Origin of the sequence: Enterobacter sp. 01-M-02-SI-ECC (assembly GCF_047530595.1) — a bacterium.
In the GTDB taxonomy this organism is placed as follows: Bacteria; Pseudomonadota; Gammaproteobacteria; order Enterobacterales; family Enterobacteriaceae; genus Enterobacter; species Enterobacter cloacae_M.
In genome coordinates this window covers 86,892-142,522 of sequence record NZ_JBLKCZ010000010.1, presented here as the reverse complement: position 1 = coordinate 142,522, position 55,631 = coordinate 86,892, and the positions used below count along the sequence as shown (strand labels likewise).

Here is a 55,631-nt window from a genome sequence, read left to right as displayed (position 1 = left end):
CCCAGTACCGCTCACCGTTATCGTCGGTCAGCCAGCCCTGACGGGTGGCGCAGGTGTATATCGGGTGCTCCATCGAAAAGACGAGGCTGCCGCCGGGCTTGAGCGCGCGCTGAACCCTGGCGAATAGCGTATCCAGTTCCGGCAGGTAGTGCAGCGCCAGCGAGCTATAGACCAGATCGAGGCTGTTCTCGTTGAGCTTAAGAGATTCCAGATCGCTACGCTGATAGTGAATCTGTGGGTCAGCGGTAAGCTCCGCTGCGCGGGCGAGCATCTTTTCTGAGATATCGACCCCCGTGACGTCAGCAGCGCCCAGCTCGCGCGCCGCGCGGCAGAACCAGCCGTAGCCGCAGCCGAGATCGACAACCGATTTGCCGGTTAAATCCGGCAGCATGGCCTTAAGCGCGGGCCACTCCGGCGCGCCGTCCAGACCCTGCACCGAGCGTGGAAGCTGGGCGTAGCCTTCAAAAAACGCCGGATTGTCGTAGATGTTTTGTGCCATGGCAGATCCCTCTTTAAGAATGTGCATAGCAGTATACTGCATTGTCGGGTGGCGGCTTCGCCTTACCCGACCTATGGAAGTGCGGCCTGATGCCCTTACCCCCCCTCTCCCACAGGGAGAGGGAGAAATGCACGTCAACCCACCGAGCCCCAGACAAGGTTGCCCTTATGGAACGTCGCGGTGCGCGGTGAAATGCGCGCCACGGCCTCGGCGGAGCAGGAGGCATCCACCAGCACAAAGCTGGCGTCGTCCTGCGCTTTCGGCCACACGCGCTCGCCTTTGTCATTCAGCGGCAGCACGTCGCCGGTGGCAATGCCGAGCGCGCGGGAGAGCGTCTGCTCGTTCGGGCGGATGTAGAGCTGGGCGTAGAGATTCGCCTTCTCCAGCATGTCCCCCAGACCGTACGGCGACCAGTGGTCGATGACGCTGTCGGTCCCCGTCATCACGAACACACCCTTCTCGCGCAGCTGCTTCAGCGGCATATGCAGGGTGCCAATCGGCACGGTGGAGGCGATGGTCACCCGCTGCGCCGCCATGCGGGTGGCGATCTCATCCACCTGCTGTTCGTTGAGCGTCGCCAGCGCAAAGGCGTGGCTGATGGTCAGCTTGCCCTTCAGCTCCGGCGTTTTCTCCACGGTCTCGACCATGTAATTCACCGCCGCCACGCCCGCCGGGCTGGTTTCATGCAGGTGGATATCCACACCTTTGTCGTAGTCCAGCGCAATCTGGAACATGGCGTCGAGGGATTTCTCCATTGCGCCGTCGACGTTGGTTGGGTCCAGCCCGCCCACGTAGTGCGCCCCGGCCTGCATCGCCTCGCGCATCAGCTTTTCGGAGTTCGACAGCAGCAGCCCGTGCTGCGGAAAAGCGACAATTTCGCAGTCAAAGCCGGGCTTACGGCGCGATAAAACCGCCTGCAGGTTTTCCAGATTCTTCAGACCGGAGGTCGGCTCGATATTGCAGTGGCTGCGGGCGATGGTGGAGCCTTTCGACTGGATCAGATCGATCAGCTTTTCCGCACGCTCCTGGGTGTAGGGCTGTAGCTCCGGCAGCAGCTTCTGCTCAAGGTGGATCATGTCCTGAATCGTAGTGCCCGCCGGGCGGTTCAGGGAGCGCCACGGACCGCCGTAAAAGGTTTTATCCAGGTGAATGTGCATGTCGCGCATTGCCGGGAGCATCAGCTTGTTGCCCGCATCGTAGTGCGGCAGCGTTACGTCGGCGTGGCTCTTGTTATCGCGCAGGGCGACGATCTTCCCGTCGTTAATCTCCAGCGTTTTCAGCTCGGTGCGGGTGCTCGTCGCCACGCCGCCGTCAACGTTAAACCCGGCCTCCAGCAGCACGTTGTCCAGATAGTAATGTTTCGCGGTGATGCTCATCGGTTTGCCCGTCTCGCAGGTTGGCTTCGCGGAGTCAGCAGCATACGCGACGGACCCGGTGGCGCCAAACAGCGCGCAGGCGGTGACCATTTTGCCGCTCTGGCTAATAAATTCGCGGCGGCTTTTGTTTTCACTCATCTTATCTTCCCTCATTAACAATATGGGTACCAGTTTCCCCGCGCAGCGCCGCGGGCAGGCAGTCCGGCGAGGTGATAATCACGCGCCTGCCGCCGTGGTGTAAAAATTCCAGCGAGGCGACGATTTTGGGCAGCATGCTGCCCGCCGGGAAGTGGCCCTCTTCCCTGTAGCGCGTCATCTGCGCCACGCTGACGGTGTCCAGCGCCTGCTGGTTCGGCTTGCCGAAGTTGATGCACACCTTCTCCACGCCGGTGGTAATCACCAGCACGTCGGCACCGATCTCGCGTGCCAGCAGCGCGGTGGAGAGATCTTTATCAATCACCGCATCGACGCTCTGGTAGTCGCCCTGCTCGCTGCGAATCACGGGTATTCCGCCGCCGCCCGCGCCGATCACCACAAAGCCTTTTTGCGTCAGGGCTTTGATCGCATCCGCCTCGACAATCCGAAGCGGCTGCGGTGAAGCCACCACGCGACGGTAGCCACGGCCTGAATCCTCGACAAAATGCCAGTCCGGGTGTGCGCGCTGCAGCTCGTCGCGCTGTGCCTCGGTGAAGAACGCACCGATAGGTTTGGTAGGGTGAGTAAAACCCGGATCGTTTTTATCCACCTCCACCTGCGTAACGACCGTGACCGCTTTTTGCTCCCCGCGCGCGGCCAGGCGATTGTTGAGCGCCTGCTGGATCAGGTAGCCAATCCCGCCCTGGGTGTCCGCCACGCAGTTTGCCAGCGGCGTCAGCGGCAGCCCTTCCCGCTCGTGGGCGATTTCGGCGCGGCGCAGATCCAGCCCCACCTGGGGGCCATTGCCGTGGGTGAGCACGATGTCATAGTCGGAGGCCAGCATTTCGAGCACCGACTCTGCCACCGCTTTCACCGCCTGCGCCTGATGTTCAATCGACTGGCTGGCGTTGTCTTTGATAATGCTGTTGCCGCCGATGGCGACGACCATAAGCTCTTTCATACGTTTTCCTTCGCAACGGTACCAGTCGCAGCACTCGCCGCTTCGCGGCTATCCAGCACATGCTTCACCACAAACATGCCGCCCATCATCAGGTAGGCCGTAACGAACATCAGCGAACTGCCTTCGGCAAAGCCCACCACCGGGGCGTGGATCACCCCAAACAGCGCCAGCAGCGCCCCGACGGTGGCCGCAACGGCTCCGCGCAGCGGCTTGTTGATGATGGCGAAGATGGCGATACAGCCCCACAGCATGCTGGCGAGCGGCGCGCCGTTACCGAGATGCACCAGGCCTTCGTAATAAATTCCTTTGCTGTGCAGCACGTCGGTGCCGATCTTCGCCGCGCTGGTGCCCGCCGCCCCCATCACGCTGTTCATCATGGTCAGCGCCCAGTTGGCGATCCACGGGAACAGGCAGATGAAGATCACCGGCACCTCCACTTTGGGCGTTTCCCTCACCACCTGGTTGGCGGTGACGACGCCGATAAACACCAGAATCGGCACGATGGCGGTCATCGGAATGATGGCGAGCATAAATGCCCCCAGCCCGAACAGCGGCACGATGAACATGGTCACGCCGGAGGCCAGCGTGTAGCCGATGCTGGCCCCCATCGCTTTCCAGCCAGGGTGGCCGACGTAAACCGTCACCGGGAAGGGGTTCCCCATCAGGCAGCCGAGCATCGACGCCAGACCGTTCGCCAGCATCACCTTACGCGTCGGGTACGCATCTCCCGCCGCGTGGGCGCTTTCGATGTTCTCCAGGTCAAAGATGTAGTTCGCCAGCCCCAGCGGCACGGCAGAGGCCAGATACGGCAGCGCGTGCGGCAGGCCCTGCATGAAGCTGTCCACGTGCACTTCCGGCGGGTTAAAGCCGAAGGATGACATAGATGCTTTAATCGCTTCCGGGCTTTGCAGACCGGAGATCCACGCCAGTGCCGTACCGGCTATCAGCAACAGCAGGCCGGTAGGAATTCTGGCGAAAATCGGCTTTTTGCCGAACCAGTTGATGAAGATCAGCAGCAGGACAATGAACGATACGGTCGGCGCTTCAAACGCCTGCAGCATCGGGTTCATCGCCAGCAGCAGCAGGCCTAGACCGGAGAGGCACGACAGCAGCACGGTGCGCGGGATCATCTTGCGGATGGTTTCGCCCAGGAATGAACCGCCCGCAAGAATCATCGCCTCAACGAAGCACCAGACCAGGCCAATCTGAATAGCAAACTCCGCATCGCCCGTTTGCTGATACACCGGCATCAGCACCAGGAAGGTCACGGTAAAAATTGACGGCGCGCTGGGGCCGGACGGCAGCGCGGTGACGTCCGTGCGCCCGGTCTGGCGCGCCATCTGCATGCCGAACCACGCGTAGCAGATACTCGCGGCCAGCACCGCCAGCCCGAAGGCCGGCGCGATGCGTCCATAAACAATCTCCTTCGGGATGCCGACGACAAAAATGAGCAACCCCATCATGGTCAGCAAATTGGTCAGGTTGTTGGTCATCAACCCGAAATAAGCCGCCCAGTCACCTCTTTTCCACTCCAGCTTCATGTTTTTCATGGATGCATGCCTTATAAAAAGTAGCGATCGCGGAAGGTCAACAGCGCCTTTTCAAAACAGCTAAACGGCGGGTGAACGATGCCCGCTCCAATCATGCCGATGCCCGCGTCTTTGTGCGCAATGGCGGTATTGATGACCGGCAGAATGCCGCTGCCAGCGACCTTCGTGATGTCGATGGCGGTCGGAATGCCCATAAACGAGAGCAGTGGAATGGTGACGTTCGGATTTTCGCCGAGGGTGATTTCGCGCATCTGGCGGGAGAAGTCGATGGCTTCCTCCACCGTCCCGCCCACCAGGGCGACAATCGCCGGGGCCGTCGCCATCGCAAAGCCGCCGATGCCGTAGGTTTCGGTAATGGCGCTGTCGCCGATGTCCAGCCCGGAATCTTCCGGCTTATAGCCCGCGAACATCGGGCCGATCACCTGCTGCGCCGGGCCGGTGAACCACTGCCCCGGAAGCCCCGAAACGCGCAGGCCGAATTCGTAGCCGTTGCGCGCCATGGTGGTAACCACGGTGCTGTATTCAATGCCGTGGGCGGCGTCCAGCGCGGCCTTACACATCGCCATCCAGGTCGGGCCGGAGAAGTAGTCGCTGCTGGCGACAAACTCGAACACCTCGCGCTGCTGCGCCACCGGATAGCCCGCCTGAATCAGCCCCGGCGTCAGCGCCTGGATCAGCAGCGTAGTGCCCGCGTTGTTGCGGTTGTGGCACTCGTCGCCCATGTGCAGCGCCTGAGCCAGCATCAGGCGCAGGTCGATTTCGCCGACGATCTTCATCGCGTCGCGCAGCATCGGGCCGAGCACGTCGCGCATCCAGTTCAGACGGTCGATCACGCTCTGGTCGTTAGCGCCCATGCGCAGGATCTTCGCCATCTGCTCGCTGAGGTTGGTGAACGCGCGGTTGCCGTAGGTTTTGTTTTCAACGATGTGCATAAACATCGATGCGGAGGTGACGCCCGCCATCGAGCCCACGCAGTCGTGCTCGTGGCACGGCGAGAAGGTAATTTCTCCGGAGGCAGCGAGCCTTGCCGCATCGTCCAGATCTTTCGCCAGCCCTTCAAACACCAGCGCCCCGGTGACCGCACCCTTCATCGCCCCGCACATGTTCTCCCAGGCGACAGGCGGACCGGCGTGCAGAATGGTGGTGCGGGTCATGCCCGGCACCACGTTAATGGCCTGGTCATAGCCCACCAGCACCGGATGGGACTGAATAATGCGCTCAAGAGCGATGCGGTTGGCGGCGGCAATTTTCTCCGCCAGCGGTTTTTCCGCCAGCTGGTCGAGCGCTTCAACGACCTGCATATTGCCCTGCCCCGGCGGCGTCCAGTCGAGCTGGGTCACGGGAACGTGCTGTTTTTTGAGATCGTCGCTGAACATCGCAATGCCGACGTTAATCACGTTCAGCGGCTGGTTGAATAAGGTCGTCATTATGCTTTCTCCCCTTTGCAGACAAATTCGCGTGCCAGTAATCCGGTATTGGTGCTGCTGCTGGCCCAGATGACGCCTGCGTCGGTCAGCAGCTGGCACTGCTGCGCCAGCGACTGCGGATCCTGATCGGTGCCGAGCACGTAGCCGAGGATCTCCAGCGGACGTTTATCGGCCTTCGCGATCGCCTGCGCCTCTTTGATAGCGTCGATCATCACGACGACCGGATCCTCATGCGCGCCAAAGCCCAGCACGAAGTCCATCACGATGACGCCCACCTCCGGATCGCGCGCCTCCTGCAGCAGGCGGCTGATGCGGTTGGTCGGGTCGATCATGGGGTGCGGCTTGCCGTTGGTGAAGTCGTCGTCGCCAAAGTCGAGGAAGGTGTGGGCTTTACTGACATTGACGTCGCCCAGGCGCTTAGACGGATCGGGCTGGATGTTACTGTAAACGTCGTCGAATTTCGCAAGCGCCGCGAACATCGCCTCGTCGCACAGGGTTCCGCCGCAGAACAGGCCGCGAATGTACTTCTGCTGCGGCGTCAGGCGAGTGCGCACCTCTTCAATCAACGGCCAGTTGAGCGGATGCAGATCGAGGGACTCTTTTTTGATGCCGGTGAGCAGGACCGCCTTCAGGGCCGCCTCTTTGGTGCCGCGCGCAAACTGCAGGCCGTCTTCATCGGCGGGCGGTTCGCTGCGGCCGAGGAAGCAGACAACCACCGGCTTGCGGCAGGCGCGCGCGCGGGCCAGCACCTTCTCCGCCACGGCAGGGGCCGGCGGCTTGGAGATCAGCGCGATGACCTGGGTCGCGTCGTCCGCTTCCAGCATGTCGATGGCGTCGAGCATCATCAGGCCGCCGATTTTCTCGCTGAGATCGCGTCCGCCGGTGCCAATCAGCTGCGACACGCCGCCGCCGAATTCGTGAATGCGCACGCTCAGCTCCTGGCTGCCGGTGCCGGATGCGCCGACGATTCCAATCGGTCCGCGGCGCACCGCGTTGGCAAAGCACAGTCCCGCGCCGTTGATAATGGCGGTGCCGCAGTCCGGCCCCATCATCAGCAGACCTTTCTTATGCGCCAGCTGCTTCAGCGCCAGCTCGTCGTCGAGCGACACGTTATCGGAAAACAGCATCACGTTGAGATCGTTTTCCAGCGCCTGGCGCGCTTCGCGGGCAGCGAAGGTGCCGTTGACGGAAATCACCGCGAGGTTGCTCTCCGGGCGATGAGTTTTGGCGCTGGCAATCGTGGCGTAGCGCGCTTCATGGGTGCCGCCGCTCTCTTTACGCGTGAACAGCGCTTCGATGGCCGCCAGCGTTTCATCATTCGCCGCGTCGCCTTTAATTACGATCATCAGGTCGCCGTTTTTGGCTTCCGCTAATTCCGGCGTTATTAGCCCGAGGTTTTTTAATACGCCTTTGTTCATTTCCGTCGCCATCGCGACAAACGCCTGCTCGACGCCCGGTAATTTATTGGCTTTGGTGGAAACAGACATTAATGAGACGGAGTCAAAATATGTGTTCTTTTTTATGACGATTTTTGTGGGCATTATTTTCTCCTGAACGCGGATAAAAGGGGACCGCCGTCGTGCAAAATGCACGTCGGTAAAAATGCGTTTTAATTAGCGGCCAGCCGGAAAAAGCTGGCCGAATGCGTTATGCGCCCGCCGCCAGCAGCAGGTCAGCTATTGCATCGAAGCCTTTTTCCCGCGCCAGTTCGAGCGGGGTTTTACCGTATTTATCGGTCATGTGCGGGTTCGCGCCGTGATCCAACAGCAGCTTCACGATCTCCTGCTGCTTAGCGCCGCCGTCGTTAAGCACGATAGCTTCCAGCAGCGGCGTCCAGCCGACAAAGTTGGTGTGGTTGACGTTGATATCCGTTTTCTCCAGCAGCTCGCGAACGATCTCCACGTGCCCTTTTTCACTGGCTGGCGTAATGCCCACGCCGCCAAAGCGCGTCAGGCGGTCGAGATCCGGATTTGCCGGAAGGACAAGGCGCAGCAGGGTGATATCGTTGGTCAGGCAGCTAATGAGGAAGGGGTTAAAGCAGGTCTGATCCTGTTTATCAATATCCGCCCCGGCGGCAATTAATAACGCCACGCAGTCATAATGCTTTTTCAGGCTGGCAATAATAACGGCGGTTCTTTTCTGACGGTTGGTGGCGTTAATATCCACGCCTTTCTCCAGACAGGCTTTTAGCGCATCGCTATTGCCCTCTTCTGCCGCCAGCAGAAATTCAGTAACGAGTTCGTTCGCAGACATATTCAGACTCCCGATGTTTTTATTTCTGTTGACCTGAGAATAGCAACAGCCTGGTCATAAAAGAATCCGCTTAAAAATGATTCATCGACAGTCAATTCATTGTTGAGGTAAATTCAATAAACCGGTCAAAACGTGCGTCTGTGCAACCTTTTTCTTATGTTTCCCCGCTTTTTAGCGCTTCTGGCTGCATTATGCTTATGTCTTACGAAGCCTTACCGCATGCGGCTTTCGACAAAGAGTCAGAACTGTGATCGGCTTCAAATGCGTTGTAACGACGCTGTTAAAATATGTTCAAAACTGATGGCTGAAGGAAGTGAGATATGAATTCCATCTTTACCGAGGAAAACCTGCTGGCCTTTACTACCGCCGCACGCTTCGGCAGCTTCAGCAAAGCCGCCGCTGAACTGGGCGTGACGACCTCTGCTATCAGTTACACCATTAAGCGCATGGAGACCGGGCTGGACGTAGTGCTGTTTGTCCGCAGCACGCGCAGCATCGAGCTGACCGAGTCCGGGTTTTACTTTTACCGTAAGGCCACCGACCTGCTTAACGACTTTCACGCCATCAAGCGCGGGATTGACACCATTTCTCAGGGCATTGAGGCGCGGGTGCGCATCTGTATCAACCAGCTTTTGTATACCCCACGCCACACGGCGCGGCTGCTGCAGGTGCTAAAAAAGCAGTTTCCCACCTGTCAGATCACCGTGACCACCGAGGTCTACAACGGCGTCTGGGACTCCATCATCAATAACCAGGCCAACATCGCGATTGGCGCGCCGGACACGCTGCTGGACGGTGGCGGGATTGATTACACCGAGATCGGCGCCATTCGCTGGGTGTTTGCCATCGCGCCGGAACATCCGCTGGCATTCACCCCGGAGCCAATAGCGGAAAGCCAGCTGCGCCTGTATCCCAACATCATGGTGGAAGATACCGCGCACACCATTAACAAAAAGGTCGGCTGGCTGCTGCACGGGCAGGAGGCGATTCTGGTCCCGGACTTTAACACCAAATGTCAGTGTCAGATCCTGGGCGAAGGGATTGGCTTTTTGCCGGAATACATGGTCCGCGAGGCGGTAGACGCGGGGCTGCTGGTCACCCGACGGATTAACAACCCGCGTCAGGATTCGCGCATGCTGCTCGCCACGCAGCATGCCGCAACCGGCCAGGTCACGCGGTGGATCAAGCAGCAGTTTGGTCCAGCGGGGGTACTGACCGATATCTATAGCGATTTACTGTGGCGCGCCTAGCTTTTGCTTTGTACCCAAAACGCGTGAATGAGGCCGGGGAAGTAGCCCAGCAGCGTCAGAAGAATGTTGATAATAAACGCCCAGCCAAACCCTTTGCCCAACAGCACGCCCAGCGGCGGTATAAGGATCGTAAAAACAATACGCCAAAATCCCATATAAACACTCCGTTCAATCTAATCCATTGAAAATAATAAAGAGAATGCTGTAAGCATAGCCAGTTTATTCGTCTATACCAGTTCCGGGCCTCGCGTTTACCCTCTTTTACGCTTTTGACGCTGGTTTAATGCATCGAATTAGTTTAGCATTTACTTAATTAAGCAAATGCTAAACTATTATGACAGAACTCGAACAGCTTCAGGCCAGCGCCGGGCAGGCCGCCACACTCTTAAAAGCGATGAGCAACCCCCGTCGCCTGCTGATCCTCTGCACCCTATGCGGAGCGCCCGGCACCAGCGCGGGGGAGCTTGCGCGAGCCACGGGGCTAAGTCCTTCCGCCACGTCGCAGCATCTGGCGCGCATGCGTGAGGAAGGGCTTATCGACAGCACTCGCGACGCGCAGCGCATTCTCTATTCCATTAAAAACAATGCGGTACATCAGCTTATCAGCACCCTGAAAACCCTTTATTGCCCGTAAGGAGTCGCCATGTCACTTCCTCTTCTTTCACCGCGCCAGGCCAATGCCCACGTCGCTGAAGGCGCAAAACTGATTGATATTCGTGATGCCGATGAGTACGCCCGCGAGCATATTCCCGCCGCGCGGTCCGTGCCGCTGGATACCTTACCCGGCGCGCTTAACGCGCAGGCGGGCGATACGGTGATTTTTCACTGCCAGTCCGGCGCCCGGACGTCGGGGAATGCCGACCGCCTTGCTCAGGCCGCCGCGCCCGCAGAGGCATTTGTGGTCGAGGGGGGCATTCAGGGCTGGAAGCAGGCCGGACTGCCGACCGTCGAAGACAAGTCCCAGCCGCTGCCGCTGATGCGTCAGGTGCAAATTGCCGCCGGGCTGTTAATACTCTGTGGCGTGGTGCTGGGCTATAGCGTCTCCAGCAGCTTTTTCCTGCTCAGCGGCTTTGTCGGAGCCGGTCTGCTGTTCGCCGGTGTGACGGGCTTTTGCGGCATGGCGCGACTGCTCAAGGTGATGCCCTGGAACCGGCGTACCTCATAAGCAGTAATCGGTGAAATACGCTGTACCCGGCGTCATGCGTGGGCTAAGGTGAAGATCGCTAAAACGATGAGGAGGTAATATGTTTTCTGTCGGTGATTATGTGCAACCGCGTAAAGGCGGCCCGAAACTGAAAGTGCTCGAAGTAAACGGTGACAGCATTGTGGCGGTCCAGGCCAGCAATGAGCAAGGCGAGAAATATACGCTGAAAGCCGCCGATGTGGCGCCTTATACCGAAGAAGGCGATTTCGGCGTCTGCTGAACAGTCAGCCGGGCGGCGTGTTCCGCCCGGCTCATTCGTTAGATCAGAAAATCATCCAGTGATTTACCGTCTGCCAGCGCGCTGGCGATAGGCTTCGGCGTGCGGCCCTGGCCGGTCCACGTTTTCTCTTCGCCGTTCTGGTCAATAAAGCGATATTTTGCTTCACGCGGCTTACGCTTTTTCGCTGGCTTACCCGTCTGCGCTAGTTCAGAACCCAGCAGGTCAGTCGGTGAAATACCATCAGCTTTCATCAGCTCCAGCAGGGCATTAATTTTTTCCTGCTGCTCAGCACGCTGCTGCTCTAATTCCGTCAGCTCGCTGCGTTTCTCTTCAGTAACGACCCTGACCTTTTCCAGCATTTCCTCAAGAACGTCCAGGGATAATTCACGCGCCATGGCGCGCAGGGTTCGGATATTATTAAGATTCTGTAACGTCAAAGACATATTATTTGAAAACCTTTTCTTTGGGGGGTAAATAGATAAATCGCCGACAGAATAATTCATTTGAGTTGAAATATCTACCCAAGGGTCCGTACGGGCATCAGTGTAAATATATTTAGAACTCACTGTTAATAATAGCGCAAGGTGCTGACAGGACATCGATGAATCCAATCACTCCATTAATATAAATGGCCAACTTTAATCCAAATTACAGCATACTGCGCCGCGTCAGGTGGAGGATTCCTGACTTTAGCCACTAACAAAACCAACTCATTGATTTTAATGCAATAACCATCAAACAAGACAGATTATAACGATCGGAACAAAAAACGAACAACTTTAGAGAATTTTGTGGACAAAAGGCGATTAAATAAAAATTTATCACTAGTTGTTAGTTCAAACGCAGAGATATACGCTATACACATCAAACAAACCAACCTAAAGCACTAACCGCTGAAGGAAAATCGTTTCTTTTGTGTTCTTCTCAAGGAGTTCAGACATGTTCTCGCCGCAATCTCGCCTGCGCCACGCGGTGGCGGATACTTTCGCGATGGTTGTTTACTGTTCCGTCGTGAACATGCTGATCGAAATATTCCTCTCCGGAATGTCCTTCGAGCAGTCGTTTTCTTCTCGTCTGGTGGCGATCCCGGTCAATATTATTATTGCATGGCCTTACGGTTTATACCGCGATGCGGTAATGCGTTTCGCGCGTCGTATCAGCCCAGCAGGCTGGGTGAAAAACCTGGCGGACGTTCTGGCGTATGTGACGTTCCAGTCGCCGGTTTACGTGGCCATTCTCCTGACAGTCGGTGCAGACTGGCACCAGATCGCTGCGGCGGTCAGTTCGAATATTGTTATTTCGATGTTGATGGGAGCCGTTTACGGCTATTTCCTCGACTATTGCCGCCGCCTGTTTAAGGTCAGCCAGTACAGCCAGGCAAAAGCGTGATGTGAAGCGACTGGCGCACGCCAGTCGCGGATTTACTGTACGTCGCCAAACAGTCCCTTCAAAAATCGCTCCAGCGCCATACGCGAACTGAAACCGTGCGGAATACCGTAATGCTCATGCCGTTCACCGCCTAAATAGAGCGGAAATTGCTGATAATGATCGCAGGTTTTAATATCCGAGGCAGGCTCAGCAAATGACAAACTTCTGTCTTTCAGCGTCGGGTGAATAATGAGAGCGGTACGTCCCATTCTTGCTTCGCGATTAACATAAACATAATTCTCGCCGCGGCGATATCCATACGCTTTTGGCGTCACCTCATCCATGGTGAATCCCTCTTTTTCAAGAACGCGTGCCACCTCGTCAGGTCGTAAATACATATCTTTTCCTCGTTATCTTTTCCTGCCCGGCAACCTTACAGTATTCAGCAATAGCAGGGCTTTCAGAATAGTCCATAAACTGCCGGATAACGCGTGATGCGCTTCAGATATTAAATTTCTGAACTAAACTGAACGGGAACACAAAATTACGGAGGATCGTATGTTTAACAGACCGAACCGAAACGATATTAACGACGACGCTCAGGATATTCGTAATGATGTCAGCCAATTAGCGGACACGCTGGAAGAGGTGCTGAAGTCCTGGGGAAGTGACGCGAAGGACGAAGCGGAAGCCGCAAAGCGTAAGGCTCAGTCTCTGCTCCGTGAAACCCGCGCCCGTATGAACGGACGTTCACGCGCCACGCAGGCTGCCTGCGATATGGCAAGCTGTGCTACGACCTTCGTGCGTGAAAAACCGCTATGTACTCTGGGAACCGTCGCGGCGGTCGGCATCTTCGTCGGTGCCCTGCTCAGCCTGCGTAAATAATCCCGCGTATTCTGCCCCGGTAGCCTCAGGCGCCGGGGCTTTTTTATGCCCGTAAGCCTGAAAAACCCGTACAGCCTGCCCTGCCCCGCTGTGCTCATCACAGGGGCGATATTAATCTAAATTTCCCATATCTTGTATGGTTGAAACTTAAGACAACTACATCTAGTATTCCTTTTAGCAAGATACACACAACCTGACGCGATGATTCGCGCCGCACCCTCATTTTAAATGGAAATACGAATCATGAGCATTATTATTTACACTCGTAACGATTGTGTTCAGTGCCACGCGACCAAACGGGCAATGGAAAGCCGCGGCGTGGCGTTTGAAATGGTGAATGTTGACCAGGTCCCCGAGGCCGCAGACACCCTGCGCAAGCAGGGTTTTCGTCAGCTTCCGGTGGTGGTCGCCGGGGAGACAAGCTGGTCTGGCTTCCGCCCGGACATGATTAACCGCCTGAGCGCTCAGGCCACGCGTGCATGAGCGGGCTGGTCTACTTCTCCAGCAGCTCGGAAAACACGCTCCGCTTTATTGAGCGCGTCGGGCTGCCTGCGGTGCGCATTCCGCTGAACGAGCGGGAGCGGATCCGGGTAGATGAACCGTACATTCTGGTGGTGCCCAGCTATGGCGGAGGCGGCACGGCAGAAGCCGTGCCTCGCCAGGTGATCCGCTTTCTGAACGATCCTCACAACCGCGGGCTGATTCGCGGAGTGATCGCGGCGGGGAATCGCAATTTCGGCGATGCCTTCGGCCGCGCCGGGGATGTCATTTCTCAAAAATGCGGCGTGCCGTATCTCTATCGTTTTGAGCTGATGGGGACACAGCAGGACGTCGAAAACGTGCGTAAAGGAGTGAACGAATTTTGGCAACGACAACCGCAGAACGGGTGATTCAGGCGACACCGGATTACCATGCATTAAACGCCATGCTTAACCTCTACGATCGGGAGGGACGCATTCAGTTCGAGAAAGATCGTGAGGCGGTGGACGCCTTTTTTGCCGCCCACGTGCGGCCCAACAGCGTGACGTTTGCGAGCCAGAATGAACGTCTCGACTATCTGGTGAACGAGGGCTACTACGACGCGCGCACGCTCACCCGCTACGACCGCGCCTTTGTGGTGAAGCTGTTTGAACGCGCCCACGCCAGCGGCTTTCGTTTCCAGACCTTCCTCGGCGCGTGGAAGTACTACACCAGCTACACGTTGAAGACCTTTGACGGCAAGCGCTACTTAGAGAGCTTTGAAGATCGCGTGGTGATGGTGGCGCTGACGCTGGCGCAGGGCGATGAAGCGCTGGCGGAGCAGCTCGCCGACGAGATCCTCTCCGGCCGCTTCCAGCCCGCCACGCCGACCTTTCTCAACTGCGGCAAAGCCCAGCGCGGCGAGCTGGTTTCCTGTTTTCTGCTGCGTATCGAAGACAATATGGAGTCGATTGGCCGCGCGGTGAACTCGGCGCTGCAGCTTTCCAAACGCGGCGGCGGCGTGGCGTTTCTGCTCTCGAACCTGCGTGAAGCGGGCGCGCCGATCAAGCGCATCGAAAACCAGTCCTCCGGCGTGATCCCGGTGATGAAGATGCTGGAAGATGCCTTCTCCTATGCCAACCAGCTTGGCGCGCGTCAGGGTGCGGGCGCGGTTTACCTGCACGCGCACCACCCGGACATTCTGCGTTTTCTTGATACCAAGCGCGAAAACGCCGACGAAAAAATTCGCATCAAAACGCTGTCGCTTGGCGTGGTGATCCCGGATATCACTTTTAAGCTCGCCAAAGAGAATGCCGAGATGGCGCTTTTCTCGCCGTATGACGTTGAGCGAATCTACGGCAAAGCCTTTGGCGACGTGGCCATCAGCGAGCTGTACGACGAGCTGCTGGCCGACGATCGCATCCGCAAAAAAACCATCAATGCCCGCGATTTCTTCCAGACGCTTGCGGAGATCCAGTTTGAGTCCGGCTATCCGTATATCATGTTTGAGGATACGGTGAACCGCGCGAACCCGATTGCCGGGCGCATCAATATGAGCAACCTGTGCTCGGAGATTTTGCAGGTTAACAGCGCGTCTACCTACGACGAAAACCTGGACTACGCGGACATCGGCAAGGATATCTCCTGCAACCTCGGGTCGCTGAATATCGCCCACACCATGGATTCCCCCGACTTTGGCCGCACGATAGAAACCGCCGTTCGCGGGCTGACGGCGGTGTCGGACATGAGCCACATCCGCAGCGTACCGTCTATTGAAGCGGGCAACGCCGCTTCGCACGCCATCGGTCTGGGGCAGATGAACCTGCACGGCTATCTGGCGCGCGAAGGCATCGCCTACGGCAGTCCGGAAGGGCTGGATTTCACCAACCTCTATTTCTACACCATTACCTGGCACGCGCTGCACACCTCGATGATGCTGGCGCGCGAGCGCAGCCAGCGGTTCGCGGGCTTTGAGCACTCCCGTTACGCCAGCGGAGCCTATTTCAGCCAGTATCTTGAAGGCGACTGGCAGCCGAAAACCGAAAAAGTGCGCGAACTGTTTGCCCGCGCGGGGATTACCCTGCCGACGCGCGAGATGTGGCAGCAGCTGCGTGACGACGTGATGCGCTACGGCATTTATAACCAGAACCTGCAGGCGGTGCCGCCGACCGGATCGATCTCCTACATCAACCACGCCACGTCGAGCATTCACCCGATCGTGTCGAAAATTGAAATTCGTAAGGAAGGCAAAACCGGGCGCGTTTACTACCCTGCCCCGTTTATGACCAATGAGAACCTGGCGCTGTATCAGGACGCGTATGAGATCGGCCCGGAGAAAATCATCGATACCTACGCGGAGGCAACAAAACATGTGGATCAGGGGCTGTCGCTTACGCTGTTCTTCCCGGACACCGCCACCACGCGGGATATCAACAGAGCGCAGATCTACGCCTGGAAGAAAGGCATCAAAACGCTCTACTACATTCGCCTGCGCCAGCTTGCGCTGGAAGGCACCGAAATCGAAGGCTGCGTGTCCTGCGCGCTGTAAGGAGAAAGGATGAAACTGTCACGGGTGAGTGCCGTTAACTGGAACAAGATTCAGGACGATAAAGATCTGGAGGTGTGGAACCGCCTGACCAGCAACTTCTGGCTGCCGGAAAAGGTTCCGCTCTCCAACGATATTCCGGCCTGGCAAACGCTCGGCCACGCCGAACAGCAGCTGACGATCCGCGTCTTTACCGGCCTGACGCTGCTGGACACCATTCAGAATACCGTCGGTGCACCGGCTCTGATGAGCGACGCGCTGACGCCGCACGAAGAGGCGGTGATGTCGAACATAAGCTTTATGGAGGCGGTGCATGCCCGCTCCTACAGCTCGATTTTCTCGACCCTGTGCCAGACCAAAGACGTGGACGCAGCCTACGCCTGGAGTGAAGAGAGCGAGTCATTACAGAGAAAGGCGGAGCTGGTTCTGGAATATTACCGCGCCGACGAGCCGCTGAAGAAGAAGATCGCCAGCGTGTTCCTGGAATCTTTCCTCTTCTATTCCGGCTTCTGGCTGCCCATGTACTGGTCGAGCCGGGGCAAGCTCACCAACACCGCCGATTTGATTCGGCTCATCATTCGTGATGAAGCGGTGCACGGGTATTACATTGGCTATAAGTATCAGAAAGGACTGGAGAAAGTCAGCGAGGCGAAGCGCGAGGAGCTTAAAGGCTTTGCGCTCGATTTGCTGATGGATCTGTACGACAACGAGCTGAGCTATACGGAGGAACTCTACGCCGGCACCGGCTGGGAGGACGACGTGAAGGCCTTCCTCTGCTACAACGCCAACAAGGCGCTGATGAACCTGGGCTACGACGCGCTGTTCCCGCCGGAGATGGCGGAGGTGAACCCGGCGATTCTGGCCGCGCTGTCGCCCAATGCCGACGAAAACCACGATTTCTTCTCGGGATCGGGCTCATCGTACGTGATGGGCAAAGCGGTGGAAACCGAGGATGAAGACTGGGATTTTTGATGAACGCTAACGTTCGTTAATTTAATATAAACCCAACAATTCCCACTCTAATATTTACAAAACAACTACACTGTAATTTCCACGTCATATTCGCCTGAATCATTCCGGTTCAGGCGAAATTTCACGATGCAGCAGCAAAAAATTGAGAAAAATTCAAATCGCCCTCAGCCCTTTATTCATGGGAAATTCAGCCGTTTCGCTTGCGTCAAAATTTTGCCTTCATCCCGACTCAGGGTTGTCTCAGATTCTCAGTATGTTAGGGTTATGCCCGTTAACAATTTACCATGGTAATCATATCGGCATAAACAAATAACAGGACACTCTCTATTGCATGGCAATTAAATTAGAAGTGAAAAATCTTTATAAAGTATTTGGCGAGCATCCGCAGCGCGCATTCAAATATATTGAGAAAGGCCTTACGAAAGAGCAAATTCTGGAAAAAACCGGGCTATCGCTTGGCGTTAAAGACGCCAGTCTGGCCATTGAAGAAGGCGAGATTTTTGTCATCATGGGATTATCCGGTTCGGGTAAATCCACTATGGTTCGCCTTCTCAATCGCCTGATTGAACCCACCCGCGGACAGGTGCTGATTGACGGCGTGGATATCGCCAGAATATCAGACGCAGAGCTTCGCGAGGTGCGCAGAAAGAAGATTGCAATGGTGTTCCAGTCATTCGCGCTGATGCCGCACATGACGGTGCTGGATAATACCGCTTTCGGCATGGAATTAGCCGGCACGCCGGCTCAGGAACGTCAGGAAAAAGCCCTTGATGCGCTGCGTCAGGTCGGGCTGGAAAATTATGCGCATGCGTATCCGGATGAACTTTCCGGCGGTATGCGTCAGCGCGTGGGATTAGCCCGTGCATTAGCCATTAATCCAGACATATTATTAATGGATGAAGCCTTCTCCGCCCTCGATCCGTTAATTCGTACCGAGATGCAGGACGAGCTGGTAAAATTACAGGCTAAACATCAGCGAACTATTGTCTTTATTTCCCACGATCTGGATGAAGCCATGCGTATTGGCGACCGCATTGCCATTATGCAAAACGGTGAAGTGGTGCAGGTCGGCACGCCGGATGAAATTCTCAATAATCCGGCGAACGATTATGTCCGCACCTTCTTCCGCGGCGTGGATATTAGCCAGGTCTTTAGCGCCAAAGATATTGCCCGTCGAACGCCAAACGGCATTATCCGTAAAACGCCAGGCTTCGGCCCGCGCTCGGCGCTTAAGCTGCTGCAGGACGAAGACCGTGAATACGGATATCTGGTTGAACGCGGCAATAAATTTGTTGGCATTGTCTCCATCGACTCCCTGAAAACGGCTCTCACTGAGAACCAGGGAATCGATGCGGCGTTAATTGACGCTCCGCTTGCCGTGGACGCCGAAACGCCGCTCAGCGAGTTGCTCTCTCACGTAGGCCAGGCGCCGTGCGCCGTGCCGGTCGTCGGTGAGGAACAACAGTACGTCGGCATCATCTCAAAACGGATGCTGCTGCAGGCTTTAGATCGCGAGGGGGCAAACAATGACCGATCAATCTAACCCGTGGGGCACCACTGAGGCAGCGGACAGCGCTGCGCAATCCACCGACGCGTGGGGTTCCACGCCCGCTCCTGCCGATGGCGGCGGCGCGGCAGACTGGCTGAACAGCGCACCCGCGCCTGCGCCAGAACATTTCAACATCATGGATCCGTTCCATAAAACGCTGATCCCGCTGGACAGCTGGGTCACAGAGGGGATCGACTGGGTGGTCACGCACTTCCGTCCGGTCTTCCAGGGGATCCGCGTCCCGGTGGATTACATCCTGAACGGCTTCCAGCAGCTGATGCTGGGCATGCCGGCGCCGGTGGCGATTATCCTGTTCTCCCTGATTGCCTGGCAGTTCGGTAGCGCGGGGATGGGGATCGCCACGCTGATCTCGCTGATTGCCATTGGCGCAATTGGCGCGTGGTCGCAGGCGATGATCACCCTGGCGCTGGTGCTGACCGCCCTGCTCTTTTGCATTGTCATCGGCCTGCCGATGGGGATCTGGCTGGCGCGCAGCCCGCGGGCAGCGAAGATTATTCGTCCGCTGCTGGATGCGATGCAGACCACCCCGGCGTTCGTCTATCTGGTGCCTATCGTAATGCTGTTTGGTATCGGCAACGTGCCGGGCGTGGTGGTGACCATTATCTTCGCCCTGCCGCCGATTATTCGTCTGACCATTCTGGGGATTAACCAGGTGCCTGCGGACCTGATCGAAGCGTCACGCTCGTTCGGCGCCAGCCCGCGCCAGATGCTGTTTAAGGTTCAGCTCCCGCTGGCGATGCCAACCATCATGGCGGGCGTTAACCAGACGCTGATGCTGGCCCTGTCGATGGTGGTGATCGCCTCGATGATCGCTGTTGGCGGTCTGGGCCAGATGGTGCTGCGCGGCATTGGCCGTCTCGATATGGGGCTGGCCACCGTCGGCGGCGTCGGCATTGTGATCCTCGCCATTATCCTTGACCGCCTGACCCAGGCAGTCGGTCGTGATTCACGCAGTCGCGGCAACCGTCGCTGGTATACCACCGGCCCTGTCGGGTTACTCACCCGCCCTTTCACGAAATCAAAATAAGGAACAACGATGCGACATAACGTACTTTTTGCCACAGCGTTTGCCACCCTTGTCTCCACCAGCGCGTTTGCGGCTGACCTGCCGGGTAAAGGCATTACCGTGCAGCCGGTGCAGAGCACCATTTCGGAAGAGAGCTTCCAGACTCTGATCGTCAGCCGCGCGCTGGAGAAGCTGGGCTACACGGTTAACACGCCGAGCGAAGTGGACTACAACGTAGGCTACACGTCGATTGCCTCTGGTGACGCCACCTTTACCGCGGTGAACTGGCAGCCGCTGCACGACGACATGTATGCCGCCGCCGGTGGCGACAAGAAGTTCTACCGCGAAGGCACCTTCGTGACGGGCGCGGCGCAGGGGTATCTGATCGACAAGAAAACTGCCGACCAGTACCACATCACCAACATTGAACAGCTGAAAGATCCGAAGATCGCCAAACTGTTCGACACCAACGGCGACGGCAAGGCCGACATGATGGGCTGCTCTCCGGGCTGGGGCTGTGAAGCGGTGATTAACCACCAGAACAAAGCTTTCGATCTGGCGAAAACGGTCGACGTGAGCCACGGCAACTATTCAGCGATGATGGCCGACACCATTGCCCGCTTCAAAGAGGGTAAACCGGTGATCTACTACACCTGGACGCCGTACTGGGTGAGCGACGTGCTGAAGCCGGGCAAAGACGTGGTGTGGCTGCAGGTGCCGTTCTCCTCCCTTCCGGGCGAGCAGAAGGATATCGACACCAAACTGCCGAACGGCATGAACTACGGCTTCCCGGTGAACACCATGCATATCGTGGCCAACAAAGCCTGGGCGGAGAAAAACCCGGCGGCGGCGAAGCTGTTCTCGGTAATGAAGCTGCCGCTGGCGGACATCAATGCCCAGAACGCGATGATGCATGCGGGCAAATCGTCTGAAGCGGATGTGAAAGGCCACGTCGACGGCTGGATCAAGGCCCACCAGCAGCAGTTTGACGGCTGGGTGAAAGAGGCGCTTGAAGCGCAGAAGTAAAACATTTTCCCTCACCCCGGCTCTCTGTTAGCGTTCCCTCTCCCTGTGGGAGAGGGTTAGGGTGAGGGCACCAGACCGCACCATTCACCTAAACCGCACAATACATCACCCAACAATCCCCCACTATTCACAATCATTAGCTATTATGGTTTCCGGAAAAATAATCACTCAACTAACGATTCCTGAAACTAATGACAAAAACAGCTCAAGGGCTTAGCCCCGCACTCATCCTTTTAATGTCCGTGGCAACGGGTCTGGCGGTCGCCAGCAACTATTACGCGCAGCCTCTTCTCGACACCATCGCCCGCGCGTTCAATCTCTCTGCCAGCTCCGCAGGCTTTATCGTTACCGCAGCACAGCTAGGCTATGCCGCCGGGCTGCTGTTCCTGGTGCCGCTCGGCGATATGTTTGAACGCCGAATGCTGATCGTCTCCATGACCCTGCTGGCCGCCGGTGGGATGCTGATCACCGCCAGCAGCCAGTCGCTGACGATGATGATCGTCGGAACCGCGCTTACGGGGCTGTTCTCCGTGGTGGCGCAAATCCTGGTCCCGCTCGCCGCGACCCTCGCCTCCCCGGAAAAACGCGGCAAGGTGGTGGGCACCATCATGAGCGGCCTGCTGCTGGGGATTTTGCTGGCGCGTACCGTTGCAGGGCTGCTGGCAAGCCTTGGCGGCTGGCGCACCGTATACTGGGTGGCGAGCGTGCTGATGGTCATCATGGCGCTGGCGCTGTGGCGCGGGCTGCCAAAAGTGAAGCAGGAAAACCACCTGAACTATCCTCAGCTGCTGGCCTCCGTTTTCAGCCTGTTTACGCAGGACAAGCTTCTGCGCACCCGCGCCCTGCTGGGCTGTTTCACCTTCGCTAACTTCAGCATTCTCTGGACGTCGATGGCGTTTCTGCTGGCCGCGCCGCCGTTCAACTATTCCGAAGGGGTGATTGGCCTGTTCGGCCTGGCCGGTGCCGCAGGCGCACTGGGCGCGCGTCCCGCTGGCGGGCTGGCCGATAAGGGCAAATCCCACCTGACCACCTCCGCAGGGCTGGTTTTACTTCTGCTCTCCTGGGCGGCGATCTGGTACGGACACATCTCGGTGCTGGCGCTGATTGTCGGTATCCTGGTGCTCGATCTCACCGTTCAGGGCGTTCACATCACCAATCAGACCGTCATCTATCGCGTGAAGCCAGAGGCGCGTAACCGTCTGACGGCCGGATACATGACCAGCTACTTCATCGGCGGCGCGGCGGGTTCGCTTATTTCAGCGTCGGCGTGGCAGCATGCGGGCTGGTCGGGGGTATGCGCGATCGGGGCCATCGTCGCTACCCTCAACCTGGTAGTATGGTGGCGCGGTTATCACCGTCAGGATGCAATTAACTAACATTTACATTGAGTTGGCCTCTTAGGGTGTTAAGAGACCCTTCACTCTGTTAATGTAAACGTAATCATTTATCCCAGAAATTTTAATGTGGGTGACATATTTACAATCGGCATGAATAGTTCAGACCCCCGTCCTCACATCCTCTCTTCAGCGGGTTCACACCCAACGCTTTCTGTGCTCACCGGGTCACGGACTTACCCGGCGCTTTCTGATGGTGACATAAGTTTGGCGGATATAACCGCACAAATAATTCATTTACATTATTTGTCACCATCGTTACTATATCGGCTGTAATTAATGAGGTTATGCCCAAATGGATAGTTCGTTTACGCCCATTGAACAAATGCTTAAATTCCGCGCCAGTCGCCATGAGGACTTCCCGTATCAGGAAATCCTGCTGACTCGCCTGTGCATGCACATGCAGGGTAAGCTACTGGAAAACCGTAATAAAATGCTGAAAGCTCAAGGGATTAACGAGACGTTGTTTATGGCGTTGATTACGCTGGAGTCTCAGGAAAATCACAGCATTCAGCCTTCCGAACTGAGCTGCGCGCTGGGCTCCTCCCGTACCAATGCGACCCGTATTGCCGATGAACTCGAAAAGCGCGGCTGGATTGAGCGCCGTGAAAGCGACAACGATCGCCGCTGCCTGCATCTGCAACTGACCGATAAAGGTCACCAGTTCCTGCGCGAGGTGCTGCCACCTCAGCACAATTGCCTGCACAAACTCTGGTCTGCCCTCAGCACCGCCGAGCGCGACCAGCTTGAGCACATCACTCGCAAGCTGCTCACCCGTCTGGACCAGATGGATGAAGACGGCGCCGTTCTTGAGGCGCTGCGCTAACGCGACGACACGCTCACCATTCCAGATTCATAAGAAAACCGACAGGCCAGCACGTCACAGTGCTGGCCTTTCTGACAACAGGTCGGCTCAGCCGATGTGAAAATAAGAAGATCGTGGAGAACAACAATGAGCGCAAATGCGGAGAGCACTACCCCGCAGCAACCGGCCAACAAGAAAGGCAAACGTAAGAGCGCCCTTCTTCTGTTGACCTTGCTCTTTATCATTATTGCCGTGGCATATGGGATCTATTGGTTTTTAGTACTGCGTCATGCTGAAGAGACTGACGACGCGTACGTGGCAGGGAACCAGGTACAAATTATGGCGCAGGTGTCTGGCAGCGTGACGAAAGTCTGGGCTGACAATACCGACTTTGTGCAAAAAGGCGATGTGTTGGTGACCCTCGATCCAACCGACGCCCAGCAGGCGTTTGAAAAAGCACAGACCGCGCTGGCCTCCAGCGTCCGTCAGACCCGCCAGCTGATGATCAACAGCAAACAGCTGCAGGCCAACATCGACGTGCAAAAAACGGCGCTGGCGCAGGCGCAGAGCGACCTGAACCGCCGCGTACCGCTCGGCACCGCCAACCTGATTGGCCGTGAAGAGCTGCAGCATGCCCGCGACGCCGTTGCCAGCGCTCAGGCACAGCTGGATGTGGCCATTCAACAGTACAACGCCAACCAGGCGATGGTGCTGGGCACCAGCCTGGAAAACCAGCCTGCCGTACAGCAGGCGGCGACCGAAGTGCGCAACGCGTGGCTTGCCCTGCAGCGTACCAAAATCGTCAGCCCGATGACCGGCTATGTCTCCCGTCGTTCCGTCCAGCCAGGGGCGCAGATTAGCCCAACCACGCCGCTGATGGCGGTCGTGCCGGCAGACAATCTGTGGGTAGACGCCAACTTTAAAGAGACGCAGCTTGCCCATATGCGTATCGGCCAGAGCGCGACGGTCAGATCCTGGCAAGCCAGGTGCGCAGCAGTCCGGCTTATGAAAGTAACGCCCGTGAAATTAGCCTCGATCCGGTCAACAAGCTGATCGATGACATCGTGAAGGCAAACGCCGGTTAATCCGAAGGTGAGCGTTATGCAACAGCAAAAGCCGCAAAAACCGCTGGAAGGCGCGCAGCTGGTCATTATGACCATCGCGCTGTCGCTGGCGACATTCATGCAGGTGCTGGACTCCACCATCGCAAACGTGGCGATCCCGACCATCGCCGGTAACCTTGGCTCGTCGCTGAGCCAGGGGACCTGGGTCATTACCTCGTTTGGGGTGGCAAACGCCATCTCCATTCCGATTACCGGCTGGCTGGCAAAGCGCGTCGGTGAAGTGAAGCTGTTCCTCTGGTCGACGGTATTGTTCGTTCTTGCCTCCTGGGCGTGCGGCATGTCCAGCAGCCTGACGATGCTGATTTTCTTCCGCGTCATTCAGGGGATTGTCGCCGGGCCGTTGATTCCGCTGTCGCAGAGCTTACTGCTGAACAACTACCCGCCCGCCAAACGCTCGATTGCGCTGGCGCTGTGGTCAATGACCGTAATTGTCGCGCCGATTTGCGGGCCTATCTTAGGCGGCTATATCAGCGACAACTATCACTGGGGCTGGATCTTCTTCATCAACGTACCGATTGGCGCCCTCGTGGTAATGCTGACGCTCCAGTCGCTGCGCGGCAGAGAAACCCGGACGGAACAGCGGCGTATCGATGCCATTGGTCTGGCACTGCTGGTTGTCGGCATCGGTAGCCTGCAGGTCATGCTCGACCAGGGCAAAGAGCTGGACTGGTTCAACTCCAGGGAGATCATCATCCTGACGATTGTCGCGGTGGTGTCGCTGAGCTTCCTGATTGTCTGGGAGCTGACGGACGATAACCCGATAGTCGACCTGTCGCTGTTTAAGTCGCGAAACTTCACTATAGGCTGTCTGTGTATCAGCCTCGCCTACATGCTCTACTTCGGCGCGATTGTACTGCTGCCGCAGCTGTTGCAGGAGGTATACGGCTACACCGCAACCTGGGCAGGTTTAGCCTCGGCGCCGGTTGGATTGATTCCGGTTCTGCTGTCGCCGATTATTGGCCGCTTCGCCCACAAGCTCGACATGCGCCGGCTGGTGACGTTCAGCTTTATCATGTACGCCGTGTGCTTCTACTGGCGCGCGTATACGTTCGAACCGGGAATGGACTTTGGCGCGTCCGCGTGGCCGCAGTTTATTCAGGGCTTTGCCGTGGCGTGCTTCTTTATGCCATTGACCACCATCACGCTTTCCGGTTTACCGCCTGAGCGCATGGCGGCCGCATCGAGCCTGTCGAACTTTACGCGAACGCTGGCGGGTTCGATTGGTACGTCGATCACCACCACCCTGTGGACGAACCGTGAATCGATGCACCATGCCCAGCTGACCGAAGCGGTGAACCCGTTCAACCCTAACTCCCGGGAGATGTACAACCAGCTTCAGGGAATGGGTATGACGGAACAGCAGGCGTCCGGCTGGATCGCCCAGCAGATCACCAACCAGGGTCTGATTATCTCGGCCAACGAGATTTTCTGGATATCGGCGGGGATCTTTATCGTCCTGCTGGGGCTGGTGTGGTTTGCTAAACCACCGTTTGGCGCCGGTAGCGGCGGCGGTGGCGCGCACTAAATCGCCTTGTCCAGAACGCGACAGCGATTGTCAGTTTCGATAAAGCAGCGCTCCTGAAATCCATTCACGATAGTGAAAAGACAACAGGAGCGCATCATGCTGAACACACCCGCCGACAAGTACCAACCCTATCCGTCCCTTTCCCTGCCCGACCGCCGCTGGCCGGAGCAACGCATTACCCGCGCACCGCGCTGGCTCTCAACCGATCTGCGCGACGGCAACCAGGCCCTTGCCGAGCCGATGGACAGCACCCGCAAGCTGCAGTTCTGGGATCTGCTGCTGGGCTGCGGATTCAAAGAAATTGAGGTGGCTTTCCCATCCGCCTCGCAGACCGACTTCAACTTTGTCCGCCAGCTTATCGAAGAGAACCGCATTCCGGATGACGTCACGATTCAGGTATTAACCCAGGCGCGGGAAGATCTCATCCATCGTACTTTTGAATCCCTGCGCGGCGCGAAGCAGGCCACCGTCCATCTGTATAACGCCACCGCCCCGCTGTTCCGCCGCCTGGTATTCGGCATGGAGAAAGCGCAAATCGTCGAGCTGGCGACGCGCTCCACGCGGCTTATTCGTCAGCTGTGTGAAGAGAACCCGGACACCCGCTGGCAGTATGAGTATTCCCCGGAGACCTTCTGCTTTACCGAGCCGGAGTTTGCGCTGGAGATTTGTGAAGCCGTGGCGGAGATCTGGCAGCCGTGCGACGAACGGCCCATGGTGATCAACTTACCGGCCACCGTCGAAGTGAGCACGCCGAACGTCTATGCCGACCAGATCGAGTATTTCTGTCGCCACTTCAGCCGCCGCCGGGATGTCTGCATCAGCGTACATCCGCATAACGACCGCGGTACCGGCGTCGCCAGCGCCGAGCTGGCCGTGATGGCGGGGGCAGACCGCGTGGAGGGCTGTCTGTTTGGTAACGGCGAGCGCACGGGCAACGTCTGCCTGGTGACGCTGGCGATGAACCTCTACAGCCAGGGCATCAGCCCGAATCTCGACTTTAGCGATATGAACCGGGTCGTGGAAGTGGTGGAAGCCTGCAACCAGCTGCCGGTGCATCCGCGCCACCCGTGGGCAGGCCGGCTGGCCTATACCGCCTTCTCCGGCTCGCACCAGGATGCGATCAAAAAAGGCTTTGATGCCCGCAGGCCTGGCGATCGCTGGGAGATGCCGTATCTGCCCGTCGATCCGCAGGACATCGGCTGCACCTACGAAGCGGTGATCCGCGTGAACAGCCAGTCAGGGAAAAGCGGCAGCGCGTGGCTCATCGAACAGAATCATGGCCTGAAATTACCCCGCGCCCTGCAGCAGGATTTCAGCCAGCACGTGCAGCAGGAAACCGATCGCCACGGAAAAGAGATGACGCAGAATGCGCTGTGGCAGCTGTTCCGCACCCGCTACGGCCTGGTAGCCACGCCGCAGTTTGCGCTGCAATCCTACCGCAGCGACAGCCAGCAGGATGGCCAGCTGCGTTTGACGGCAAGCATCGCTACGCAGGGGGGAACGCGTCAGCTGGAAGGTCAGGGTAACGGTCTGCTCTCCGCCGCCGCTCACGGCTTGAGCCGCTGGGTCAACGCCCCGTTCGTGATTAAGGATTATCACGAGCATACGTTAGGCGAACGCAGCGACAGCCGCTCGGTGGCCTACATCCGCTGCCTGTTCCAGGACGGGAGCAGCCGCTGGGGCGTGGGCATCGACAGCGACGTGGCGCGCGCGTCGCTTCAGGCGCTCTTAAACGCCGTCAGTCGTTCTTAAAGTAATCGCTGGGTGAGACGCCCATCACCCGGCGGAACATCGCCGTAAAGGCGCTGTGGCTGCCGTAACCCAGATCCAGCGCCACGCGCAGCACTGGCTGGCCCTGCGCCAGCCGCACTAAGGCTTCCAGCAGGCGCGCCCTTCTCAACCACTCGCCGTAGCTTAATCCCGTCTGCTGCTGAAAATGGCGGTTCAGGGTGCGTTCGCTCATGTTCATCATGCTCGCGGCCTGCGCGCTGCTCCAGCTCCCTCCCGCGTTTTGCCGGATTAGCACACACAGGTGGCGTAACGCCTCGCTTTCCGGCTCCGGCAGATGAAACGGCAGCACCGGCATGGTGCGGATTTCATCGAGAATGAGTTCATAGACGCGTTCATCCCGGCTGCCGGGCGAGTACGATTCAGGTAAAGCAAGAGAGACGAGGATCAGCTCGCGCAGCAGCGGCGCGATCTGCACGATCTGACAGGAGGCCGGGAGATCGGCCCGCGCCAGCGGATCGATGAACAGCGTTCGCGCCGCCACGTTGCCGGTGATGCGAAGCGAGTGGCGAGTCCCCGCCGGTAGCCAGACGCCGCGACCCGGAGGAACAACCCAACAGCCCGATGCGGTATCGACCCGTACCACGCCGCTCAGGGTGTGCAACAGCTGAGCGCAGTCGTGCTCATGCCACGGCTCGCTATCACCATGAACGTAATCATGGGCGAACGGAACGAGGGGACGATGGGTAAAGGAGAAGGTTGCGGTTGTGGTCATGGGGTTAAACCACCCTCACCCTACCCTCTCCCGTAGGGAGAGGGAAAAGGTGCACTAGATGTGCAGTTCCTGCAGTTTTTCTTTTGGCAGGGCCAGCTCTTCGTTGCTGTTCACGCGAACATCACGCTCGATGATGTGACGCGCGATTTCCTGCGCTTCTTCCAGAGAGTGCATCTGGTAAGTACCGCACTGGTAAACGTTCAGCTCAGGGATCTGATTCTGCTCTTTCACCTTCAGCACGTCTTCCATCGCCGCTTTCCACGCATCAGCGACGCGTTTCTCTTCCGGCTGGCCAATCAGGCTCATGTAGAAACCGGTACGGCAGCCCATCGGAGAGATGTCGATGATCTCAACGCCGTTGCCGTTCAGATGGTCACGCATGAAACCGGCGAACAGGTGTTCCAGGGTATGAATGCCTTTCTCTGGCATCACTTCTTTATTTGGCACGCAGAAACGCAGATCGAAGACGGTGATCGTGTCGCCGTGCGGGGTGTGCATGGTCTTCGCCACGCGTACTGCAGGTGCTTCCATACGGGTATGGTCGACAGTAAAGCTATCTAATAACGGCATACGTCACCTCCGATAGTGATTTTTTTTAAAATAAACTGAACTCTTCTACAGAATGCACGTCTGAGTATATGAAAGACGCGCATTTGTTATCATCATCCCTGAATTCAGAGATGTATATTTTGGCCACAGCGATGTGGCCTTTTTCTTTTCTGCTTAAGACTGCTTCGCCAGAAACGCCTCAAACGACTCGGTATCCGCCGCTTCAACCTCTTTCTGACGCACCACGGACGCATCGCGTTCCGCGGCAAAATCTGCTTCGCTCAGCACTTCTAACGGCTCCTGCATCAGCATCTCACGATACTCCGCTGAGAGTGAACGCCCCGTGCCGCCAATGCCCTGATCGATCATAGAACGCAGAATACGCGCTGAGAACGTCAGTTCCGGATTATCAAAACATTCCACCAGCTGGTCGCAGATCTGTTGATACGCGTCGCCGCCGTCAATGCTGTCCATTGTGCGGGCAACACGCTTCAGATCGCGGAACAGATCTTTGCCGACTTTGGTCAGCGGGAACTGTGCCGTTTCGCAGCCGATACCCAACGTCAGGCCCGGCTTACGCCCTTCCAGAATCACGCGATTCCAGTTTGTACGGGTACAGAGCAGTTCGTCTGAACTCATTTCCGGCGCATCCGCCAGCACGCACCAGACCATAAACAGATCCAGGAAGCGAATCTGCTGCTCATCAACGCCAATCGGTGAGAACGGGTTGATATCCAGCGAACGCACTTCAATGTATTCGATCCCGCCGCGCTGCAGCGCATCCGACGGGGTTTCACCGCTGCGCGTTACGCGCTTAGGACGAATAGGCGCATACAGCTCGTTTTCAATCTGCAGCACATTGCTGTTGATTTGCAGGCGCTTGCCGTCTTTTTCGAGGCCGATTTTCTCGTACTCTTCCGACGGGGTTTTGATCGCCCGCTTCAATCCTGCCACATATTCGTGCAATTCGTTAAACGTAATACCGAGATTGCTTTGCGATTTATTGGTATAACCGAGATCGCTCAGGCGCAGAGAGGTCGCGTACGGGAGATAGTACATTCCGCACTCGGTCTTCTCGAACGGCAGCGTGGTCGGTTTCCCCTGCAGGAACGAAGAACAGATCGCCGGGGAGGCCCCAAACAGATACGGGATCACCCAGCCGAAACGGTAATAGTTGCGGATCAGGCGGAAGTAGCCTTCAGAGATCGCATCTTTATCCGTTTCACCGCATTTCGCCTGCCAGAACGCCATTGGCAGCGAGAAGTTATAATGCACGCCCGAGATCGTCTGCATCAACGCGCCGTAGCGGTTTTTCAGCCCTTCGCGATAGAGCGTTTTCAGCCGGCCGATATTTGACGTGCCGTACTGCGCCAGCTCAATCTCCTGGCCCTGCTCGATATAGCACGGCATGCTGAGGGGCCACATACGTTCGTCGCCCATGTTGCGCGCGGTGTAGCGATGGATATCGCGCATGATCGTCAGCATATGATCAATATCACCCTCTACTGGCGTGATGAACTCCAGCAGTGCTTCAGCGAAATCGGTTGTGATCCATTTATGTGTCAGCGCCGAGCCTAACGACTTCGGGTGACCCGTCGTCGCTAAGCTACCGTCCGCGTTAACGCGCAGCGTTTCACGCTCAAGACCACGCTGAATACCCTTCAATGCCTGAGGGTGGTTTTCCAGCCAGGCCAGCGCCTGAGATACGTCCGGGATCAAATTGACCTCCCGCCTGTCAAAGTAATGTTACTCAGCATAATTGTAATGGTTGACGATTGAAGGTCGCGTATTCATTCCACCAATTAGTGCCACCACGTCATACCCTGTAGTGTTGCCCACGCCACGAGAACATAGCGCAACGCCTTGCCAAGGCACAAAAAAAAGAGCACCGGTCCCCAGGAGATGCGCATCCATCCCGCCAGCAGACACAGTAAATCGCCTATTACAGGCATCCAGCTTAATAACAGCGTGGCAGCGCCATAGCGTTTTAGCCAGCCGACTGCCTTTTCCTGCCAGCGCGATTTTTCGCGCAGCGGAAAGAAACGCCCAAGAATAACGTTAGTCAGCCCTCCAAGGCTATTACCCATTGTTGCTATTAATACAAGCAGCCAGGGCTGACTCACGCCGGACAACAGCATCGCCACCAGCACCACTTCCGAATTTCCCGGTAACAGCGTGGCGCTTAAAAAACTGCTGGCGAATAATGAAGCAAGTGACAGCGCGTCACTCACAGTAAGCGCACATCCACCGCATCCATTCCGGCATCACGCGCGGCCTGAATGCCGAAATCGGCGTCTTCAAAAACGACACATTTTGCCGCCGGGACGCCCATTAATTCTGCGCAAAGCAGGAAGGTGTCCGGTGCGGGCTTGTGATGTTTAACATGATCGGCGGCGACCACGGCAGAAAAATAGTGACGCAGGCCAAGATGATTGAGCAAAGCTTCTGCAATCGAGCTTTCACTGCCTGTTCCTACCGACATCGGGCGGCGCCCGTGCCACTCTTTTACCACATCAATCAGCGGCAGAGGACGTACGGTATCTAGAAGCATGGCTTTTACCGCATCGGTTTTTTCGCGCGCGAGCAGATGCGGGTCGAGGTCGGCCTGATTCAGTTCAATCACGGCCTGCGCAATACGCCAGGTGGGGGATCCGTTGAGGGCAATCATCGCCTGAAGATCGAAACGCATTCCGTAGCAGCCCAGGACGTCAGTCCAGGCTTGACGATGCGTGGGTTCGGTATCCAGGAGAGTGCCGTCCATATCGAAGATCAAACCGTCATACTGTGCGTACATCGTGCTCTCGCTAAACGATTAACAAACCATTACTTTATCGTAAATGGTGATTTTTGTCGCTGATTGAGAGTGTGATTGCTGACGGAACGTCGAAGGAATAAACAAAGAAGGAGAAGATGGTGCATCCGGGAGGATTCGAACCTCCGACCGCTCGGTTCGTAGCCGAGTACTCTATCCAGCTGAGCTACGGATGCATCGGGATTTACTACTGTACTGCTCGATATTCACATCACTTCTAAAGCAATATGAAGTAATAGATGGTGCATCCGGGAGGATTCGAACCTCCGACCGCTCGGTTCGTAGCCGAGTACTCTATCCAGCTGAGCTACGGATGCATCAGGGTACTGCTTTCAGAAATAGTAAATGGTGCATCCGGGAGGATTACTCGTCTGCGCCTCGCCCTGCGGGCCGTTGCTAAAGCAACGTTATCCTCCCTGGTGCTTACGATTAACTCGCAGACCTTGAAACAACAGCATCGCTGTTATCTCGGAGAATATGGTGCATCCGGGAGGATTCGAACCTCCGACCGCTCGGTTCGTAGCCGAGTACTCTATCCAGCTGAGCTACGGATGCATCGGGATTTACTACTGTACTGCTCGATATTCATATCACTTCTAAAGCAATATGAAGTAATAGATGGTGCATCCGGGAGGATTCGAACCTCCGACCGCTCGGTTCGTAGCCGAGTACTCTATCCAGCTGAGCTACGGATGCAAAATGGCGGTGAGGCGGGGATTCGAACCCCGGATGCAGCTTTTGACCGCATACTCCCTTAGCAGGGGAGCGCCTTCAGCCTCTCGGCCACCTCACCACACAACGCCTCTTTCGAGTGCTTCGAGTTACTCGTTAAGAGCTTCTCGTCGCTGCGTGGCGCATATATTACTTTCTGGGACTTATAAGTCAAACAATTTTCCAAAAGCTTTTATCGTTTGCACAAATCACACGCAATTCGCATGTAAAAGCCGCAAAGAGGGTGTTTTATAAGCGGATTTTGCAGGCATCTTCACAGAAAACCTTTGCAGAAATGGCGGCGTAAGGGCGAGTTTAAGGTAACGGAGTGGTTAAAAAGAGAGCGTTTGAAATTAAACGGTAACGTTGAGCAGGAAAAATGGCAGGAGGGTTGCGTCTCGCCCGACAGCGAGACGCGATAATATCAGTAACTGGACTGCTGGGATTTTTCAGCCTGGATACGCTGGTAGATCTCTTCACGGTGGACAGATACTTCTTTAGGAGCGTTAACACCAATACGTACCTGGTTACCCTTTACCCCTAAAACTGTCACGGTGACCTCATCCCCAATCATGAGGGTCTCACCAACTCGACGAGTCAGAATCAGCATTCTTTGCTCCTTGAAAGATTAAAAGAGTCGGGTCTCTTGTATCCCGGCATTATCCATCATATAACGCCAAAAAGTAAGCGATGACAAACACGTAAAGTGTAAGCAGTCACGGCATCACATTCTGTTAAACGTAAGTTTAGCCGATATACACAAACTCAACCTGACTTTATCGTTATCGATAGCACAGTGAACAAGACGCCATAACGTTACCGCTATGGCGTCTGCTTGTGCTTTGTAGTTATTACAGTTTCGCGCTTACCCAGCTTTCAACGCTGGCCAAAGCTTGCGGAAGTGCCGCCGCATCCGTACCACCGGCTTGCGCCATGTCCGGACGACCGCCACCCTTGCCACCCACCTGCTGAGCGACCATACCAATCAGTTCCCCTGCTTTTACGCGGTCGGTCACATCCTTAGAGACGCCCGCAATCAGAGAAACCTTACCTTCTGCCACTGTCGCCAGCACGATAACGGTAGAACCAAGCTGGTTCTTGAGATCGTCGACCATAGTACGCAGCATCTTAGGCTCAACGCCCGCCAGATCGCTGACCAGCAGTTTGACGCCCTTAATGTCTACAGCCTTGCTGGAGAGGTTTGCACTCTCCTGCGCCGCAGCCTGCTCTTTCAGCTGCTGCAGCTCTTTTTCCAGCTGACGCGTGCGATCCAGCGCAACGCGCACTTTCTCGCCCAGGTTCTGGCTATCGCCTTTCAGCAGCTGCGCGATGTCGTGCAGCTGATCGCTCTGCGCATGCAGGCTGGCAATCGCACCTTCACCGGTCACCGCTTCAATACGACGCACACCTGCCGCCGTACCCGATTCGGAAACAATGCGGAACAGGCCGATGTCACCGGTGCGCGATGCGTGCGTACCGCCGCACAGCTCGGTAGAGAAGTCGCCCATGCTCAGCACGCGAACGCGGTCGTCATATTTCTCACCAAACAGCGCCATCGCACCTTTTTTCTTCGCGTCCTCGAGCTCCATGATGTGGGTCTCGATTGGCAGGTTACGACGGATCTGCGCGTTCACCAGATCTTCCACCGCGCGGATTTCAGACGGTTTCATCGCTTCAAAATGCGAGAAGTCGAAACGCAGCACTTTGTCGTTAACCAGAGAACCTTTCTGTGCAACGTGGGTACCGAGTACGTCGCGCAGGGCGGCGTGCATCAGGTGGGTTGCAGAGTGGTTCAGACGAATGCGCGCGCGGCGAGCTTCATCCACGTTAGCCTGTACGCCCTCGCCCACTTTCAGAGAACCGGAAACCAGTTTGCCCTGGTGACCAATCGCCTGACCGTATTTCTGGGTGTCGCTGACGCTGAAGCTGAAACCGTTGCCTTTCAGTTCGCCTTTATCGCCAACCTGACCGCCAGATTCCGCGTAGAACGGCGTTTTGTCCAGAATGACAACCGCTTCCTGGCCCGCGCTGATGCTGTCCACGGCTTTACCGTCAACAAACAGGGCGGTCACTTTGCCGGTCAGTTCCAGCGCGTCATAACCTTTAAATTCAGACGCGCTATCAACGCGGATCATCGCGTTGTAGTCTGCACCGAAACCGCTGGATTCACGCGCACGACGACGCTGCTCTTCCATCGCGGCTTCGAAGCCCGCTTCGTCAACTTTGATGTTGCGCTCGCGGCAAACGTCCGCCGTCAGGTCAACCGGGAAGCCGTAGGTGTCGTACAGGCGGAAAGCGGTTTCGCCATCCAGCGTATCGCCCTTAAGTTTCGCCAGCTCTTCGTCCAGCAGCGCCAGACCGCGCTCAAGTGTACGCGCAAACTGCTCTTCTTCGGTTTTCAGAACCTGCTCTACCTGCGCCTGCTGGCGTTTCAGCTCGTCACCGGCAGCACCCATCACGCCAATCAGTGGCCCAACGAGTTTATAGAAGAAGGTGTCCTTCGCGCCCAGCATGTTGCCGTGACGGATGGCACGACGAATGATACGACGCAGCACGTAGCCACGGTTTTCATTCGACGGGATAACGCCGTCGGCAATCAGGAACGCACAGGAACGAATGTGGTCCGCGATAACGCGCAGCGATTTGTTGTTCAGGTCGGACGCGCCGGTAACTTCGGCAACGGCTTTGATCAGGGTGCTGAACAGGTCAATCTCGTAGTTGGAGTTGACGTGCTGCAGAACCGCGGCAATACGCTCCAGGCCCATACCGGTATCAACGGAAGGCTTCGGCAGCGGCTCCATCGTACCGTCGGCCTGACGGTTGAACTGCATGAAGACGATGTTCCAGATCTCAATGTAGCGATCGCCGTCTTCTTCCGGGCTGCCCGGAGGGCCACCCCAGATGTGGTCGCCGTGATCGTAGAAGATCTCGGTGCACGGACCGCAAGGGCCGGTATCACCCATCTGCCAGAAGTTGTCAGACGCGTATGGCGCGCCTTTGTTATCGCCGATGCGAATAATACGCTCGCGCGGGATCCCGACTTCTTTTTCCCAGATTTCGTAGGCTTCGTCATCGGTTTCATAGACGGTAACCCACAGACGCTCTTTCGGCAGGTTGAACCAGTTTTCACCGGTCAGCAGTTCCCACGCGTATTGAATGGCATCGTGTTTGAAGTAGTCGCCGAAGCTGAAGTTACCCAGCATTTCGAAGAACGTATGGTGACGCGCGGTGTAACCGACGTTTTCCAGGTCGTTGTGTTTACCGCCCGCACGCACGCAACGCTGTGAGGTTGTGGCGCGGGAATAATTACGCTTGTCGAGACCAAGGAACACATCCTTGAACTGGTTCATCCCGGCGTTGGTAAACAGCAGAGTCGGATCGTTATTCGGTACCAGGGAGCTGCTGGCAACAACCTGGTGTCCCTTACTATGGAAAAAATCGAGAAACGCCTGACGGATCTCAGCGGTGCTCTTGCTCATAATTATCCTGAAATCAAGCTAACGAAATGTCGTAGCCAGCCTGTATCGGTAAACCGTTGGACAGACCAGCTACTGGAAAAAGTGGGAATAAGATAAGTTTTCTTTAGTGGGAAGTAAAATCCCGCATGCGTTCAATCGGCAAAATTACGCCAGATATCCTGGATATCTTCCATCAGAAAGCCGCGGTAGAGCAAAAAGCGCTGGATTTTGACTTTTTCTGAAAATTCACGCGGCAGCGGTTCGCCGTATTTACGAATCGCCTGTTCTCTGGCCAGCTCGCACCAGTCAGTATCGCATTCGCGCATCGCTTTTTCGATGGACTCCCGGGCCACCCCTTTCTGGTTCAGCTCCTGCCGGATGCGCGCGGGCCCATATCCTTTACGGCCGCGGCTGGCGAGAAACCGTGAGGCAAAGCGCTCGTCATCGAGATAATGATGCTCATAGCACCAGGCAATCACGCGGTCATAATCTTCCGCGGTGGCATCAATCTCTTCCGGCCCGTTTTTACTCATCACCGGAGCCGACAGTTTTCGCCGCAGCTCCTGTTCACTGTGGTCACGAACGGCCAGGATGCGCACCGCGCGGTCCAGTAAGCGTGCATACGCGGGTCGACGTGTTGTCGGTTCACTCATAAAAAACCTGCTGATTCAGAAATGCAAAAAGGGCCGCATCAGCAGCCCTTCATTTTAAACGAAAGAATTAAAAGTCTTCGTTGGTTTCTTCAGCATCCGCGGCATCGACCACGAAATCAGGTTTAGAGTCCTGGTTGTTCAGCAGAAGCTCACGCACCTTCTTCTCAATCTCTTTCGCCGCAGCCGGGTTCTCTTTCAGCCAGGAGATCGCGTTCGCTTTACCCTGACCAATCTTGTCACCGTTGTAGCTGTACCAGGCGCCCGCTTTTTCAATCAGCTTCTCTTTCACGCCCAAGTCAACCAACTCGCCGAGGAAGTTGATCCCTTCGCCGTAGAGGATCTGGAATTCAGCCTGTTTGAACGGCGCGGCGATTTTGTTCTTCACAACCTTCACGCGGGTTTCGCTACCGACCACGTTCTCGCCCTCTTTCACCGCGCCGATACGGCGGATATCCAGACGGACAGAGGCGTAGAATTTCAGTGCGTTACCGCCGGTAGTGGTTTCCGGGTTACCGAACATCACACCAATTTTCATACGAATCTGGTTGATGAAGATCAGCAGCGTGTTGGACTGCTTCAGGTTACCCGCCAGCTTACGCATCGCCTGGCTCATCATTCGTGCCGCGAGGCCCATATGAGAGTCACCGATTTCACCTTCGATTTCGGCTTTTGGCGTCAGTGCGGCAACGGAGTCGACCACGATAACGTCAACGGCACCAGAACGCGCCAGCGCGTCACAAATTTCCAGCGCCTGCTCACCGGTGTCCGGCTGAGAACACAGCAGGTTGTCGATATCCACGCCCAGCTTGCGAGCATAAACAGGGTCCAGCGCGTGCTCGGCATCGATAAACGCACAGGTTTTACCTTCGCGCTGTGCCGCAGCGATCACCTGCAGCGTCAGGGTGGTTTTACCGGAGGACTCTGGCCCGTAGATTTCTACGATACGGCCCATAGGCAGACCGCCAGCGCCCAGCGCGATATCCAGAGAAAGCGAACCGGTGGAGATGGTTTCCACATCCATGGAACGGTCTTCACCCAGGCGCATGATGGAGCCTTTACCGAATTGCTTTTCGATCTGGCCCAGTGCTGCCGCCAACGCTTTCTGTTTGTTTTCGTCGATAGCCATTATTACTCCTGTCATGCCGGGAGAAGCGACTGTGCTTCACCGTGGATTTCTGTTCTGTTGGTGCAATTATACTGTATGGTCATACAGTATCAAGTGTTTTGTAGAAATTGTTGCCAGAGCGTTTTTAACGCATAAACGGTTGCCTGACGACGCACGCTTTCGCGATCGCCGCTGAAGCACTCCCGGCGGGTGATCCCTTCCCCTTTGGAGGTGGCGAACCCAAACCAGACGGTGCCGACAGGCTTCACGTCGCTGCCGCCGTCCGGGCCCGCAATACCGCTAATGGAAATCGCGTAATCTGCCCGCGCCTCTTTGAGCGCGCCAATAGCCATCTCGATTACCACCGGTTCGCTGACCGCGCCATGCTGTTCAAGCGTGGATTCACGCACGCCAATCATCTGTGCTTTAGCTTCGTTACTGTAGGTCACAAAACCGCGTTCAAACCAGGCGGAACTGCCGGCAATATCGGTAATCGCTTTCGCCACCCAGCCGCCGGTGCAGGATTCCGCGGTGGTGATTGTCGCGCCACGCTGCTTCAGCGCAAGGCCAACGATCTCGCTAAGCTGCATCAATTCATGGTCAGTCATTCTCGCTCCAGGCATCAGAAAAACGTGCTGCACAAGATAGCACTTTATCGTCAGATGTGGGGATGCACTTCAGGTTTTACGAGGGGGCTTCAGAAAAAAGCCGGTACGGACGCACCGGCGGTGGAAAGGTTATTTCATGCTCTCAGCGAGGGTGTGCACATTGTGGCGAAACGCCTTAACGTAGGTGTCAGCCACCCCACCTTTTGCCGACAGCGCTTCGGGGTAAAGCTCGCCCCCGGGCTGTGCGCCCGTCGCCGATGCAATCTGTTTCACCAGACGCGGATCGAGCTGATTTTCCATAAACCAGGTTTTCACGCCGTCGGCTTTAATCTGATTGATAATCTCGGCGACCTGCGCCGCGCTGGCTTCGCTCTCAGACGACAGCCCCTGCGGCGCCATAAACGTCACGCCGTAGGCGCGGCTGAAATAGCCGAACGCGTCATGGCTGGTCAGCACTTTACGCTTCGCCGGCGGGATCTGGCTAAAGCGCGTTTTGGCCCAGTTATCCAGCTGGCTGAGCTGCGCGATATACGTTTTGCCAGAGGCTTCCAGCGCGGCTTTGTCCTCAGGATCGGCTTTCACCAGCCCGTTCAGGATATTTTGTGCATAGAGCGCCCCGTTCGCCGCGCTGTTCCACGCATGGGGATCGGTCACAGTCTTTCCATCTTCCTCAAGCGTGTGGGTTTTCACTCCTGTTGAGGCCACAACCAGCTGCCCTTTGAACCCGGAGGCTTTCACCAGACGATCAAGCCAGCCTTCCAGCCCCAGGCCGTTCACCACCACCACATCAGCCTTGCTCAGGGCGGCGCTGTCTTTCGGCGACGGTTCAAAGGTATGCGGATCGCCGTCAGGCCCGACCAGTGTCGTCACGTTCACATGGTCACCGCCTACCTCCTGCGTGATATCCCCCAGAATCGAAAAGCTGGTTACCACATTCAGCGTTTTCGCCATCACGCCGTGCGACATCATCCCCAGCGCGAGCGCCACTACAAATCCTGTACGTTTCATCGTTTCCCCTTGCGTTAAAAATACGCCCGCAGGCTGCCAGCGAGCCTGCTTCGCGTACCCAGTAAAATGGAAATAAAGAACAGCGCGCTGGCGGTGAGCACGATGGACGGCCCGGCAGGTAGGCTCATCGCCCAGGAGAGGCTCAGCCCCAGCCATGCGCAGAAAATACCGCTTATCCCCGCCATCAGAAGTAAGGCTGGTAGCGTGCGCACCCAGCAGCGTGCCGCCACGGCCGGAAGCATCATCAGCCCGACGGCCATCAGCGTGCCGAGCACCTGAAAACCAGCCACCAGGTTAAGCACCAGCAGCGCCAGAAACAGTCCGTGCAGCAGGCCAGGCAGCCAGCGGGCGTTCACCTGCAGCCAGGCAGTATCAAACGCTTCTGTGACCAGCCCGCGATAAAACAGCGCCAGTGTGATAAGGGTGAACATACACACGCCCGTGACAAACAGCGCGGCGTCCTTGTCCACGGCGAGGATAGAGCCAAACAGCAGATGCAGCAGATCGACATTCGACCCGCGCAGCGACACCAGCGTGACCCCCAGCGCCAGCGAGCCAAGATAAAACCCGGCAAAGCTGGCATCTTCTTTCAGCGGCGTGCGTCGACTGACCAGACCGGCCAGCAGCGCCACGGTAATTCCCGCGATAAAACCGCCAATACTCATCGCCAGCAGCGACATACCGCTGAGCAAATACCCCACGGCGACACCCGGCAAAATGGCGTGAGAAAGGGCGTCGCCCATCAGGCTCATCCGACGCAGCTGAAGAAACACGCCGAGCGCGGTGGTGCTGACGGAGAGCGCCAGGCAAACCACCAGCGCGCGACGCATAAAGCCGTACTCAATGAACGGTTGAAAAAAGAGATGCCAGATCATGCCACCCTCACCCGCTCGGTTTTCCACTGGGGAACGTCAGCATCCAGCCGCAGCGTCTGCGGAAAATGGCGCGACACGCGCTCGCTGTCGTGCAGTACCGCGAGCAGCGTTTGCCCCTGCATATACATCTCCAGCATCAAATCCATCAGCACGCTGCAGGTGGTTTCATCGACCCCGGTAAAGGGTTCATCCAGCATCACCAGCGGCGCCTGCTGCACCAGGACGCGGGCAAACAGCATGCGCTGAAACTGACCGCCGGAGAGTTCATCGATGGTGGATAACGCCATGGACTCAAGCCCAACGCGCTCAAGCGCGCTGGCAATGCGCAGCCGCGTTTCGCGACGAAACCCGGAAAAAAGCGAAATGCCCGGCCAGCAGCCCATGCTTACCACGTCCTGTACGGTCAGCGGAAACTGCGCCTCCAGGGCGTGACGCTGTGCCAGCCAGCCGATGACCGGGCGCTTACCCTGCCAGCGGAAACCGCCGCTGACGGGAGGAATAAACCCCGCCAGCGTTTTCAGCAGCGTGGATTTCCCGCAGCCGTTAGCGCCGATAATGGCGGTCATGCTGCCGCGCTCAATGGTGCCCGAGAGGGGCCGCGTAACGGGCTGGCGTTCATAACCCGCGACCAGTTCGTTCATCACGATCATGGCAGTGCCACCGCCCAGCGCACGGCCAGCCCGATAAAGACAACCAGCACCAGCGCCAGCAAAAGCCGAACCAGAGCAGACAGAGAAAAAAGGGACGTTGACATGTCGACACCGCATTAAATGTTATAACATAACAATAATGAAAGGCGGTTAAGATGTAAATGACGGGTTTGAAAAGGGAGTGTGGCGAAATGTTTCTGCAGGAAATAGGTGCGGGCTGATGCCCTCACCCCAGCCCTCTCCCACAGGGAGAGGGGGAATAAGATGACTTACTGACTAAACGGTGACGCCGCCGGAACGCGCGCCTGAGACACCGCCAGCCCCAGCTGCCATACGGCCATCGCATAGTGAGTGCTGTGGTTATAGCGGGTGATGACGTAGAAGTTCGGCAGACCGTACCAGTACTGATAGCCCGTACCGACATCCAGACGCAGCAGGCTTGCCTGTTGCGCGTTGCCCAGCGGCTGCGTTGGCGTTAGGCCTGCCGCTGCCAGCTGCGAAATGCTGTAGTTGGTTTTGAAGCCGTTTTCCAGCCCCGGCGCCTGACCGTTCGCCTGCACCGCCACCTGGCCGCCCGGCACCCAGCCGTGTGCTTTGAAGTAGTTCGCCACGCTGCCGATGGCATCTACCGGATCCCACAGGTTGATATGACCGTCCCCGTTAAAGTCGACGGCATATTGTTTATAGGAGGACGGCATAAACTGGCCGTAGCCCATCGCGCCGGCAAACGACCCTTTCAGATCGAGCGGATCGTCCTGCTCGCTGCGCGCCATCAGCAGGAAGGTTTCCAGCTCGGAAGAGAAATACTCCGCGCGGCGCGGGTAGTTAAAGGAGAGCGTCGCCAGCGCGTCGAGGATGCGGGTTTTCCCCATCACGCGGCCCCAGCGGGTTTCAACGCCAATAATCCCGACGATGATTTCAGGCGGTACGCCGTATACCTGCCACGCGCGGTTGAGCGCATCTTCATACTGATTCCAGAACACCACGCCATTTTGCACGTTGTCCGGGGTAATAAACTGTTTGCGATAGCGCAGCCACGCGCCGTTCGGCCCGCTCGGCACCTGGGCCGTCGGCGCCTGCCTGTCCATCAGGCGCAGCACGTAGTCCAGGCGCTTGGCCTGAGACAAAATTTCGTGCAGCTGCTGTCTGTCAAAGCCGTGCTTGCTCACCATTTTATCGATGAACTGCTCGGCCGCCGGGTTATTCGCGAAGTCGCCGCCCATCTGCATCATATTGTGCTGCGGCTCCAGCAGGAATCCTCCGGAAGGCGCGCCCGCCGTTTGCTGAACGGCTTCGGTCTTAGGTTTGCTACTACAGGCAGACAGCAGAATAAGCGCAGGCAACAGCGCTGCATAACGACGCTTGAACATGAGACATCCATTTAACGGGTTCGATAAGAACCCAGTATGGTAAAGCATCCGCAACACCTCAAGGAAGCGGTACGCACCTCCCCTACGCAAATCCGCGCTTTTTTCCACCGAAAATCATTCGCCCCGCCAATAAACTTTCAAAATAATCCATTTTTCTTTCATTGTGAGATCTAACTAACACTTTAAAACCTTTCAAAGTGATTATTATTAACCGCAGTCAGACAAAAACAAAAAAGCCCCACAGGAGAGAAGAATGATAGAAACCATCACCCACGGCGCCGAGTGGTTCATCGGGCTGTTTCAGAAAGGCGGAGAAGTGTTCACCGGCATGGTGACCGGGATCCTGCCCCTGCTGATCAGCCTGCTGGTGATCATGAACGCGCTGATCAACTTTATCGGCCAGCAGCGCATCGAACGCTTCGCCCAGCGCTGTGCCGGGAATCCGCTGTCCCGCTACCTGGTACTGCCGTTCATCGGTACCTTCGTGTTCTGCAACCCGATGACCTTAAGCCTCGGCCGCTTCATGCCGGAAAAGTACAAGCCGAGCTACTACGCCGCCGCCTCCTACAGCTGCCATTCCATGAACGGCCTGTTCCCGCACATTAACCCCGGCGAGCTGTTTGTCTATCTCGGGATCGCCAGCGGCCTCACCACCCTTGGCCTGCCGCTCGGCCCGCTGGCGGTGAGCTACCTGCTGGTTGGCCTGGTCACCAACTTCTTCCGCGGCTGGGTGACCGACCTCACCACCGCCATTTTTGAGAAAAAAATGGGCATCCAGCTTGAACAGAAAGTCCATCTTTCAGGAGCCACAGCATGAACCGGATCCGCATTGAAAAAGGCACGGGCGGCTGGGGCGGCCCGCTGGAGTTCGACGCCACCGAAGGCAAAAAGATCGTCTACATCACCGCAGGCACGCGCCCGGCAATCGTCGACAGACTGCGCGAGCTGACCGGCTGGGAAGCGGTCGACGGCTTCAAGGAAGGCGAGCCGCCGGAAGCGGAAATCGGCGTGGCGGTAATCGACTGCGGCGGCACGCTGCGCTGCGGTATCTATCCGAAGCGCCGCATTCCGACGGTGAATATTCACTCCACCGGAAAATCCGGCCCGCTGGCGCAGTACATCCTTGAGGACATTTATGTCTCAGGCGTGAAGGAGGACAACATCACGCTGGTGAATGGCACTGCCGCGCCGCAAAAAGCGGCCCCGCGCGAGTACGACACCAGCAAGAAAATCACCGAACAGAGCGACGGCCTGCTGGCGAAGGTCGGGATGGGCATGGGTTCCGCCGTGGCGGTGTTGTTCCAGTCCGGGCGCGACACCATCGACACGGTGCTGAAAACCATTCTGCCGTTTATGGCATTCGTCTCGGCGCTGATCGGCATCATCATGGCGTCCGGCCTGGGCGACTGGATTGCCCACGGCCTCGCCCCGCTCGCGAGCCACCCGCTCGGGCTGGTGACGCTGGCGCTGATCTGCTCCTTCCCGCTGCTGTCGCCGTTCCTCGGCCCTGGCGCGGTAATTGCCCAGGTCATCGGCGTGCTGATTGGCGTGCAGATTGGTCTGGGGAACATTCCCCCGCACCTCGCCCTGCCCGCCCTGTTCGCCATTAACGCCCAGGCGGCGTGCGATTTCATCCCCGTAGGGCTGTCGCTGGCCGAAGCGCGCCAGGACACCGTGCGCGTGGGCGTGCCGTCGGTGCTGGTCAGCCGCTTCCTGACGGGCGCACCGACGGTGCTGATTGCCTGGTTTGTCTCCGGCTTTATCTATCAATAAGAGGTTCCTGCCATGACCGTGATTTACCAGACCACTATTACCCGCATCGGCCAGAGCGCCGCCGACGCGCTGAGCGACCAGATGCTGATCACCTTCCGGGAAGGCGCCCCGGCGGATATCGAAGAGTTTTGTTTTATCCACTGCCACGGCGAGCTGAACGGTGAGCTGAAGGCAGGAAGCCAGCTGGAGCTGGGAGAGGCGCGCTATGCCGTAACCGCCGTCGGCGACGTGGCCGAGCAAAACCTGCGCGAGCTGGGCCACATCACCCTGCGTTTTGACGGACAGCCGCAGGCGGAGTACCCCGGTACGGTTCACGTGGCGGGCCCGGTTCCGCAGGCTGTCATCCCAGGCTGCACGTTAAAATTTGTTTCGTAATTAAGGAGATACACATGAGTCAGGTTGCCGTTGTCATTGGTGGAGGACAAACCTTAGGCGAGTTCCTCTGCCGTGGGCTTGCCGCAGAGGGCTACCGCGTGGCGGTAGTGGACATTCAGAGTGAAAAAGCCGCCCGCGTGGCGGACACCATTAACACCGAGTTTGGCGAAGGGATGGCGTACGGGTTTGGTGCCGACGCCACCAGCGAGCAGAGCGTGATGGCGCTGGCCCGCGGCGTGGACGAGATTTTTGGCCGTACCGACCTGCTGGTTTATAGCGCCGGTATTGCGAAAGCGGCCTTTATCAGCGATTTCGAGTTGGGGGACTTTGACCGCTCGCTGCAGGTGAATCTGGTGGGCTATTTCCTCTGCGCCCGCGAGTTTTCCCGTCTGATGATCCGCGACGGCATTCAGGGGCGCATCATTCAGATCAACTCCAAATCAGGGAAAGTGGGCAGCAAGCACAACTCCGGCTACAGCGCGGCGAAGTTTGGCGGCGTGGGGCTGACGCAGTCTCTGGCGCTGGATCTGGCCGAATACGGGATTACCGTTCACTCGCTGATGCTGGGCAACCTGCTGAAATCGCCGATGTTCCAGTCCCTACTGCCGCAGTACGCCACCAAACTTGGCATCAAAGCGGACGAGGTGGAGCAGTACTACATCGATAAAGTGCCGCTGAAGCGCGGGTGCGACTATCAGGACGTGCTGAACATGCTGCTGTTTTACGCCAGCCCGAAAGCGTCTTACTGCACCGGGCAGTCGATTAACGTCACCGGCGGGCAGGTGATGTTCTGATCGAGCGGCCTGATGCCCTCACCCTAACCCTCTCCCACCGGGAGAGGGAACATAATAAGGAGTCGATATGGTCACCGCACTCATCACCGTCGCCGCCCTCGCCTGGATCTGCCAGATGGCGTTTGGCGGCTGGCAGATCCACCAGTTTAACCGCGCGTTTGACGCTCTGTGTCAGAAAGGCCGCGTGGGCGTCGGGCGTTCCGGCGGACGCTTCAAACCGCGGGTCGTCGTCGCCGTGGCGCTGGATGAAAACAATCACGTCTGCGATTCCCTCATCATGCGCGGCATGACCGTCTTCGCGCGGCCGGTGAAAATCCAGGCAATTAACGGCATTTCGTTGCAGGAATTGCGGCCTGATGTGATCTTTCCCCATGATCCACTCTGTCAGAATGCACTATCATTAGCGCTTAATCTGAAACATGGATAATTTCGTTGTGAAAGCTATAGACTTGCGAAATTATCATTTCGCAACCTAAGGAACGAAGCGCCTATGAAACCTCGTCAGCGGCAGGCGGCCATTCTCGAGCATCTGCAAAAGCAGGGAAAATGCTCGGTAGAGGATCTGGCCCACTACTTTGACACCACCGGCACGACAATACGCAAGGACCTGGTATTGCTCGAAAACTCTGGCGCCGTCATTCGAACCTACGGCGGCGTGGTGCTCAACAAGGACGAAGCGGACCCGCCTATCGATCACAAAACGCTGATCAATACCCACCAGAAAGCGCTGATTGCCGAAGCCGCCGTCAAATTTATCCACGATGGCGACTCCATCATTCTGGATGCAGGCAGCACCGTCCTGCAGATGATCCCGCTGCTCAGCCGCTTTAACAACATCACGGTGATGACCAACAGCCTGCACATCGTCAACGCCCTGTCGGAGTTTGACAGCGAGCAGACCATCCTGATGCCCGGCGGCACCTTCCGCAAAAAATCGGCGTCGTTTCACGGCCAGCTGGCGGAGAATGCCTTCGACCACTTCAGCTTTGATAAACTCTTTATGGGCACCGACGGCATCGACCTGAACGCAGGCGTTACGACGTTCAACGAGGTTTTCAGCGTCAGTAAAGCGATGTGCAACGCCGCGCGGGAAGTGATTTTGATGGCAGACTCGTCGAAGTTTGGCCGCAAAAGCCCCAACATTGTCTGTAGCCTTGAAAGCGTTGATAAGCTGATTACCGACGCGGGTATCGACCCGGCGTTCAAGAAAGCGCTGGAAGAGAAAGGAATCGACGTGATCGTAACCGGAGAGAGAGATGAGTGATTTTCTGTTAGAAACGGGCCGCCAGACGCTGATGCTGGAACTGCAGGAAGCCAGCCGCCTGCCGGAACGTCTGGGCGAGGATTTTGTCCGCGCCGCCAACACCATTATCCACTGCGAAGGCAAAGTGATCGTGGCGGGCATCGGTAAATCCGGCCATATCGGCAAAAAGATTGCCGCGACGCTCGCGAGCACCGGCACCCCGGCTTTTTTTGTGCATCCGGCAGAGGCGCTGCACGGCGATCTGGGGATGATTGAAAGCCGCGACGTGATGCTGTTTATCTCCTACTCCGGTTCGGCCAAAGAGCTGGACCTGATTATTCCACGCCTGCAGGAAAAATCGGTCGCCCTGCTGGCGATGACCGGGAAGTCCCGCTCGCCGCTGGCGCTGGCCGCCAAAGCGACGCTGGACATATCCGTCGAGCGCGAAGCCTGCCCGATGCACCTCGCCCCGACCTCCAGCACCGTTAACACCCTGATGATGGGCGACGCGCTGGCCATGGCGGTGATGCAGGCGCGCGGCTTTAACGAAGAAGATTTTGCCCGTTCGCATCCGGCGGGGGCCCTCGGCGCGCGGCTGCTCAATAAAGTGCATCACCTGATGCGCACCGACGATGCCATTCCGCAGGTCAAACTTGATACCAGCGTCATGGACGCGATGCTGGAGCTGAGCCGCACCGGCCTGGGCCTGGTGGCGGTTTGCGACAGCGACGGCTTCGTGAAGGGCGTCTTTACCGACGGCGACCTGCGCCGCTGGCTGGTGGGCGGCGGCAGGCTGGAAGCGCGGGTTTCGGAAGCGATGACCCAGGGCGGGCTGACGCTGAACGCCGAGAGCCGCGCCATTGAGGCCAAAGAGAGTCTGATGAAGCGTAAAATCACCGCCGCGCCGGTGGTGGATGACGTCGGCAGGCTGTGCGGCGCCATCAACCTGCAGGATTTCTATCAGGCCGGCATTATCTAACCCTTCAGTCCCAGACGCTTCGCCAGCCTGTGCAGGTTGGCGACGTCCATCTCCAGCGCCCGCGCGCACGCCGCCCAGCTGCGGTTATTCTGCTCCAGCGCGCGGATAATCATCTGACGCTGAAACGCCTCAGTGGCTTCGCGCAGATTTTCATTTACCGTTTCTGGTAGAGCCTGGGCGATTGCCGGTGCGGTTTCATCCTGCAGCGCAAAATGCCGCGCGTGGATCACAACTTCGTCACCCGAACGCGTCGCCCGCGCCAGCACCACCGCGCGGTGAATCGCGTGCTCCAGCTCGCGCACGTTGCCCGGCCAGCCGTAGCTCAGCAGATGCGACCTCGCACCCGGGCTCAGCACCACGCGGGAAAGCCCCATCCTGAGGCGGCACTGCTCGCAGAAAAAGCCCGCCAGCAGCACCACGTCGTCCCCGCGCTCGCGCAGCGGCGGCACGGTAAGCGGGAACACGCTCAGGCGATGGAACAGGTCGGCTCGGAACTGCCCTGCCACCACCGCTTCACGCAGGTCGCGGTTCGTTGCCGCCAGCACGCGAACGTCCACTCTGTGGCTTCGGTCATCCCCCACGCGCTGCATGTCGCCGTACTGCAACACGCGCAGCAGCTTGGCCTGCAGCGACAGGGAGAGCTCGCCGATTTCATCCAGAAACAGCGTGCCGTTATCGGCCATTTCGAATTTGCCGCTGCGGTTGCTGATGGCCCCGGTAAACGCCCCTTTAACGTGACCAAACAGCTCGCTTTCCGCCACGCTTTCCGGAAGCGCGGCGCAGTTGAGGTACACCAGCGGGTTCACCGCGCGCGGCGAGGCTTCGTGAATGGACTTCGCGACCAGCTCCTTGCCGGTGCCGGTTTCCCCGAAGATCAGCACGTTCAGGTCTGAGGCGGCGACAATCTCAATCTCTTTTTTGAGCTGCGCCATGCCCGGAGAAAGGCCGATCATCTCCGTTTGCGTCACCTGCTCAAACGCCGCCGGGCTGCCGGGAAGAATGTTCTGGCTCTCCAGCTGTTCAATCAGCAGGGCATTGTTCAGCGCCCCGGCGGCCAGGGCGGCAATCAGGCGCAGCTCTTCGTCGCTAAAGGTGTCGAACTGGTCCGGCGACAGGCCGTCGAGGGTCAGCGCGCCGATCAGGTTTTGCCCGGCAAATAAAGGCAGGCCGATACAGGCGTGAACCTTCAGGCTCTCCTGTCCGGGAATAAGCCCGTCGTACGGGTCGGGCAGATCGCTGTCCGCCGGGAAGCGCACTACGTCACCCGCGCGGGCGATGGTTTCCAGACGCGGATGGCCCTCAAGGGTAAAACGCCGCCCGAGCACGTCCTTCGCCAGCCCGTCGATAGCCAGCGGAATAAACTGCCGCCCCTCGTAGCGCAGCAGCGCCGAGGCGTCGCACTCAAGCACGTGGCGCAGCGTGGAGATCAGCCGCTGAAAGCGGTCCTGATGGCCGATACCGGTCTGCAGCTCAATGGCGATCTTCGCCAGCACGTCTACGGAAAAGCTCATAGAGACCTCGCTGTCATTTTGACAATGCATGTTGTCATATTGACACTACTTTGGATAGTCATAATGACTACCCATTACGGATCATAAAAATATTAATTAAGTAAAATCAATAAATTAAAAACTGGCACGCAACTTGATATAGGCAAATCATCTTATTTGAAAATGCTGTATTACGTAGAGGTTGCTATGTCTATTCTGGTTAAAAATAACATTCATTGGGTCGGTCAACGTGACTGGGAAGTGCGCGATTTCCACGGGACGGAATACAAAACGCTGCGCGGCAGCAGCTACAACAGCTATCTCATCCGCGAAGAAAAAAACGTGCTGATCGATACCGTCGATCACAAGTTCAGCCGCGAGTTCGTGCAGAACCTGCGCAGCGAAATTGACCTGGACGCCATCGACTACATCATCATCAACCACGCGGAAGAGGACCACGCCGGCGCGCTGACCGAGCTGATGTCTTACATCCCGAACACGCCGATCTACTGCACCACCAACGCCATCGACTCGATCAACGGCCACCACCACCATCCGGAGTGGAATTTCCACACCGTTAAAACCGGCGACGCGCTGGATATAGGCAACGGCAAGCAGCTGATCTTCGTGGAAACGCCGATGCTGCACTGGCCGGACAGCATGATGACATACATGACCGACGACGCGGTGCTGTTCAGCAATGACGCCTTCGGCCAGCACTACTGCGACGAGCGCCTGTTCAACGACGAAGTGGACCAGACCGAACTCTTCGAGCAGTGCCAGCGCTACTACGCCAACATTCTGACCCCGTTCAGCCGCCTGGTGACGCCAAAAATCACCGAGATCCTCGGCTTTAACCTGCCGGTGGACATGATTGCCACCTCCCACGGCGTGGTGTGGCGTGAAAATCCCACCCAGATTGTGGAGCTCTACCTGAAATGGGCGGCGGACTATCAGGAAGACCGCATCACTATTTTCTACGACACCATGTCCAACAACACCCGCATGATGGCGGACGCCATTGCCCAGGGCATCAACGAAGTGGACCCCAACGTGGCGGTGAAAATCTTCAACGTGGCGCGCAGCGATAAGAACGAGGTATTGACCAACGTCTTCCGCTCTAAGGGCGTGCTGGTGGGCACCTCCACCATGAACAACGTGATGATGCCGAAAATTGCCGGTCTGGTGGAAGAAATGACCGGTCTGCGTTTTCGCAACAAGCGCGCCAGCGCCTTTGGCTCCCACGGGTGGAGCGGCGGCGCGGTAGACCGTCTGTCTACGCGCCTGCAGGATGCGGGCTTTGAGATATCCCTCAGCCTGAAGGCGAAATGGCGCCCGGATATCGACGCCCAGGAGGTCTGCCGCCAGCACGGCCGCGACATTGCCCGTCAGTGGGCGCTCGCACCGCTTCCGCAAGCTGCCGAACCAACCGCACAGCAGGAAACCTGCGCCTGCGCCGCCGCGGCAGCCGCCGATGCCGGACCGCGCATGCAGTGCAGCGTCTGCCAGTGGATTTACGACCCGGCGCTGGGCGAGCCGCGGCAGGACGTTGCGCCGGGCACGCCGTGGAGTGACGTGCCGGACAATTTCCTCTGCCCGGAGTGTTCACTCGGTAAAGACGTCTTTGACGAACTGGGTACGGAGGCAAAATGAACAACGGTATCGTCATCATCGGCTCGGGCTTTGCCGCCCGCCAGCTGGTGAAAAACATCCGCAAGCAGGACGCCAGCGTGCCGCTGACGGTGATCGCCGCCGACAGCATGGACGAGTACAACAAGCCTGATCTAAGCCACGTGATTAGTCAGCATCAGCGCGCCGAAGACCTCACCCGTCAGACAGCGGGGGAGTTCGCGGAACAGTTTAACCTGCGTCTGTTCCCTTACACCTGGGTCACCGACATCGACGCTGCCGCCCACGAGGTGAAAGCAAAAGAGAAAACCTGGCAGTACGACAAACTGGTGCTGGCCACGGGTGCCTCTGCGTTTATGCCGCCGGTTGAAGGCCGCGAGCTGACGATCACCCTGAACAGCCAGCAGGAGTATCAGGCCAGCGAAACGGCGCTTCGCGACGCGCAGCGCGTGATGATTGTCGGCGGCGGGCTGATAGGCACCGAGCTGGCGATGGATTTCTGCCGGGCGGGTAAATCCGTGACTATGGTCGACCACGCGGCAAGCATTCTGTCGTCGCTGATGCCCGTAGAAGTAAGCAGTCGCTTACAGCATCGCCTGACCGACATGGGGGTGCATCTGATGTTGAAATCGCAGCTGCAAAGCCTGAGCAAAACCGAAGGCGGCATTCGTGCCACTCTCGACCGCAGCCGCAGCGTTGAGGTGGATGTGGTAATCGCTGCAACGGGTCTGCGCCCGGAAACCGCGCTGGCGCATCGCGCAGGCGCCGAAATACAGCGTGGCGTGAAGGTAAATAGCTACCTGCAAACCACGCAACCTGATATTTACGCGTTAGGTGACTGCGCTGAAATTAACGGTCAGGTACTGCCCTTTTTACAGCCAATTCAATTAAGCGCGATGTATCTGGCGAAAAACCTGCTCGGCGGCAGCGCGCCGCTGAAATTACCCTCCATGCTGATTAAAGTCAAAACGCCAGAATTACCGCTGCATCTTGTCGGTGAAACGCAGCGTCAGGATCTGAACTGGCAAATTACCCTCGAACCGCAGGGAATGGTCGCGCGCGGCGCGGATAACGAGGGTCAGATTCGCGCTTTTGTGGTTAGTGAAGACCGGATGAAGGAGGCTTTCGCACTGCTGAAACTGTTACCTGCTTAACCTTCTCGTTGCCAGGCGGCGCTTCGTTTACCCGTCCAACAACGAGTCTACGCAGAGTTAACCTTTGAATTTTATTATTCACCGCCCCGATATTCCGGGGCTTTTTCTTACGCATTCTATTCATCAAATAAATGCAAAGTAGATATATCATCGCCATCAATCCCTTATTTATTATTTTCGTAAATGCTTTAATATGAAACAGCTTAAAAACATCATCCAGATTTATTATTGGCAGCTGACTCAGTCTGAAGAGACATCATCAGCAGGAGGCAAATAATGGCGAATTTTTATAAATAACTCAATTATCTTTCTCGTTATTTCACACAAGCGAAGAATGCGGAATATATTTATTCCGCAAAAGTTCTACATTTTCAGCATCTTTTTTATCGGTATGCCGCTATGCGCCAGCCATTGAGGAAGTCGCGGAGGTTGCGCCGTGCAGGAGCCGGTTCAGGAACGTACCACCAGCGCGTCGTAGCCGCGCCAGCGGTAGTTGACCATGGAGATCAGCCAGCAGGCGACAAACAGCCCGACCACCGCAAACCCGGCGTTGCCCAGGTTGTCGTTTACCGCGCCAATCAGATCCCACACGCCGCCGCTGAGGGCAAATTTGTCCATCAGCAGACCCAGCGCTTCCAGCCCGCCGATAAACAGCGCCACCACCACGGAGGTGCCGGTAATGGTCATGTTGTAGTAGAGCTTGCGCTGCGGCTTGTTGAACGCCCAGCCGTAGGCGCCGACCATCAGCAGGTTATCGAGGGTATCCACCAGCGCCATGCCGCTGGCGAAGAGCGCCGGGAAGACCATGATTGACCACACCGACATCCCGCTTGACGCGCTGGCGGCAGAGATCCCCAGCACGCCAATCTCGGTGGCCGTGTCAAAGCCGAGGCCAAACAGGAAACCGACCAGGTACATCTGCCAGCTTTTATTCACCAGGCGGAAGGTTTTACCAAACAGCCAGTTCATGACGCCGCCCTGGGCAGGGAGCGTGATGTCGCCCTGCACGGACCTGCCCTGTTTCAGCGCCTGAAAACTGCGCCAGACGCCACGCAGGATCACCATGTTCACCAGCGCCATCGCCAGCAGGAAGGTGGCGGAAACCGCGGTGCCGATCAGGCTGCCGGTTTCGTGGAACCACTCCATGTTTTTCTGAAACGCTGTCGCGGTAGCGGCGATAGCAATGGAGGCCAGCACCACGATGGTGGAGTGCCCCAGCGAGAACCACGCCCCCACGCCGGACGGACGTTTGCCCTGCTGCATCATCTTACGCGTCACGGTATCAATCGCCGCGATGTGGTCAGCGTCCACCGCGTGACGCAGCCCGTAGCACCACGCCAGCAGGCTGGCGGCCATCAGCGCCGTGCTGCCGCTAAAAGCGTGCCATGCCCATCCCCAGGCCAGCAGGTTTGCCATTACCAGAGCCAGCAGCAGAAGCGCGGCGCGAGGTTCATTGCGTATGAGTCGTAACATTTTAAGTCCTTTGTGAACATGACCGGGCAGCGGCGATCGCCGCCTGCCCGAAGGAGATCGATCCGTCACCTGCGGGCAGGCGCGAAGGAAAAAGAAGCGTAAAGTCAGAAAGATAATGACGCAGGCGCGCGCGCAGCAGACGGTTGTGCAGCACGCCGCCGCTGAGACAGATTGTCGACAGCGACAGGCGTCGGGCATGGCGCGCGGCGAGATGCGCCAGCCCTTTTGCCAGCGCGTCGTGAAACGCCCACGCGCGCTCGCAGGGCTCAGACTGCCAGGCCAGCCACTGCCGCCAGAAAAGCGCAAGGTTGTCGACAGACAACGTCACCGGATGGTCGACGCCCGCGCACTGCGAGGCCAGCGCTTCCAGCCGGCAGGCCGCTTCACCTTCCCAGGATTGGGTTTCAATACCCAGCGCGCAGGCGACCGCATCAAACAGGCGACCACAGGACGAGGCCTGCGGCGCGTTGATGCCGCGCCGGATCGCCGTTGCCAGCAGCGGCCAGTTTTGACGCTGAACCGCGCGCGTTTCCGGGTACTGCTGCCAGTCAGGGACAAACGCCAGGCAGTGGGCGAGCAGATTGCGCCACGGCTGCCGCGCCGCCAGATCGCCCCCCGGCAGCGCAACGGCAGGCAGCCCGCCCAGACGCTCGCACGCGAGATAGTTCACCCGCAGGCACTCCCCGCCCCACAGCGCGCCGTTCTCGCCCATGCCGATCCCGTCCAGCGTCAGGGCAATCGCGTCTCCGCCGTCGAGAGGCCAGCCGTTCTCCGCCAGGCACGCCGCCGCATGGGCGTGATGATGGAGCACGGTTTCAACGGGCAGCCCCTGCGCCTGCGCCCATCGTTGCGTGTGATAGCCCGGATGGGCGTCGCACACCACGCGCTTCGGCTGAAAGGCGTAAATTTTCTGCATCAGCGAGAGCGCGCCTCGCCACTGCGCTTCGACGCCCTCGTCACCGAGATCGCCAAAATGCTGGCTCAGCACCGCCTGGCTGCCACGCACCAGGCAGAAGGTGTTTTTCATCTCCGCGCCGGTGCATAGCATGGCAGGGATATTCTCAAAACCCGCAGGCAACGTGACGGCATCCGGCACAAAACCGCGCGCGCGGCGAAGCATCGTGCCGTCCCGATCCATCACCGAATCGTCCATCCGCTGCAGGATATCGCGGTTGTGCAGCAGGAAGCCGTCCGCGATGTCGCCGAGTTCATCCAGCGCCTGCTGGTTGGTCATGGCAGGCGGTCTACCGCTGAGGTTGCCGGAAGTCATCACCAGCGGGCGCTGGCAATCCATCATCAGAAGGTGTTGCAGCGGGTTAGCGGGAAGCATGATGCCAGTACAATCGAGCCCGGGTGCAATCCCTTCGGGAAACCCGGGAAGCGAGGCTTTTGGGGTCAGCACAATCGGCGCTGCGGAGGAGCGTAACAGCGTCTGGATCGCCTCCGGCACGCCGTCCGCGTTTGGGATCATCACCGCCAGCGGCTTCGCGGGACGCTGCTTGCGAGCCCGGAGCGTCGCGACCGCCTGCGGATTACGCGCGTCGCAGACGAGATGAAAACCGCCCAGCCCTTTGACCGCGACTATGCCGCCGCTTTTCAGCATCGCCACCGCCGCGCTCAGCGCAGCCTCACGGGAAGCGGTGATGTCGCCCGCACGCCATTCCAGCGCTGGCCCGCAGTCCGGGCAGGCTACCGGCTGGGCGTGAAAACGTCGATCGGCGGGGTTGCGGTATTCCGTCTCACAAGGCAGGCAGAGGGGAAATGCGGCCATTGACGTGGCCGGACGGTCATAGGGCATCGCACGGATAATGGTAAACCGCGGCCCGCAGTGCGTGCAGTTGATGAACGGATAGCGATAGCGGCGCTCGGCAGGGTCGCGCATTTCAGCCAGGCACGCCGGACAGGTCGCGGCGTCGGGAACAATCTGGGTGTCCATCGCCCCGCCCGCGCTGTGGCGGATGGTAAAGTCCTCCGGCACCTGCGCCCAGGTAAACGGCTGCGTTTCAACGTGGTCAATGCGTGCCAGCGGCGGGCAGTCCTGATGCAGCCTCGCGGTAAAGGCCCCCCCATTACCCGCGAGGCGCACCAGCACGCCCTCTCCATCATTGCAGACGTCACCGGTTAACTGAAGCGCCTGCGCCAGCTGCCAGACGAAGGGACGAAACCCCACGCCCTGCACCTTGCCGCGCACGCGCAGCTGTACGCCGTTACTGCACATACGGTTCAGAACAGCAGCGATGACGACGTGTCGAATGCCGCGCGACGGCGCTTTTCAGCGCTCATCTGCTCAAGCTTGTCGCGATCCACGCAGACCAGCGCATGCGTCGGGCAGGCTTCCATGCAGGCCGGACCGGCGTCGCGGTGATAGCAAAGATCGCATTTGTTGGCTTCGGCTTTCTCCGCACGTACGCTCAGCCCCATGCCGCTGTTGCGTACCACCGGACGGACAACCACCTCCATCGCGCCGTACGGGCAGGCAACCACGCAGGTTTTGCAGCCAATGCAGCGCTCCTGCATGACGTGCACAAAGCCTTTCTCGCGTTTAATCGCCCCGTTCGGGCAGACGTTCGCGCACGGTGCGTCTTCGCACTGGCGACAGATGGCGGCGGTGGAAATATTCACGCCTTTGATGACGTGGATGCGCGGCAGGAAGGTGTCAGGGGTGAGCGACGCGCAGTCCTGCTCCGCCTGATGGGAAACCACGCACGCCACTTCACAGGTACGGCAACCAATACACTTACTGGCATCGGCCATAATAAAACGGTTCATCTGCTTCTCCAGCATTACAGTTATGCGCGGAGATATTCATAAACCGTGCCAATAATTAACCTATTGATTTTATATGAATTTAAAAATTACGGCGGC

54 protein-coding genes, 5 tRNA genes and 1 pseudogene (1 of these 60 only partly in view) are annotated in these 55,631 nt (G+C 57.7%); 27 read left to right on the top strand and 33 right to left on the bottom strand.

Annotation, left to right across the window (positions count from 1 at the left end; genetic code table 11):
* The 7 genes from ACMWLG_RS14995 to ACMWLG_RS14965 form a co-directional block, all read right to left on the bottom strand.
* Nucleotides 1-499 carry the 5' portion of a class I SAM-dependent methyltransferase gene (locus tag ACMWLG_RS14995; RefSeq protein ID WP_045404693.1) on the bottom strand. The gene continues 236 nt to the left of window position 1, outside the view, so the window shows 499 of its 735 coding nt (coding positions 1-499); its start codon is at nucleotides 497-499; its stop codon lies beyond the left edge, outside the window.
* A 134-nt stretch (nucleotides 500-633) separates the two neighbouring features.
* Entirely contained in the window at nucleotides 634-2,013 is a 1,380-nt protein-coding gene (locus ACMWLG_RS14990) for an amidohydrolase family protein (protein ID WP_045404695.1), read from the bottom strand.
* A 1-nt stretch (nucleotide 2,014) separates the two neighbouring features.
* Complete coding sequence (locus ACMWLG_RS14985; protein WP_045357542.1) at nucleotides 2,015-2,971, bottom strand: carbamate kinase family protein; 957 nt, start codon at nucleotides 2,969-2,971, stop codon at nucleotides 2,015-2,017.
* On the bottom strand, nucleotides 2,968-4,521 hold the full coding sequence (locus tag ACMWLG_RS14980; RefSeq protein ID WP_045404697.1) for a hypothetical protein: 1,554 nt from the start codon (nucleotides 4,519-4,521) through the stop codon (nucleotides 2,968-2,970). Before ACMWLG_RS14980 ends, ACMWLG_RS14985 begins: the two co-directional genes overlap by 4 nt.
* A gap of 11 nt (nucleotides 4,522-4,532) precedes the next feature.
* On the bottom strand, nucleotides 4,533-5,948 hold the full coding sequence (locus ACMWLG_RS14975; RefSeq protein ID WP_045404699.1) for a DUF1116 domain-containing protein: 1,416 nt from the start codon (nucleotides 5,946-5,948) through the stop codon (nucleotides 4,533-4,535).
* Complete coding sequence (fdrA, locus tag ACMWLG_RS14970; protein ID WP_045404702.1) at nucleotides 5,948-7,489, bottom strand: acyl-CoA synthetase FdrA; 1,542 nt, start codon at nucleotides 7,487-7,489, stop codon at nucleotides 5,948-5,950. The genes ACMWLG_RS14975 and fdrA overlap by 1 nt, the downstream gene beginning before the upstream one ends.
* A 106-nt stretch (nucleotides 7,490-7,595) precedes the next feature.
* The gene (locus ACMWLG_RS14965; protein WP_039263421.1) at nucleotides 7,596-8,201 is read right to left on the bottom strand and encodes an ankyrin repeat domain-containing protein; all 606 of its coding nucleotides are present in this window, start codon (nucleotides 8,199-8,201) and stop codon (nucleotides 7,596-7,598) included.
* Nucleotides 8,202-8,521: 320 nt separating this feature from the next.
* Here ACMWLG_RS14965 and ACMWLG_RS14960 point away from each other — a divergent pair, with 320 nt between their 5' ends.
* Nucleotides 8,522-9,451 carry a LysR substrate-binding domain-containing protein gene (locus tag ACMWLG_RS14960; RefSeq protein WP_033146353.1) on the top strand — a complete coding sequence of 310 codons (930 nt, stop codon included), beginning with the start codon at nucleotides 8,522-8,524 and terminating at the stop codon, nucleotides 9,449-9,451.
* Here the strand turns inward: ACMWLG_RS14960 and ACMWLG_RS14955 are convergent.
* Nucleotides 9,448-9,606: a YqaE/Pmp3 family membrane protein gene (locus tag ACMWLG_RS14955; RefSeq protein WP_023308917.1), complete on the bottom strand. Its 159-nt coding sequence runs from the start codon at nucleotides 9,604-9,606 to the stop codon at nucleotides 9,448-9,450. The two genes, ACMWLG_RS14960 and ACMWLG_RS14955, sit on opposite strands and share 4 nt — an antisense overlap.
* 179 nt (nucleotides 9,607-9,785) lie before the next feature.
* Here ACMWLG_RS14955 and ACMWLG_RS14950 point away from each other — a divergent pair, with 179 nt between their 5' ends.
* The 3 genes from ACMWLG_RS14950 (at nucleotide 9,786) to ACMWLG_RS14940 (ending at nucleotide 10,875) form a co-directional block, all read left to right on the top strand.
* A complete protein-coding gene (locus ACMWLG_RS14950; protein ID WP_023308918.1) occupies nucleotides 9,786-10,085 on the top strand; it encodes an ArsR/SmtB family transcription factor in 300 nt (99 codons plus the stop codon).
* 9 nt (nucleotides 10,086-10,094) lie between these two features.
* Entirely contained in the window at nucleotides 10,095-10,616 is a 522-nt protein-coding gene (locus tag ACMWLG_RS14945; protein WP_045404705.1) for a rhodanese family protein, read from the top strand.
* Between the two features lie 79 nt (nucleotides 10,617-10,695).
* The gene (locus tag ACMWLG_RS14940) at nucleotides 10,696-10,875 is read left to right on the top strand and encodes a hypothetical protein (RefSeq protein WP_023308920.1); all 180 of its coding nucleotides are present in this window, start codon (nucleotides 10,696-10,698) and stop codon (nucleotides 10,873-10,875) included.
* Between the two features lie 38 nt (nucleotides 10,876-10,913).
* Here the strand turns inward: ACMWLG_RS14940 and stpA are convergent, their stop codons facing one another.
* The gene (gene stpA, locus ACMWLG_RS14935) at nucleotides 10,914-11,318 is read right to left on the bottom strand and encodes a DNA-binding protein StpA (RefSeq protein ID WP_032660403.1); all 405 of its coding nucleotides are present in this window, start codon (nucleotides 11,316-11,318) and stop codon (nucleotides 10,914-10,916) included.
* Nucleotides 11,319-11,814: 496 nt separating this feature from the next.
* Here stpA and alaE point away from each other — a divergent pair, with 496 nt between their 5' ends.
* Nucleotides 11,815-12,264 (top strand): L-alanine exporter AlaE, encoded by a 450-nt coding sequence (gene alaE / locus ACMWLG_RS14930; protein ID WP_045404708.1) that lies wholly within the window; start codon nucleotides 11,815-11,817, stop codon nucleotides 12,262-12,264.
* Nucleotides 12,265-12,296: 32 nt separating this feature from the next.
* On the opposite strand, the gene ACMWLG_RS14925 is transcribed toward alaE, so the two are convergent.
* Entirely contained in the window at nucleotides 12,297-12,641 is a 345-nt protein-coding gene (locus tag ACMWLG_RS14925) for a DUF2002 family protein (RefSeq protein WP_023308923.1), read from the bottom strand.
* Between the two features lie 160 nt (nucleotides 12,642-12,801).
* Here ACMWLG_RS14925 and ACMWLG_RS14920 point away from each other — a divergent pair, with 160 nt between their 5' ends.
* From ACMWLG_RS14920 to leuA, 13 genes and pseudogenes are all read left to right on the top strand, one after another.
* Nucleotides 12,802-13,128 carry a DUF883 domain-containing protein gene (locus ACMWLG_RS14920; RefSeq protein WP_045404711.1) on the top strand — a complete coding sequence of 109 codons (327 nt, stop codon included), beginning with the start codon at nucleotides 12,802-12,804 and terminating at the stop codon, nucleotides 13,126-13,128.
* 243 nt (nucleotides 13,129-13,371) lie between these two features.
* The gene (nrdH, locus tag ACMWLG_RS14915; RefSeq protein ID WP_023308925.1) at nucleotides 13,372-13,611 is read left to right on the top strand and encodes a glutaredoxin-like protein NrdH; all 240 of its coding nucleotides are present in this window, start codon (nucleotides 13,372-13,374) and stop codon (nucleotides 13,609-13,611) included.
* A complete protein-coding gene (nrdI, locus tag ACMWLG_RS14910; protein WP_414762997.1) occupies nucleotides 13,608-14,018 on the top strand; it encodes a class Ib ribonucleoside-diphosphate reductase assembly flavoprotein NrdI in 411 nt (136 codons plus the stop codon). The genes nrdH and nrdI overlap by 4 nt, the downstream gene beginning before the upstream one ends.
* Nucleotides 13,991-16,135: a class 1b ribonucleoside-diphosphate reductase subunit alpha gene (nrdE, locus tag ACMWLG_RS14905; RefSeq protein WP_045404713.1), complete on the top strand. Its 2,145-nt coding sequence runs from the start codon at nucleotides 13,991-13,993 to the stop codon at nucleotides 16,133-16,135. The genes nrdI and nrdE overlap by 28 nt, the downstream gene beginning before the upstream one ends.
* A 9-nt stretch (nucleotides 16,136-16,144) precedes the next feature.
* The gene (gene nrdF, locus ACMWLG_RS14900; protein ID WP_023333169.1) at nucleotides 16,145-17,104 is read left to right on the top strand and encodes a class 1b ribonucleoside-diphosphate reductase subunit beta; all 960 of its coding nucleotides are present in this window, start codon (nucleotides 16,145-16,147) and stop codon (nucleotides 17,102-17,104) included.
* Nucleotides 17,105-17,435: 331 nt separating this feature from the next.
* The gene (gene proV, locus ACMWLG_RS14895) at nucleotides 17,436-18,647 is read left to right on the top strand and encodes a glycine betaine/L-proline ABC transporter ATP-binding protein ProV (RefSeq protein WP_032660399.1); all 1,212 of its coding nucleotides are present in this window, start codon (nucleotides 17,436-17,438) and stop codon (nucleotides 18,645-18,647) included.
* The gene (gene proW, locus ACMWLG_RS14890) at nucleotides 18,631-19,701 is read left to right on the top strand and encodes a glycine betaine/L-proline ABC transporter permease ProW (RefSeq protein WP_045404715.1); all 1,071 of its coding nucleotides are present in this window, start codon (nucleotides 18,631-18,633) and stop codon (nucleotides 19,699-19,701) included. Before proV ends, proW begins: the two co-directional genes overlap by 17 nt.
* A gap of 9 nt (nucleotides 19,702-19,710) precedes the next feature.
* Nucleotides 19,711-20,706 (top strand): glycine betaine/L-proline ABC transporter substrate-binding protein ProX, encoded by a 996-nt coding sequence (proX, locus tag ACMWLG_RS14885; protein ID WP_045404718.1) that lies wholly within the window; start codon nucleotides 19,711-19,713, stop codon nucleotides 20,704-20,706.
* A gap of 191 nt (nucleotides 20,707-20,897) precedes the next feature.
* Nucleotides 20,898-22,082, top strand: coding sequence for an MFS transporter (locus ACMWLG_RS14880; protein ID WP_045357559.1), 1,185 nt, complete (start codon nucleotides 20,898-20,900; stop codon nucleotides 22,080-22,082).
* A 313-nt stretch (nucleotides 22,083-22,395) separates the two neighbouring features.
* A complete protein-coding gene (gene mprA / locus ACMWLG_RS14875; protein ID WP_023308933.1) occupies nucleotides 22,396-22,926 on the top strand; it encodes a transcriptional repressor MprA in 531 nt (176 codons plus the stop codon).
* A gap of 126 nt (nucleotides 22,927-23,052) precedes the next feature.
* Nucleotides 23,053-23,990 (top strand): annotated as a pseudogene (locus ACMWLG_RS14870) (efflux RND transporter periplasmic adaptor subunit).
* A gap of 16 nt (nucleotides 23,991-24,006) precedes the next feature.
* Complete coding sequence (gene emrB / locus ACMWLG_RS14865; RefSeq protein WP_023308935.1) at nucleotides 24,007-25,554, top strand: multidrug efflux MFS transporter permease subunit EmrB; 1,548 nt, start codon at nucleotides 24,007-24,009, stop codon at nucleotides 25,552-25,554.
* Between the two features lie 96 nt (nucleotides 25,555-25,650).
* Nucleotides 25,651-27,306, top strand: a complete 1,656-nt coding sequence (gene leuA / locus ACMWLG_RS14860) for a 2-isopropylmalate synthase (RefSeq protein WP_045404723.1) — start codon at nucleotides 25,651-25,653, stop codon at nucleotides 27,304-27,306.
* On the opposite strand, the gene ACMWLG_RS14855 is transcribed toward leuA, so the two are convergent.
* The 19 genes from ACMWLG_RS14855 to mltB all read right to left on the bottom strand — a co-directional run bounded on the left by ACMWLG_RS14855 (nucleotide 27,293) and on the right by mltB (nucleotide 41,856).
* On the bottom strand, nucleotides 27,293-28,057 hold the full coding sequence (locus ACMWLG_RS14855; RefSeq protein ID WP_045357568.1) for an AraC family transcriptional regulator: 765 nt from the start codon (nucleotides 28,055-28,057) through the stop codon (nucleotides 27,293-27,295). The two genes, leuA and ACMWLG_RS14855, sit on opposite strands and share 14 nt — an antisense overlap.
* A gap of 54 nt (nucleotides 28,058-28,111) precedes the next feature.
* Nucleotides 28,112-28,627, bottom strand: coding sequence for an S-ribosylhomocysteine lyase (gene luxS, locus ACMWLG_RS14850; RefSeq protein WP_008499539.1), 516 nt, complete (start codon nucleotides 28,625-28,627; stop codon nucleotides 28,112-28,114).
* Between the two features lie 153 nt (nucleotides 28,628-28,780).
* Nucleotides 28,781-30,325 (bottom strand): glutamate--cysteine ligase, encoded by a 1,545-nt coding sequence (gene gshA, locus ACMWLG_RS14845; protein ID WP_045404726.1) that lies wholly within the window; start codon nucleotides 30,323-30,325, stop codon nucleotides 28,781-28,783.
* 83 nt (nucleotides 30,326-30,408) lie between these two features.
* Nucleotides 30,409-30,837 (bottom strand): YqaA family protein, encoded by a 429-nt coding sequence (locus ACMWLG_RS14840; protein WP_008499541.1) that lies wholly within the window; start codon nucleotides 30,835-30,837, stop codon nucleotides 30,409-30,411.
* The gene (yqaB, locus tag ACMWLG_RS14835; protein WP_045404729.1) at nucleotides 30,834-31,400 is read right to left on the bottom strand and encodes a fructose-1-phosphate/6-phosphogluconate phosphatase; all 567 of its coding nucleotides are present in this window, start codon (nucleotides 31,398-31,400) and stop codon (nucleotides 30,834-30,836) included. Before yqaB ends, ACMWLG_RS14840 begins: the two co-directional genes overlap by 4 nt.
* A 117-nt stretch (nucleotides 31,401-31,517) precedes the next feature.
* Nucleotides 31,518-31,594: transfer RNA gene (locus tag ACMWLG_RS14830), tRNA-Arg, on the bottom strand.
* 64 nt (nucleotides 31,595-31,658) lie between these two features.
* Nucleotides 31,659-31,735 (bottom strand) — tRNA-Arg (locus tag ACMWLG_RS14825).
* 161 nt (nucleotides 31,736-31,896) lie between these two features.
* A tRNA-Arg gene (locus ACMWLG_RS14820) sits at nucleotides 31,897-31,973 on the bottom strand.
* A gap of 64 nt (nucleotides 31,974-32,037) precedes the next feature.
* A tRNA-Arg gene (locus ACMWLG_RS14815) sits at nucleotides 32,038-32,114 on the bottom strand.
* 4 nt (nucleotides 32,115-32,118) lie between these two features.
* Nucleotides 32,119-32,211, bottom strand: a tRNA-Ser gene (locus ACMWLG_RS14810).
* A 342-nt stretch (nucleotides 32,212-32,553) separates the two neighbouring features.
* A complete protein-coding gene (gene csrA / locus ACMWLG_RS14805) occupies nucleotides 32,554-32,739 on the bottom strand; it encodes a carbon storage regulator CsrA (RefSeq protein WP_000906486.1) in 186 nt (61 codons plus the stop codon).
* Between the two features lie 241 nt (nucleotides 32,740-32,980).
* Nucleotides 32,981-35,608 carry an alanine--tRNA ligase gene (gene alaS / locus ACMWLG_RS14800; protein ID WP_045620458.1) on the bottom strand — a complete coding sequence of 876 codons (2,628 nt, stop codon included), beginning with the start codon at nucleotides 35,606-35,608 and terminating at the stop codon, nucleotides 32,981-32,983.
* A gap of 131 nt (nucleotides 35,609-35,739) precedes the next feature.
* Complete coding sequence (recX, locus tag ACMWLG_RS14795) at nucleotides 35,740-36,240, bottom strand: recombination regulator RecX (protein ID WP_045404219.1); 501 nt, start codon at nucleotides 36,238-36,240, stop codon at nucleotides 35,740-35,742.
* 67 nt (nucleotides 36,241-36,307) lie between these two features.
* Nucleotides 36,308-37,366 carry a recombinase RecA gene (gene recA / locus ACMWLG_RS14790; RefSeq protein WP_023308943.1) on the bottom strand — a complete coding sequence of 353 codons (1,059 nt, stop codon included), beginning with the start codon at nucleotides 37,364-37,366 and terminating at the stop codon, nucleotides 36,308-36,310.
* Between the two features lie 89 nt (nucleotides 37,367-37,455).
* Nucleotides 37,456-37,953, bottom strand: a complete 498-nt coding sequence (gene pncC, locus ACMWLG_RS14785) for a nicotinamide-nucleotide amidase (protein ID WP_023308944.1) — start codon at nucleotides 37,951-37,953, stop codon at nucleotides 37,456-37,458.
* A gap of 129 nt (nucleotides 37,954-38,082) precedes the next feature.
* Complete coding sequence (locus ACMWLG_RS14780) at nucleotides 38,083-38,961, bottom strand: metal ABC transporter substrate-binding protein (RefSeq protein WP_032667918.1); 879 nt, start codon at nucleotides 38,959-38,961, stop codon at nucleotides 38,083-38,085.
* A gap of 14 nt (nucleotides 38,962-38,975) precedes the next feature.
* Nucleotides 38,976-39,836, bottom strand: coding sequence for a metal ABC transporter permease (locus ACMWLG_RS14775; protein WP_023308946.1), 861 nt, complete (start codon nucleotides 39,834-39,836; stop codon nucleotides 38,976-38,978).
* Complete coding sequence (locus tag ACMWLG_RS14770; protein ID WP_045404218.1) at nucleotides 39,833-40,486, bottom strand: metal ABC transporter ATP-binding protein; 654 nt, start codon at nucleotides 40,484-40,486, stop codon at nucleotides 39,833-39,835. The genes ACMWLG_RS14775 and ACMWLG_RS14770 overlap by 4 nt, the downstream gene beginning before the upstream one ends.
* Before the next feature lie 269 nt (nucleotides 40,487-40,755).
* Complete coding sequence (mltB, locus tag ACMWLG_RS14765) at nucleotides 40,756-41,856, bottom strand: lytic murein transglycosylase B (RefSeq protein ID WP_169810216.1); 1,101 nt, start codon at nucleotides 41,854-41,856, stop codon at nucleotides 40,756-40,758.
* 253 nt (nucleotides 41,857-42,109) lie between these two features.
* On the opposite strand from mltB, the gene srlA reads away from it, so the two are divergent.
* From srlA to gutQ, 7 genes are all read left to right on the top strand, one after another.
* Nucleotides 42,110-42,673, top strand: coding sequence for a PTS glucitol/sorbitol transporter subunit IIC (gene srlA, locus ACMWLG_RS14760; protein ID WP_023333189.1), 564 nt, complete (start codon nucleotides 42,110-42,112; stop codon nucleotides 42,671-42,673).
* On the top strand, nucleotides 42,670-43,629 hold the full coding sequence (locus ACMWLG_RS14755; RefSeq protein WP_023308950.1) for a PTS glucitol/sorbitol transporter subunit IIB: 960 nt from the start codon (nucleotides 42,670-42,672) through the stop codon (nucleotides 43,627-43,629). The genes srlA and ACMWLG_RS14755 overlap by 4 nt, the downstream gene beginning before the upstream one ends.
* 12 nt (nucleotides 43,630-43,641) lie before the next feature.
* On the top strand, nucleotides 43,642-44,004 hold the full coding sequence (srlB, locus tag ACMWLG_RS14750; protein ID WP_045404216.1) for a PTS glucitol/sorbitol transporter subunit IIA: 363 nt from the start codon (nucleotides 43,642-43,644) through the stop codon (nucleotides 44,002-44,004).
* A gap of 14 nt (nucleotides 44,005-44,018) precedes the next feature.
* Nucleotides 44,019-44,798 carry a sorbitol-6-phosphate dehydrogenase gene (srlD, locus tag ACMWLG_RS14745; RefSeq protein ID WP_045404214.1) on the top strand — a complete coding sequence of 260 codons (780 nt, stop codon included), beginning with the start codon at nucleotides 44,019-44,021 and terminating at the stop codon, nucleotides 44,796-44,798.
* 67 nt (nucleotides 44,799-44,865) lie between these two features.
* Entirely contained in the window at nucleotides 44,866-45,225 is a 360-nt protein-coding gene (gene gutM, locus ACMWLG_RS14740) for a transcriptional regulator GutM (protein WP_045404213.1), read from the top strand.
* 63 nt (nucleotides 45,226-45,288) lie between these two features.
* Nucleotides 45,289-46,062 carry a glucitol operon DNA-binding transcriptional repressor SrlR gene (srlR, locus tag ACMWLG_RS14735; protein ID WP_032640855.1) on the top strand — a complete coding sequence of 258 codons (774 nt, stop codon included), beginning with the start codon at nucleotides 45,289-45,291 and terminating at the stop codon, nucleotides 46,060-46,062.
* Nucleotides 46,055-47,020 carry an arabinose-5-phosphate isomerase GutQ gene (gene gutQ, locus ACMWLG_RS14730; RefSeq protein ID WP_045404212.1) on the top strand — a complete coding sequence of 322 codons (966 nt, stop codon included), beginning with the start codon at nucleotides 46,055-46,057 and terminating at the stop codon, nucleotides 47,018-47,020. Before srlR ends, gutQ begins: the two co-directional genes overlap by 8 nt.
* On the opposite strand, the gene norR is transcribed toward gutQ, so the two are convergent.
* Nucleotides 47,017-48,531 (bottom strand): nitric oxide reductase transcriptional regulator NorR, encoded by a 1,515-nt coding sequence (gene norR / locus ACMWLG_RS14725; RefSeq protein WP_045404211.1) that lies wholly within the window; start codon nucleotides 48,529-48,531, stop codon nucleotides 47,017-47,019. The genes gutQ and norR overlap by 4 nt on opposite strands.
* Before the next feature lie 186 nt (nucleotides 48,532-48,717).
* Between norR and norV the strand changes: the two genes are divergently transcribed.
* On the top strand, nucleotides 48,718-50,163 hold the full coding sequence (gene norV / locus ACMWLG_RS14720; RefSeq protein WP_045620453.1) for an anaerobic nitric oxide reductase flavorubredoxin: 1,446 nt from the start codon (nucleotides 48,718-48,720) through the stop codon (nucleotides 50,161-50,163).
* Nucleotides 50,160-51,293, top strand: coding sequence for an NADH:flavorubredoxin reductase NorW (gene norW / locus ACMWLG_RS14715; RefSeq protein ID WP_045620452.1), 1,134 nt, complete (start codon nucleotides 50,160-50,162; stop codon nucleotides 51,291-51,293). The genes norV and norW overlap by 4 nt, the downstream gene beginning before the upstream one ends.
* A 450-nt stretch (nucleotides 51,294-51,743) precedes the next feature.
* Here the strand turns inward: norW and ACMWLG_RS14710 are convergent, their stop codons facing one another.
* From ACMWLG_RS14710 to hydN, 3 genes are read right to left on the bottom strand one after another with little or no spacing between them, the layout of a single operon-like run.
* Nucleotides 51,744-52,766, bottom strand: a complete 1,023-nt coding sequence (locus ACMWLG_RS14710; protein WP_045404208.1) for a HoxN/HupN/NixA family nickel/cobalt transporter — start codon at nucleotides 52,764-52,766, stop codon at nucleotides 51,744-51,746.
* 1 nt (nucleotide 52,767) lies between these two features.
* Entirely contained in the window at nucleotides 52,768-54,984 is a 2,217-nt protein-coding gene (hypF, locus tag ACMWLG_RS14705; RefSeq protein WP_045404207.1) for a carbamoyltransferase HypF, read from the bottom strand.
* Between the two features lie 5 nt (nucleotides 54,985-54,989).
* Entirely contained in the window at nucleotides 54,990-55,535 is a 546-nt protein-coding gene (gene hydN, locus ACMWLG_RS14700; protein WP_023308960.1) for an electron transport protein HydN, read from the bottom strand.
* Between the last annotated feature and the right edge of the window lie 96 nt (nucleotides 55,536-55,631).

What these genes read in the sequence shown, in the direction of transcription:
- ACMWLG_RS14990 (WP_045404695.1), bottom strand. Translation starts at nt 2,013, where the DNA reads ATGAGTGAAAACAAAAGCCGCCGCGAATTTATTAGCCAGAGCGGCAAA.
- ACMWLG_RS14985 (WP_045357542.1), bottom strand. Translation starts at nt 2,971, where the DNA reads ATGAAAGAGCTTATGGTCGTCGCCATCGGCGGCAACAGCATTATCAAA.
- ACMWLG_RS14980 (WP_045404697.1), bottom strand. Translation starts at nt 4,521, where the DNA reads ATGAAAAACATGAAGCTGGAGTGGAAAAGAGGTGACTGGGCGGCTTAT.
- ACMWLG_RS14975 (WP_045404699.1), bottom strand. Translation starts at nt 5,948, where the DNA reads ATGACGACCTTATTCAACCAGCCGCTGAACGTGATTAACGTCGGCATT.
- fdrA (WP_045404702.1), bottom strand. Translation starts at nt 7,489, where the DNA reads ATGCCCACAAAAATCGTCATAAAAAAGAACACATATTTTGACTCCGTC.
- ACMWLG_RS14965 (WP_039263421.1), bottom strand. Translation starts at nt 8,201, where the DNA reads ATGTCTGCGAACGAACTCGTTACTGAATTTCTGCTGGCGGCAGAAGAG.
- ACMWLG_RS14960 (WP_033146353.1), top strand. Translation starts at nt 8,522, where the DNA reads ATGAATTCCATCTTTACCGAGGAAAACCTGCTGGCCTTTACTACCGCC.
- ACMWLG_RS14955 (WP_023308917.1), bottom strand. Translation starts at nt 9,606, where the DNA reads ATGGGATTTTGGCGTATTGTTTTTACGATCCTTATACCGCCGCTGGGC.
- ACMWLG_RS14950 (WP_023308918.1), top strand. Translation starts at nt 9,786, where the DNA reads ATGACAGAACTCGAACAGCTTCAGGCCAGCGCCGGGCAGGCCGCCACA.
- ACMWLG_RS14945 (WP_045404705.1), top strand. Translation starts at nt 10,095, where the DNA reads ATGTCACTTCCTCTTCTTTCACCGCGCCAGGCCAATGCCCACGTCGCT.
- ACMWLG_RS14940 (WP_023308920.1), top strand. Translation starts at nt 10,696, where the DNA reads ATGTTTTCTGTCGGTGATTATGTGCAACCGCGTAAAGGCGGCCCGAAA.
- stpA (WP_032660403.1), bottom strand. Translation starts at nt 11,318, where the DNA reads ATGTCTTTGACGTTACAGAATCTTAATAATATCCGAACCCTGCGCGCC.
- alaE (WP_045404708.1), top strand. Translation starts at nt 11,815, where the DNA reads ATGTTCTCGCCGCAATCTCGCCTGCGCCACGCGGTGGCGGATACTTTC.
- ACMWLG_RS14925 (WP_023308923.1), bottom strand. Translation starts at nt 12,641, where the DNA reads ATGTATTTACGACCTGACGAGGTGGCACGCGTTCTTGAAAAAGAGGGA.
- ACMWLG_RS14920 (WP_045404711.1), top strand. Translation starts at nt 12,802, where the DNA reads ATGTTTAACAGACCGAACCGAAACGATATTAACGACGACGCTCAGGAT.
- nrdH (WP_023308925.1), top strand. Translation starts at nt 13,372, where the DNA reads ATGAGCATTATTATTTACACTCGTAACGATTGTGTTCAGTGCCACGCG.
- nrdI (WP_414762997.1), top strand. Translation starts at nt 13,608, where the DNA reads ATGAGCGGGCTGGTCTACTTCTCCAGCAGCTCGGAAAACACGCTCCGC.
- nrdF (WP_023333169.1), top strand. Translation starts at nt 16,145, where the DNA reads ATGAAACTGTCACGGGTGAGTGCCGTTAACTGGAACAAGATTCAGGAC.
- proV (WP_032660399.1), top strand. Translation starts at nt 17,436, where the DNA reads ATGGCAATTAAATTAGAAGTGAAAAATCTTTATAAAGTATTTGGCGAG.
- proW (WP_045404715.1), top strand. Translation starts at nt 18,631, where the DNA reads ATGACCGATCAATCTAACCCGTGGGGCACCACTGAGGCAGCGGACAGC.
- proX (WP_045404718.1), top strand. Translation starts at nt 19,711, where the DNA reads ATGCGACATAACGTACTTTTTGCCACAGCGTTTGCCACCCTTGTCTCC.
- ACMWLG_RS14880 (WP_045357559.1), top strand. Translation starts at nt 20,898, where the DNA reads ATGACAAAAACAGCTCAAGGGCTTAGCCCCGCACTCATCCTTTTAATG.
- mprA (WP_023308933.1), top strand. Translation starts at nt 22,396, where the DNA reads ATGGATAGTTCGTTTACGCCCATTGAACAAATGCTTAAATTCCGCGCC.
- emrB (WP_023308935.1), top strand. Translation starts at nt 24,007, where the DNA reads ATGCAACAGCAAAAGCCGCAAAAACCGCTGGAAGGCGCGCAGCTGGTC.
- leuA (WP_045404723.1), top strand. Translation starts at nt 25,651, where the DNA reads ATGCTGAACACACCCGCCGACAAGTACCAACCCTATCCGTCCCTTTCC.
- ACMWLG_RS14855 (WP_045357568.1), bottom strand. Translation starts at nt 28,057, where the DNA reads ATGACCACAACCGCAACCTTCTCCTTTACCCATCGTCCCCTCGTTCCG.
- luxS (WP_008499539.1), bottom strand. Translation starts at nt 28,627, where the DNA reads ATGCCGTTATTAGATAGCTTTACTGTCGACCATACCCGTATGGAAGCA.
- yqaB (WP_045404729.1), bottom strand. Translation starts at nt 31,400, where the DNA reads ATGTACGCACAGTATGACGGTTTGATCTTCGATATGGACGGCACTCTC.
- csrA (WP_000906486.1), bottom strand. Translation starts at nt 32,739, where the DNA reads ATGCTGATTCTGACTCGTCGAGTTGGTGAGACCCTCATGATTGGGGAT.
- alaS (WP_045620458.1), bottom strand. Translation starts at nt 35,608, where the DNA reads ATGAGCAAGAGCACCGCTGAGATCCGTCAGGCGTTTCTCGATTTTTTC.
- recX (WP_045404219.1), bottom strand. Translation starts at nt 36,240, where the DNA reads ATGAGTGAACCGACAACACGTCGACCCGCGTATGCACGCTTACTGGAC.
- recA (WP_023308943.1), bottom strand. Translation starts at nt 37,366, where the DNA reads ATGGCTATCGACGAAAACAAACAGAAAGCGTTGGCGGCAGCACTGGGC.
- pncC (WP_023308944.1), bottom strand. Translation starts at nt 37,953, where the DNA reads ATGACTGACCATGAATTGATGCAGCTTAGCGAGATCGTTGGCCTTGCG.
- ACMWLG_RS14780 (WP_032667918.1), bottom strand. Translation starts at nt 38,961, where the DNA reads ATGAAACGTACAGGATTTGTAGTGGCGCTCGCGCTGGGGATGATGTCG.
- ACMWLG_RS14775 (WP_023308946.1), bottom strand. Translation starts at nt 39,836, where the DNA reads ATGATCTGGCATCTCTTTTTTCAACCGTTCATTGAGTACGGCTTTATG.
- ACMWLG_RS14770 (WP_045404218.1), bottom strand. Translation starts at nt 40,486, where the DNA reads ATGATCGTGATGAACGAACTGGTCGCGGGTTATGAACGCCAGCCCGTT.
- mltB (WP_169810216.1), bottom strand. Translation starts at nt 41,856, where the DNA reads ATGTTCAAGCGTCGTTATGCAGCGCTGTTGCCTGCGCTTATTCTGCTG.
- srlA (WP_023333189.1), top strand. Translation starts at nt 42,110, where the DNA reads ATGATAGAAACCATCACCCACGGCGCCGAGTGGTTCATCGGGCTGTTT.
- ACMWLG_RS14755 (WP_023308950.1), top strand. Translation starts at nt 42,670, where the DNA reads ATGAACCGGATCCGCATTGAAAAAGGCACGGGCGGCTGGGGCGGCCCG.
- srlB (WP_045404216.1), top strand. Translation starts at nt 43,642, where the DNA reads ATGACCGTGATTTACCAGACCACTATTACCCGCATCGGCCAGAGCGCC.
- srlD (WP_045404214.1), top strand. Translation starts at nt 44,019, where the DNA reads ATGAGTCAGGTTGCCGTTGTCATTGGTGGAGGACAAACCTTAGGCGAG.
- gutM (WP_045404213.1), top strand. Translation starts at nt 44,866, where the DNA reads ATGGTCACCGCACTCATCACCGTCGCCGCCCTCGCCTGGATCTGCCAG.
- srlR (WP_032640855.1), top strand. Translation starts at nt 45,289, where the DNA reads ATGAAACCTCGTCAGCGGCAGGCGGCCATTCTCGAGCATCTGCAAAAG.
- gutQ (WP_045404212.1), top strand. Translation starts at nt 46,055, where the DNA reads ATGAGTGATTTTCTGTTAGAAACGGGCCGCCAGACGCTGATGCTGGAA.
- norR (WP_045404211.1), bottom strand. Translation starts at nt 48,531, where the DNA reads ATGAGCTTTTCCGTAGACGTGCTGGCGAAGATCGCCATTGAGCTGCAG.
- norV (WP_045620453.1), top strand. Translation starts at nt 48,718, where the DNA reads ATGTCTATTCTGGTTAAAAATAACATTCATTGGGTCGGTCAACGTGAC.
- norW (WP_045620452.1), top strand. Translation starts at nt 50,160, where the DNA reads ATGAACAACGGTATCGTCATCATCGGCTCGGGCTTTGCCGCCCGCCAG.
- ACMWLG_RS14710 (WP_045404208.1), bottom strand. Translation starts at nt 52,766, where the DNA reads ATGTTACGACTCATACGCAATGAACCTCGCGCCGCGCTTCTGCTGCTG.
- hypF (WP_045404207.1), bottom strand. Translation starts at nt 54,984, where the DNA reads ATGTGCAGTAACGGCGTACAGCTGCGCGTGCGCGGCAAGGTGCAGGGC.
- hydN (WP_023308960.1), bottom strand. Translation starts at nt 55,535, where the DNA reads ATGAACCGTTTTATTATGGCCGATGCCAGTAAGTGTATTGGTTGCCGT.